Genomic DNA, 55,414 nt, shown 5'->3' on the forward strand with positions numbered 1-55,414 from the left:
GGTCGTTACTGGGATCGAACCAGTGACCCCCTCCTTGTAAGGGAGGTGCTCTCCCAGCTGAGCTAAACGACCTGGGAATTCTGTCTCCACCGAGTGGAGAAAATGGTGGGTCGTGCTGGATTCGAACCAGCGACCAATTGATTAAAAGTCAACTGCTCTACCGACTGAGCTAACGACCCTCACCACGACCAGTTCCGACTGCATTACTGCTTCGGCTCTGACGGCGGCCTATATTACGGATTTAAATTTCCGGTGCAACAGAAAATTCGTAATTTAAATCCGTTTGCTCACTGTGCGTACAAATGCAGGCTGTTTTTACAGTAGCGTTACGAAAACAGTGACATACAGCAATGTTACAGCTTGGCCAGACTCTGTTTGGCCAACTGGGCCGGCGAGGTGTTGGGATAGCCGTTGATCACCTGCTCATAGAAGGATTTGGCTTCCGCCTTCTTGCCATCCAGCTGTGCCAGCATACCCAGCTTCAGCAGCGCATCGGCTCGCTTGGGGGATTTGCTGTATTTGTTGGCCACGGTCGAAAACTGGGCCGAGGCACCGGCTCTGTCACCCTTGTTGAACAGCAACTGGCCGAGCCAGTAGTGTGCATTGGGAACATAGCCCGAATTGGGGTACTGCTTGATGAAGCCCTGGAAAGCCGGAATGGCTTTGTCGTAGTTCTTCTCTTTGAGCACCATGTTGACCGCTGCGTCGTAGGCCTGATTCTCATCCTGATTGGTTGAGTAATTGGCCGCAGCAGCCGGTGTAGCGGCAGCAGCAGGGGCCGCGGCGGCCGGTGCAGCCTGCTGGCTGCTGGCAACCTTGTCGAGCTCCTGATAGAGCTGACGCTGGCGCTCTTGCGACTGTTCCATCTGGTAGGTCTGCTGCTCCAGCTGCCCACGCAGCTCGGAAACCTCCCCTTGCAGGGAGTCGACCTGTTGCTGCAATTCAGCTTGCAGTCGCAGACGGGCATTGAGGGTGCGCTCCAGCAGGGCAACCCGATCTTCCAGGCTACCGGTGGGCACGATGGCGCCGTTGTTGCCACTAAGGACAACGCCACCACCCGAGTCACCGCCCAGATCGCTGACCGGTGCTGCAGCTTGCGCATTCAGAGCAACCATTACGGCCAGCGCAACGACAGCTTGCTTGTACACAGATTTCATTCGGATCAAACCTTAGCGTTTAGTACAGATAAAACGGCCAGCGCCATCGTCGCTCGCATATGCAGATTTCATTCGGATCAAACCTTGGCGTTTAGTGCAAATAAAACGGCCATCGAAATGGCCGCTTGCATATAAACGAACTTCGTTCGGTTTAAACCTTAGTAAACCAGAACCGCGCGGCGGTTTTTGGCAAAGGCATCCTCGGTGTGGGACAGATCCAGCGGCTTCTCTTCGCCATAGCTGACGATGGAGAGCTGCTCGGCCTGCACACCCAGAGTTTGCAGATACTTGGCAACAGCCTTGGCACGACGCTCGCCCAGGGCGATGTTGTACTCCGGAGTACCGCGCTCATCGGCGTGACCTTCGATCAGGACTTTCACGCTCGGGCGCTCGCGCAGGTAGCTGGCGTGGGCATCCAGCAGATCAGCGTACTGACCCTGGATATCGTAACCGTCGAACGGGAAGTAGATCACGTTGTCACGCTGCAGTGCTTCGAACTTCTGACGCATCTGCTCTTCCGGGGACAACATGCCGTTGGCGCCGCCGGTTTGTACACCGCCCATGCCGTCGGTCATACCTGATTCAGCGCCAGCGGCGTCGGAATCAGAAGAAGAACTACAAGCGGCCAGGGTGAACAGTGGCAGTGCGATGGCCAAACCCTTGAGCAGTTTATTGAGTTGCATGCTATTTCCTTAAACCTTTATAACAAAACAAAAAACAATTGGATTTTTATCAATTCAAGAAGGGCGACCAAGCTGGTGCACGAATTTCACCGCTACTGGTCGGAAGCACAGCCTTGAAGCGACCATCAGTCGACACCAACGCGAGACTCTTACGACCCTGATAGATGGTGGCATAAATGATCATGCTGCCATTGGGAGCCACACTTGGCGACTCATCCAGAGCACTCTGGGTAAGGACCAACAGGGCATTGTTTTCCATGTCCTGACGGGCAATACGATACTGTCCCTGAACACGGGTCACCATCACCATGATTTTGCCATCAGGAGTGATGGATGCCCCCTGGTTGGATTCACCTTCCCAAGTCATCCGGCGAGTCATACCAGTCGCCAAATTTACGCTATAAATCTGGGGTTTGCCACCACGTTCAGAGGTGAACAACAAATTTTGCCCGTCCGGCATCCAGGAGGGTTCAGTGTCGATCACACGGCTGGTTGTGACGCGGGTCAGCTGCTTGCTAGCGACATCAACCACATAGAGGTTCGGTGAACCATCTTTGGAGAGAACGATAGCCAGACGACGACCATCCGGAGACCACTCCGGCGCCCCGTTAATACCGCGGAAACTGGTGATCAGGCTGCGCTGCTGGGTGTAGATATCCTGCACGTAGATTTCGGACTTCTGGTTCTCGAAGCTCACGTAAGCCAGCTTGCTGCCATCCGGCGACCAGGCCGGAGACATCAACGGTTCGCGGGAGCGCAGCAGGGTCTTCTCGTTGTAACCGTCGTAGTCAGAAATGCGCAGCTGGTACGGGAACTGGGTACCCTGCTGTACGGAGACGTAAGCCAGACGGGTCAGGAAGGCACCGCGCTCGCCAGTCAAACGCTCATAGACGATGTCGGAGATACGGTGGGCAAACTGGCGCATCTGGGCACCCGGGATGGTCGCCATACGGCTATCCAGAATGTAACCGTTGCTCTCGCCACCTTGTGCCTTGGCCAGCTGGCCTTTCAGCACATCGACCAGCTCGAAGTTCACCTTGTAGGTGCCGTCACCGACTGCCGAAATGGAACCCACCACCACGGCTTCAACCCCTTGGGAGGCCCAGGGAGCGAAGTTGATCTCGCTGCTGCTGCTCGGGGTCTGCGGCATCTGGCCACGGGCCAGCGGCTTGAACTTGCCGCTGCGCATCAGGTCGTTGGAGACCACTTCCGCGATGTCCTGCGGCAACTGCCCGTTGCCTTCCCACTTGAAGGGGGCGACAGCGATGGGGCGTGCGCTATCAATACCGCCGGTGATGACGATGTCCAGGGCCGCCTGGGCACTCTGGCCCAGCAACAAACAGCCAACCAAAGCAAAAAATACTTTTCTGATCATGGCTTAAATACTCGGTTCCAATATAGATGAGAGGTTAAATTCCTTTCTCGGCGAGAGGTTGCCAACCAAAGGCAAGCAACCTCGTTTTATCACGCTTAGATACTCGGTTCTAACTTCAGATTAAATTCCTTCAACATCTCGAATGCCGCAGGATCCTTGGGCACTGGCAGTTGATTGGCTTTCAGAACAGCCGCCTTACCCGAACGACAGACCGCCGGGTCACCCTGGCCGTTATCTACCGATATAACAAAGCCACTGCTCGCAAGACGTACGCCGATAGTACATGTTTTGCCCCGCATGGTGGGATCCAAAATCATATACCGCTCAACAGTGGCCTTGATGAGCGCCGCATACTTGTCGACCTCACCTTGTGCCGCTGCAGAGGCAGCCTGGCTGCGGGCATTGGCTTCAGCCGCCAGCTGCTGCTGCATCATGGCTTCCATCTCTTTTTGCAGTCTGGCCTCCTCGGCCGCTTTGCGTTTGCGTTCTGCCGCGATCTTGGCCTGCTTCTCGGCTTCAGCCTTGGCTTTCTTCTCTGCGTCAGCTTTTGCCTTTTTGGCTGCCTCTTCCTTGGCCTTCTTCTCAGCCTCGGCTTTGGCTTTTTTCTCAGCCTCTGCCTTGGCTTTCTTCTCTGCCTCAGCTTTGGCCTTCTTGTCAGCTTCCGCTTTCTTGGCCTTGGCTTCTGCCGCCTTTGCCTTCTCTTCGGCCTCTTTCTTCTCTTGTTCCTTTTTCTTCTTCAGCGCCAACGCCTTGCTTTCGGCTTCCGCCGCTTTACGCTCGGCTTCGGCCTTCTTGGCCTTCTGTTCTTCCAGCTTGCGGGCTTCCTCGGCTTTTTGGGCCTTCTCTTCCGCCTGCTTCTGCTCGGCAACCTTCTTCTGCTTTTCGGCCTCGGCCTTGCGAGTCGCCTCTTCGGCCTGCTTGCGCTTGGTCTCGGCGATGCGAAGCTGCTCCTGTTTCTGAGCCAGCTCGCGCTTGGCGAGATCCGTGTCTTCCTTATCCTTCTCTTTCTCTACCTTCTGCGGCTTGGGCTGAGCTTTCTGCTGCTGGATCTGCTTGGCCTGCTCGTTGAGGAAGTTCTCATCAAGCATGACGGCATTGACGATCTGCCCCTTCGATTCGGGTCGTTTCGGTTTGCTGAAATCGAGCCCGACAAACAGGATGATGCCGATGATCAGGTGCAGCAGAAACGACGCGATGAGATAACCGGAAATACCACGCTTCACATCCATCTCCGTTAGTTCACCGGATCTGTCATCAGGCCAACCTGAGGCACGCCCGCATTCTTGAGGGCCACCATCAACAGGATCACCTCTTCGTAGCGCACGGCCTTGTCACCCGCGACCACCACGGGGGCATTCTGGTTGATCGCCAGATAGCCCATGGCTTTTTCGGTGATGTATTGCTGCATCGCCTCTGGCGTGCCACTTGGCACCGGCTCGTCATCGGCTTCGCCAGCCTTGATGACATACTCGCCTTCGGTATTGACGCTTACGATGAAGGGCGGCTTGGCATCTTCCGGCAACTGCTCGGACTCAGCCTGCGGCAGATCCACCTTGACCCCTTGCGTGATCACCGGCGTGACCGCCATAAAGATGATAAGCAGCACCAGCATGACGTCGATATAGGGAACCACGTTGATCTCGGCCACCTTCTTGCGCCGGATCCGCTGATAGGTTTGCATTACTGATCACCCTGCTGCTGAGCAATTTGACGGTTCAGAATGGTGGTGAACTCGTCCATGAAGTTGGCGTAGGCGTTCTCCAGCCGCTCGACCTTGTTGGAGAAGCGGTTGTAGAAGATTACCGCCGGGATAGCGGCAAACAGACCCATGGCGGTCGCAATCAGCGCTTCCGCGATACCCGGTGCCACCATCTGCAGGGTGGCCTGCTGCACCTGACCCAGGGCGATAAAGGCGTTCATGATCCCCCATACGGTACCGAACAGACCGATATAGGGGCTGATGGAGCCGATGGTCGCCAGCACCGGCAGGTTGGATTCCAGATCATCTACCGCGCGGGAGAGGGAGACGCGCATGGCGCGGTAGGTACCATCCATCACCGCATCCTGACCACGGGCACCGGCCTTGAGCAAGCGGGCATACTCCTTGAAGCCGGAGTAGAAGATATCTTCCATGCCTTCGATGTCATCGCGGCGGGAAGAGGACTCCTGATAGAGGCGATTGAGATCGACCCCTGACCAGAAGCGATCTTCAAACTGTTCCGATGCGAGATTGGCCGCCTTGATCGCCTTGGAACGCTGGATAATCAGCGCCCAGGAGACAATAGACATGCTCATCAGGGTGATCATGACCAGTTTTACCAACAGGCTGGCTTGCCAAAACAGGCCAATAAACGAAATTTCAGCGTGCACTTAACAGCACTCCCTTGATTTTTTCAGGTATAGCTACAGGTTTCATTTGCGGACGACTTACACAGGCTATCTGTACCAAAGCCTGGGTGACGAGTCGTCCATCAGCCGCCAGGATCTGCTGCGAAAAACGCAGGGATGCGCGTTTCACTTCAATCACTTGCGTTAATACATTCAATAGTTCATTAAAACGGGCCGCCGAGCGGAAATCGATCTCAGTTCGGCTCACCACGAAGGCATATCCCTCCTGCAGCCAGACGTCCTGTTCGACCCCTTTGGCACGAAGAAACTCGGTGCGAGCACGTTCCATAAACTTGAGATAATTGGCGTTGTAGACGATGCCCCCGGCGTCGGTGTCTTCGTAGTAGACACGCACCGGAAACTCAAAGACTTCCCCCATAACAATCTGTGATCCATTCGACAGTCAGATGGGGGGCTATCATAGCGCAGGGCTGAATAGGAAAGAAGCAGGGGGAGGCAGGGAAATCCTGCCTCCCCCCGTTTTTTATGAAAGGAAATATGAATGTGTCAGCCAGAGGCCATACAACAAACTGGGCCAGGCGAGCCAGGGATTGAACAGCACACGTCCGGGCAGGCTTTTCAGATGAAAGCCAAGCCCGTTAAGTACGCCACAACAGACGGCCCACATCAGCCAGGGAGCAAGCCAGAGACCATGCTCGCTGGTGTTGGCCGCGATCAGATTGGGGGCCTGTAAAATAGCGACGGCCAACAAGGCCGCCGCGAGTAACATCAACCCCTGCCACGGCTGCCGCTCCAGTGGAGCGGCGAGCCTGGCGAGTCGATCACTTGTTTTCATCGATCTGACGATCCATGTTCTCGGTGTGTTCCAGCCACAGCGCATTGATGATGCCAAATGCACAGGCCAGCAACAGCCCCAGGATCCAGGTGAAATACCACATTGTCAGCGCACCTCTTAATAGAGAGATTGTTGGTTATCTTCGATGTGCTTGTTGGTTACCCGGCCAAACATCTTGATGTAAGTCCAGATGGTGTAACCCAGCACAATCGGTACGAAGACTGCTGCAGCCACGGTCATCACCTGCAAGGTGTTGAAGGAGGCGGTAGCATCCCACATGGTCAGGCTCAGTGACGGCTCAAGGCTTGAGGGCATCACAAACGGGAACATGGAGAAACCGGCAGTGAGGATGACCCCGGCAATCGCCAGCGAGGAGCTGGTAAACGCCAGCCAGCCGATGTTCATACGGGCAAACAGCGCAGTCAGCAGGCTCATGGCAAGACCCAGTACAGGGGCAGCCACCATCCACGGATAGAGGGTGTAGTTGTTCATCCAGGCGCCAGCCTGCAGGACAACTTCCTTGTTCATCGGGTTGGATACTGCGTCAGTCGCGGCAGCCTTGACGATGACATACCCTTCCATACCGCTTACCCACCAACCCGCGGCAGCAAACAGCACCAGGGTCACCAGTGAGCAGATCATGGCGGCAGTGCGGGAACGCGCCAGCACTTCACCATCGGTCTTCATCATCAACCAGGTTGCACCCTGGGTGAGCAGCATGAACAGGCTCACAAGACCAGCCAGAATGCCGAACGGGTTCAGCAGGCCAAAGAAGTTGCCGTGATAGGTCAACATCATGAACTGGTTAAACTCGAATGGAACGCCTTGCAACAGGTTGCCAAAGGCCACACCAAAGACGATGGGCGGTACGGCGCTACCGGCGAACAAGGCCCAGTCCCAGTTGCTGCGCCATTTGGCATCAGCACGCAGCGAGCGGTACTTGAAACCGACCGGACGCAGGAACAGCGCCATCAGCGTCAGGATCATCGCGATGTAGAAGCCGGAGAAGGTCGCGGCATACACCATCGGCCAGGCGGCGAACAAGGCACCACCGGCAGTGACCAGCCAAACCTGGTTACCTTCCCAGTGCGGCCCCATGGTGTTGAGCATCACGCGGCGCTCGACATCTTTCTTGCCGACGAACGGGAGCAGTGCGCCTACCCCCATGTCGAAGCCGTCAGTGATGGCAAAACCGATCAGCAGTACGCCGACCAGAGCCCACCAGATGACACGCAGAGTTTCGTAATCAAACATGGTCGCTCTCCTTATGCCTTGATCTGTTCAAAGTGATACTTGCCAGTCTTCAGGCTGCTGGGGCCAAGACGGGCATACTTGAACATCAGGTACATCTCGATAACCAGAAGTACGGTATAGAACAGGCAGATACCGATCAGAGAGAACCAGATCTCGGCTGCAGGCAAATTGGATGCAGAGAGGGAAGTCGGCAACACCTCTGCAATGGTCCACGGTTGGCGACCATATTCAGCAACAAACCAGCCAGCTTCGATCGCGATCCACGGCAACGGGATACCCCACAGCAGAGCCTTGAGCAGCCACTTGCGCTTGCCGATCTGATGACGGGCACTGTCATAGAAGGCCATACCAATCAGTACCAGCATCAGCATGCCGACGGCAACCATGATGCGGAAGGCGAAGAACAGCGGCAGTACCTGCGGGATGGAGTCATCCACAGCGGCCTTGATCTGCTCGTCGGTCGCATCGGTCACGTTGCTGGTGTAGCGCTTGAGCAGCAGACCGTAGCCCAGATCCTGCTTCACTTCGTCGAAGCGAGCACGGGTCTCGTCAGACTTGTCACCGGATTGCAGCTTGGTCAGCAGATCGTAAGCGGTCATACCGTTACGAACGCGCAGTTCGTGCTCGCTCTTCAGATCCTTCAGACCGGTGACCTGACCGTCCAGAGAACGGGTCGCGATAATACCAAGCGCATAAGGGATCTTGATGGCGTAGTCGGTGCGCATCTCTTCCTGATTCGGAATACCGAACAGGGTAAAGGCGGCCGGAGCAGGTTCAGTTTCCCATTCGGCTTCGATAGCGGCCAGTTTAACCTTCTGCACTTCACCGGTCTCGTAACCGGATTCGTCACCGAGGATCAGCACGGACACGATGGAAGCCATACCGAACGCGGCGGCAATGGCGAAGGAGCGACGGGCAAACGCCACATCACGATTCTTCAGCAGGTAGTAGGAGGAGATACCCAGCACAAACATGGCGCCACAGGTATAGCCAGCCGCCACAGTGTGGACGAACTTGACCTGGGCAACCGGGTTGAGCACCACGTCAGCGAAGCTCATCATCTCCATCCGCATGGATTCAAAGTTGAACTCGGCACCGACCGGGTTTTGCATCCAGCCGTTGGCAACCAGGATCCAGAGGGCGGAGAGGTTGGTACCCAGTGCCATCAACCAGGTGGCAGCCAGATGCTGATGCTTGCTCAGACGATCCCAACCAAAGAAGAACATACCGACGAAGGTGGACTCCAGGAAGAAGGCCATCAGCCCTTCAATGGCCAACGGAGCCCCGAAGATATCGCCGACATAATGGGAGTAATACGCCCAGTTCGTCCCGAACTGGAACTCCATGGCCAAGCCTGTGGTAACCCCCAGGGCAAAGTTGATACCAAACAACTTACCCCAGAATTTGGTCATATCCCGGTAGATGGTGTTGTTGGTCATCACATAGACGGATTCCATGATCGCCAGGAGAAAAGCCATTCCCAGCGTCAGGGGTACAAACAAAAAGTGATAAAGGGCCGTCGCAGCGAACTGGAACCGCGATAGGTCTACCACATGCTCAGCAATCATGATGTTTCCTCACCGATTATTGGCACGGCTATTTTAAGTTTTAAGGACAAAGCTTCCGTTGGGGGTTATCGAATGGGCCCCATTGAGACGCATCACAACAAAACACTTTCAGTAACCACCAATATTAACAACAAGGCAATACAGGAAAACAAATAAAGCTAATGTTTAACAATTACAAAACAATCAGCTTCAATTTATTCTCGCCCATTATGACCGGGTTTTTATATCACCTTTATTTGATTGAAATCAATGTAAAAGGACCCGAAATACATGGCTTTCAAAGCCATGTTTAATCTATTTCACGATTATTGAAGAGAGCCAGATCACAAAAGATGATAAAGCGTAAAATATTGATTTAAATCAATTTAAGAATTTAACATCCGGCTACCTCGTTTAATTTGAAAAGTGTCGATAACGCGCCTTTTTCCATGTTATCCGGGTCAGTCAATCTGATTCAAAAATCCAATTTAAAACTGCAAATAATGCATACTCATGCGAACCAATTTCATCAAGCAAGGCATTAGATAAACTAATTTGAAGGTTGCAATTTTTCTTGTTTGTCCAGGTCGATTCGAACTCCTACAATGCGCCTCGCAGTGAGGGCATCCCCTTGGATACAGGCCGGTTAATCCGGGTTCACGGTACGTATTCGACCATCAATTTGAACCTGTCTATTGGAATCGAAGATGAAAAAGTTTGTTGCTAAAACCATCCGTTACTACAAGCTTTCCTTTGTGCAGCTCTATCAACTGAACCGACTCTGAGAGCTCGCGACGGCTCACCTGTTTATTTTCCGGTCTGTGTCCAGACGCACTCACTGTCTGTGAACATCCATCCTGAATTGTCTTTGCCCACCGCATCCGCCGTGGGCTTTTTTTGGCCCGCATAACAAAAAACCGCCTTTGACGGCGGTTTCATGTTCAAACGACTGTTTTTACTTCTCATCTGGTCGCTGAAGACCGAAATGAGCGTAGGCTCGTGTGGTCGCAATCCGTCCTCTGGGTGTACGTTGCAGATACCCTTGCTGGATCAGATAAGGCTCCAGCACATCTTCGATAGTATCTTTCTCTTCCCCGATCGCGGCGGCCAGATTATCGAGACCCACCGGCCCCCCCATAAACTTGTCTATCACAGCCAACAATAACTTGCGGTCCATAAAATCAAACCCCTCGTTATCGACATCCAGCATATCCATGGCGCGAGCCGCGATGGGACCATCGATGCGGCCATCGGATTTCACCTGGGCAAAATCGCGCACCCGTCTTAACAAGCGGTTAGCAATCCGCGGAGTACCACGGGAGCGACGAGCGACCTCGATGGCTCCATCCTCTGTCATATCGAGTCCCAGACAACGGGCGCTGCGGGAGACGATATCGGTCAAGTCCTTGACGTTGTAGAACTCAAGACGCTGGACGATACCAAAACGATCTCGCAGCGGGCTGGTGAGTGAACCAGCCCGGGTGGTTGCGCCGATCAGGGTGAAGGGGGGCAAATCCAGCTTGATGGAGCGAGCCGCTGGCCCCTCTCCGATCATGATGTCGAGCTGGTAATCCTCCATTGCCGGATAGAGCACCTCCTCCACCACCGGGCTGAGACGGTGGATCTCGTCGATGAACAATACATCGTTCGGTTCAAGGTTGGTGAGCAATGCAGCCAGATCACCCGCTTTCTCCAGCACCGGGCCGGAAGTGGTCTTGATATTGACCCCCATCTCGTTGGCGACGATGTTGGCGAGGGTGGTCTTGCCCAGACCGGGCGGGCCGAAGATCAGCAGGTGATCAAGCGCTTCACCCCGCTGACGCGCCGCTTCGATAAAGATCTCCATCTGTTCGCAGACGGTATCCTGACCGGTGTAGTCAGCCAGCTTCTTGGGGCGGATGGCCCGATCAATAATGTCATCCTCACGGGCGGCACTGGCCGAGATGAGGCGGTCTGCTTCAATCATCAACTACCTCACACAAGGCTACGAAGAGATTCACGGATGATATCTTCCACCGACATACCCTCTTTGGCGATCTTGCTGACAATCTGGCTCGCCTGTTGCGGCTTGTAACCAAGGGCAACCAGCGCACTGGCTGCCTCTTCGGTCACACCCGGCGCCCGCAATTCAGGCTCACTGGCTGGCAATGTGACCATGGCGGGGGAGAAGAGATCATGGCTGACCCAGCCCTTTAGACGATCCTTCATCTCGACTACCAGCCGCTCGGCGGTCTTTTTGCCGACCCCCGGCAGTTTGACCAGGGAGCTTATCTCTTCACGTTCGACACTCAGCACAAACTGGGTAGCGGTCATACCGGAGAGAATAGCCAGTGCCAGTTTGGGGCCAACCCCATTGGTCTTGATCAGCTCGCGAAACAGCGCCCGCTCCTGTTTGTGGTTGAAACCATAGAGCAGTTGGGCATCTTCCCGCACCACAAAGTGAGTATGGATGGTCGCTTCCCTGCCGATCTCCGGCAAATCATAGAAGCAGCTCATCGGCATCTGCACCTCATAGCCAACCCCACCCACTTCCAGCAGGACCTCGGGGGGCTGCTTCTCAATGACAATGCCTCTCAAGCGACCAATCACGGCTCTCTCCTCACCAATACAGCTATTCGTAAATTGGCTCATAGCATAAAGAATAACTGGATAAGTATCCAGCACATGGCGGCAACCTCAGAGTAGCCAGAAAGCTTTTTCGCCAATTGGCTACCATGCTTGATCTGGTTCAGCCGGAGTGTACGGGATGTTTCTGCACCGGGCCGGACTCCGAACGGGCATGAACACTACACTAAACTCGTTCGGAACCGAAATTAATGCAATGCAGATACCAAGGAAGGCCATCATATGAAAATTGTTACCACCGCCAATCTGGGTCTTGCCATCTTGCTCGGCTGCACGCTGGGGATGGGAGCCGTGGGCTGGTATGGCAGCCAGCGGCTTGCCGATCTGCTCGCCTATGTGTTGGGAAGCGCCTGGCAGACCGCTGACGGGGCCATGGAGGGCTCCATCGAACTGGGCAATCAACAGTTACAGATTCAGAAGATGCAAAACGGCACCCCGCTCAATCGTGCCGAGCTTGATGCCGCCAAAGCGGCAACCGATGAGGCACTGGCTCGGGTCAGTCAGGGGCAGCTCATTGATGGCGCAGCCCTTTCGTCCATGGAGCAACAGAAGCAGGCCTATCAACAGCAACAAGAGAAGCTGTTGACGCTCTATCACGCCTACACAGAGGCGGATCAGGCCCTGCATCATAACGCCGACCTGATGGCCCGTCTCTCGACGCAGCTGGAGGAGATCGGCGATGGGGCGGTAGAGACGCTGACCCAATCCCCCGACCAGACCATCAGCTGGAACAGTGGCCTCTCTACCCGCTGGGAAGCGGCCGACGGGGGGATGGAGTCCAACATCGGCTTTTTGCGCCAGCTCTATGCGCTGGAGAAGATGCGCAGACAGGGGGTCACGGCGGCGATCAAGGCCGAGCTGAAAGAGGCGACCGATTTCTACCACGGAGCGATCGACAGCATGCTCGGCACCGGACTGTTCGATATCGAGGGCTCCGGGGAATTTGCTGGCAAGACACTGTCCGCAGAGTATCGCGCCCTGCTGACCCGACATCAGCAATTGATGGGGCAGTGGATCGAGGCGCTCGGCAACTATCAGGCCCAGCAGGCTCTCTATGAGGCCAGTGCCGACCAGCTGAAACAACAACTGGTTGCCATCGAGGCGAGCGGTGATGCCACCGTCGAGGATCAGGTCGTCCAACTCAACGGCATCATCAGCCAGACTCGCTCCCTGCTGCTGGGCGGCCTGTTGCTGAGCCTGCTCATGGTCACCCTCTGCGGCTTCTGGCTGACCCGCAAGCTGGTCACCCCGCTGCTGCAGGTGGATAAACGGATGCAGGATATCGCCGCCGGCGAGGGAGATCTCAACGCCCGCATCAACCTGCAACGGGATGACGAGATAGGCTCGCTTGCCAACAGCGTGGATCGCTTCATCGAGAAATTGCAGAAGATGATCAGCTCCACCATGGACAATAATCGGCACTTCAGCGAGCACGTCCACACCTCGGTCAACCGGGTGGAGGCGATCAGCCAGAGCAGCCGCCAGACTGCCGAACATGCGCTGGCCCTGCACCACGACAGCGAACAGATGGTACAGGTAGCGACCACCATATCGGACAACTGCAGCATGGCGGCCCACAATGCCAATGAGGTGCGCCAGCTGACCACCGAGAGCAGCCAGTATGTCGCCTCCGCCAGCGCGGGCATGCAGCGGGTGGTGCAGGAGGTGGGCGAGTGCGCCGTCGCCATCAACGCCCTCAAGGAGCAGGCAGGCCAGATTGGCCAGATCATCTCCACCATCAGCGGCATCTCGGAGCAGACCAACCTGCTGGCCCTCAATGCGGCTATCGAAGCAGCCCGCGCGGGGGAGATGGGACGTGGCTTTGCGGTGGTCGCTGACGAGGTGCGCACCCTGGCCAACCGCACCGCGGCCTCAAGCGCCGAAATTAGCCAGGTGATCAGCAGCATCCAGCAGCAGACCGAGAGCGCCTATCTGATGATGCAGCGCAACCTCAAGACGGTGGAGTCTGGCATGCAAGACTCCGAGAACACCAAGCAGATCCTGTTCAAGGTGGAAGGGGCCATCGACCAGCTGGCCGATATGGTGCAGCAGGTGGCCGTGGCCACCGGGCAACTGTCACACACCCTCAGCCACTCCTCCGACAAGGTCTCGGGGATCAGCCTGCAGGCCAGAACCGGCGAACAGGAGGCGCAGGAGTGCCTGTTGCTGGCCTCCTCTCTCCATCAGGCCAGCCTGCAGCAACAGCGCCTGCTCTCCCAGTTCCGGGTATAGCCTCTGTATCGAGAAGCTGTAAAAACACCAGTCCGTAGAACGGACTGGTGTTTGACACTCAATCGCACGGAGCCTACCCTCGCTATCCGCCAATGAGCGTCACCGACATCACCATGGATACAGTCTGGCGGACTAGCCTCCAAACGCCAGCTTGCCCGCCAGACTCAGCATGATGATGCCGACCAGCAGATCGATCCCCCGCTGTACCCCCCCTCTCGCCAGCCAGGGCGCCAATGCTGCAGCTCCCAGCGCAAGTGAGTAGAACCACACCAGCGAGGCGAGCATGGCACCGGCCGCAAAGGCCGGACGCAGGTGCTCGCTCACCTGACTGCCCAGCGAGCCGAGCAGCATCAGGGTATCGAGATAGACATGGGGATTGAGCAAGGTGACCCCTAGCGTCATGGCAAGTACACTTCTGGCTTTCATCCGTTGCGAAGCGTCGGCCAGTCCTCCCTCCTGCCCATACCACGCGCTGCGCAGGGAGCGCACACCAAACCAGCCGAGAAACAGTACGCCCCCCCAGGTGAGCAATATCATGCCGATCGGGCTGGCGGCCAGCAGATTGGCTCCGCCAAATACCCCTATGGCGATCAGAATGAGGTCGCAAAAGCTGCAGAGTGTGGCGCTCAGCAAATGATGGTTGCGATGGATACCCCTGCTCAGCACAAAGGCATTCTGGGCGCCGATAGGGATGATCATGGCAAGACCTATGGTGAAACCTTGCAGGGTCGTGGTCAGCAGCATCGAAAATTCCGTTCGAAATGATGAATGAACGGCACTATAGCGAGTCCGGCTCCTTCTTAGAAATTCATTGATTTACTGGTTCATTCATTTTGCTAATGATGAAGCGCTTCTATTAAATCCCGTGTCAATTACCGGATCTGACAATTGTGACCCTCAGACAGCAGCAGGAGAATCTGTGGTATCTGAGACTCGGACTACTGAAGCACTCTGGGGAAATTGGTGACCACCACCTGCTCCAGATTGGGCAGCAGCAAGCCGGTTCCCACCCCTTTGGCAATGGCCTGGTAGCGGTTCATGGAGCCGGTTTTGCGGGTGACCTGATTGAGATGGTAATTCACTGTGCGCTCCGTGATGCCGAGAATGCAGGCAATCTCGCTGGAGGTCTTTCCTTCACTGGCCCAGAACAGGCACTCTGTTTCGCGCTCGGTCAGGGGCTCTTTGCCCACACTGTCCATCATGCTGAAACGCACCACCCGGATCGCGGCATCGAAGATGTAGTTGGACATCCATGAGAGGATGGGCGACGACTCCAACAGCAGATCGCTCGAGGCGCGTTCCGAGGTAATGAAGGAGAGAATACCGTTCTCCCCGGCGGCACCGTGCAAGGGGAAGGAGATGCCGTTGCGCAGCCCGAACTCGGCTGCCAGCCCCATCACATCCATGCTTCCCTCTTGCAGAAAGCTTGCTCGCTCATCGAGGCGATTCCAGTAGATGGGCAAGGTCTGCTTGCGCGCCAGCTGGATCACCGGATCACATGCCAGCATGTTGTTTTCGGTATAGGCCTGCACCCAGGAGTCAGGGCAGTGATTGAACAGCACCACCTTGGGTCTTTGCATCGACATCGGCAGGATCAGCGCGAAGCGGTAGTAGTCGTAGCCCATCCCGAGCGTGAAGTGACCGATCAGCTCGGCCAGACGGTTGCCATCCGTCACCGAAGTGAAATGTTCGAGATACTCAAGCAGTTGGTCTCTTTTCATATGAAAGCCCCCTTGGCCAGACATGTGATTATAACGGCGAATAGCAAGACAGAGGGCCCATAATGTTGGTTTTCAAAGGAAAATTGAGAGAGCATCCACGAAATGAGGTAGAGGATGAACTCTATCGCTTTCGAAATCGCGTCTTTTCCGACCGGCTCGGCTGGGATGTAGAGTCCCATCGGGGACTTGAGCGTGACAGTTTTGATACGCCAGACACCCATTGGGTGCTGATCGAGGATAAGCAAGGGCTATGCGGCTGTATTCGCCTGCTCAACTGTGCCGATGCCTATATGCTGCCCACCATCTTCCCCACCGCCCTTGCCGGTGAAAGTGCACCGCGTACCCCCGATGTCTGGGAACTGACCCGTCTTGCCATCGATGCCAGCCGTGCTCCGCGGATGGTCAATGGCGTCAGCGAGCTCACCTGCGTCATCTTTCGCGAAGTCTATGCCTTCGCCCATGCTCACGGGATCCGTGAGCTGGTCGCTGTCGTCAGCCTGCCGGTAGAGCGCATCTTCCGCCGCCTCGGCCTGCCCATCGAGCGCCTCGGCCATCGCCAGGCGGTGGATCTGGGGGCCGTGCGCGGGGTGGGGATCCGCTTCCATCTGGATGAACGCTTCGCCCACGCCGTTGGCAAACCTCTGCTGGGCCACTATCAAACCAGCCACTCTCTACTGCAGCAACCATCACCGGCGCTGGCAACGCAGCCATAAAAAATCCCGGGAAAACAGACCCGGGATAAACAGATCGCTATGAGCCCGCAGGCTAACCCATGGGTCAGCGGGCAGTATCCTCCCTCAACAACCTGATCACTACTGTCAGAAATCACAGCGTAACGGCCCTGTCACCACCCATTGTTGTCCCCTGCCGAGTGACGTAGAGTCAGCCCAGAAGCAACGCAAGGGAGGGAAGATGAAAGAGCTGGACTACAAACTGCTGCGGGCACTGGATGCGGTATTGCAGGAGCAGAACTTCGAGCGGGCCGCCAAATCACTGCACATGACCCAGTCCGCCATCTCCCAGCGGATCAAACTACTGGAGCAACAGTTTGCCGAGCCGCTGCTCATCCGCAGCCAGCCGTTGCAGGCGACCCAGCTCGGCCAGAAGCTGCTGGCACACTATCGTCAGGTCCACCAGCTCGAGCTGGAACTGGCTGGTGAGCTGGCTCCCGCCACACCACAAGCCCCCATCCGGATCAGTATCGCCGTCAATGCCGACAGCCTGGCAACCTGGTTTTTGCCCGCCATCGCCCCCTTGCTGGAGCAGCATCCCATCGAACTCAACCTGCTGGTGGATGACGAGTGCCGCACCCTCGACAAGGTACGCGAGGGTCAGGCCTTTGGTGCGGTCAGCTTGCATCCCCAGCCACTGGCCGGTTGCTGCGTCGATGATCTGGGCGAAATGAACTATCTGCTTACCGCCAGCCCCGCGTTCGTGGCGCGCCACTTTCCCCACGGTCTGACCCGGGAGGCGCTGGCCAAGGCTCCGGCAGTGGCCTTCGATCAACGCGACGACATGCATGTCAGCTTCATGGCGAAACACTTCGGGCTAGAGCCCGGCGGTTATCCCTGCCACACGGTTCACTCGTCCGAGGCCTTTGTCGCCATGGCCGAACAGGGCCTGGCCTATTGTCTCATCCCCGAGTTGCAGATCAGAGGCCAGCTCGCTGGCGGGTCACTTCTCAACCTCAGTCCCAACCATGTTCTGACAGAACGCCTCTACTGGCACCGCTGGGTACTGGAAAAGGGGGTACACAAGCAGCTATCCCAACGTCTCATTGACCATGCCAGATCGCAGTTGAAACCACGCTGAGCAGGCCATTCACCTTGGCTTTGCAGGGCTAAAAACGTATAGTGCTGGGCGATCCTTCATCAGGTCTTCACCCAGGTTTTCACTTCAGGTTCCTCACTTATGTTCCAAGACAATCCGCTGCTGGCCCAGCTCAAGCAACAAATCCGCGAAAACATCCCCAAGAAAGAGGGTGTTATCCGCGCCTCCGATCGGGGCTTCGGCTTTCTGGAGGTCGATGAGAAGACCAGCTATTTCGTGCCACCTCCCTATATGAAGAAGGTGATGCACGGTGACCGGGTGAGCGCCCTGATCCGCACCGAAAAAGAGAAGGAAGTGGCCGAGCCGGATGCCCTGCTGGAGCAGTCCGTCACCCGCTTCGTGGCACGGGTCAAGATGTTCCGCGACCGTCTCAACGTGGTCGCCGACCACCCGCTGATCAAGGATGCCATCAAGGCCCGCGTCAAGAAGGGTCTGGACGAAAAAGAGTTCAAGGAAGGGGACTGGGTGGTCGCCACCCTCAAACGCCACGCACTGGTTGACGGCAACTTCTCTGCCGAGATCACCCAGAAGATCGCCGCTCAGGAAGATCACAACGTGCCTTGGTGGGTGGTGCTGGCGCGCCACAACCTGGCCCAGGTCGAACCAGCTGATCTGCCGGAGTGGAAGGTGATCGAAGAAGAGGAGCTGCCCCGTCGTGACCTGACCAAGGTGCCTTTTTTCACCATCGACGGTGCCAAGACCAAGGACATGGACGATGCGCTGGCCATCACCAAGCTGGACAACGGCTGGGAGCTGCTGGTCGCCATCGCCGACCCGACCGCCTATGTGGCCGAAGGGAGCGAGCTGGACAAGGAAGCCGCCCAGCGCGCCTTCACCATCTATATGCCGGGCCGCAACGTGCCGATGATCCCGCGCACCCTCTCCGACGAGCTCTGCTCCCTGAAAGAGGGCGAAGAGCGCAACACTCTATGTGCCCGTCTGCTGATCGCCGAAGATGGTCTGCTGCTGGAGGAGACCGAGTTCTTCGCCGCCCGCATCTGCTCCCACGCCCGCCTCAACTATGACGACGTCTCCGACTGGGCCGAGCATGGCAAAGAGCTGGATATCGACGCCGGCGTGCTGGCCCAGCTGCCGCTGATGAAGGCGATGACCGAGGCGCGCATCAAGTGGCGCACCGAGCATGCACTGGTATTCCCGGATCGTCCCGACTACGACTTCGAGCTGGGCGAGAATGGCGAAGTGCTGGCCATCCACGTCGAGCCACGCCGCATCGCCAACCGCATGGTGGAAGAGTCGATGATCGCCGCCAACATCTGCGCCGGTCGCGTACTGGGCAAGAGCGTCGGCTACGGCATCTTCAACGTCCACACAGGCTTTGACGAAGAGTCCCTCGACGGCGCCATCGACCTGCTGAAAAGCGCCGAGGCCCCGTTCGAACGTGACGAGATCGCCAGCCTCTCCGGCTTCTGCGCCCTGCGCCGCTGGATCGACAACCTCGATACCCGCTGGCTGGATGGCAAGATCCGCCGCTTCCAGAGCTATGCACTGATGTCCTCCGAGCCGGGCGCACATTACGGCCTGGGTCTGGATGCCTACGCCACCTGGACCTCACCTATTCGAAAATACGGCGATATGGTCAACCATCGTCTGCTCAAAGCGGTCATCGCGGGCAAAACCCCGGGCGAGCGCCCGAGCACCGAGCTCACCGAGCACCTGACCGCCTGCCGCCGCCTGCACCGCATGGTGGAGCGCGACATCGGCGACTGGCTCTATGTCCGCTACCTCAAGGCCGATGCTGGCACCGACAAGGTGTTCAACGCCGAGATCATCGACGTGATGCGTGCTGGCCTCAAGCTGCGTCTGCAGGAGAACGGCGCCGTGGTCTTCATGCCTGCCCGTCATATCCTCGACAACAAGGATCGGCTGGAGTGCAACTGGGACAACGGTCGCGTCTATCTGGACAAGACCGAGGTGGTCTACGAGCTCGGTCAGATCATTGAGGTCAAGCTGACCGAAGCGGTGGAAGAGACCCGCTCCCTCATTGCCAAGCCGGCGGTGGAGCTGGTGCCGGGTCCGGCACCGGAAGCCCCGTTGGCAGAGAGCACGTCAGCCGATAGCAGTGAAACGCCAGCGCAGCCAGCCTCCCAGGCTGAGTAAGCCACGCAGAGTCATCGAATCTGCCCGAGAGCCCGCCATCGTGCGGGCTCTTTTTTGCTCCACATCTGCCATGCACGCTGCTACAGGTGGCGCAACTACGCACAGTTTTCGCCATAATTGGCAATAAAAGCAGTGAATGTTTCCACACATAACCTGGAATGCAACCAATATGTGCGACACATCTCCTTTCTGACATATTAATCAAAGAGAAATATGTTTATACTCGCTTGGGTACAATCCAAGGGATACTGGTATGCAGGAATGGGACCCGGAACACTTCACCAACTTCGCTCAGTTATGCGAAGTGAGCCTCGCCACCATCCGTGAAAAGACCGATGCAGAACGCCTTTACCTCTGGCTGAGAGCTCCTGAAGCACAGCTCTACAGTTTTCAGCTGGATCAGGGCGTGATCGAACTGGATCTAGCCCAGCTAGAACAGCTAACACTACCCCACCACCTGATCGACAAGGCAATGGACAAGGGACAACTGGTGATCGAGCAGCTCCAGCCACCGCCAGATCCTGGCGAAAATGTGGAGCCCGCCCAGCCACAGCTACGCGCCTGTTTCCCTCTCAAACGTCACATGAAACTGGAAGGGGTCATCTATCTGGAGACCCGCCGCCGCATAGACCGCCTCTCCTCCCACCAGCGCCAGGGCATCCAGCTACTTATTCACTATCTGACTGCCGAGCTCAGCAATCACCTGCTCTCCAGTCAGGTCAATCAGGAGCGGGACCAGCGGCTCCATACCCAGACCGATCTGGTACAGAGTCAGGCACTGCAGGGCTCCTTCCTCACCATGTTGCAGGCGCTGCACATGGTCAGCGTCACCCTCTCCCGCTGTCGCAGCGAGAACGATCTGCTGCGGGACGCCGTGCTGCTGGCCCGCAAGGAGCTGCAGTTCGATCGGGTCGCCATCTTCCTGATCGAACCCGATGGCAAAACCATGCGCGGCACCTGGGGCACCAGTGAAGAGGGAGAGCTGGTAGACGAACACGACTTTGTCAGTCCTATCCCGGATCACCCCACGGTGCAGGAGGCGCTCAAGCGCAAGGATTACGTGCTGGTGCTGGAAGATACCCCTCTCTACTACGAGAAACAGCAGGTGGGACAGGGCTGGAACGCCATGGTATCGCTCTGGGATGGCGCCATCCCCATCGGCTGGATCGCCGCCGACAACCTGCTGTGGCACCGCCCGCTCAAAGCCTATCAGAGCGAGATCTTCAAACAGTACGCCGCCATCCTGTCACAGTTGTTGATCCGCCAGCGCACTCAGGAGCAGCTGGAGCAGCTCAACCGCCAGCTGGAAGCCCGGGTCGCCGAACGCACGATACAACTGGCCGAAACCAATAGGGCGCTGGAAGAGGCCAATCACCGCCTCTCCCTGCTCTCGCTGGAAGATCCTCTGACTGGTATCGCCAACCGGCGCCAGTGGGACATCACCATGCAACGGGAGTGGGAGTGGGCACGGCGCACCCAGAATCCGCTGGCGGTATTGATGATCGATGTCGACGACTTCAAGGCCTATAACGATCACTTCGGTCATACCAAGGGGGATGAGTGCCTGCAGCAGGTAGCCCGCGTACTGCGGGAGGCCGAGCGACGCTCTACCAATCTGGTGGCTCGTTATGGCGGAGAAGAGTTCGTCATCCTGCTTTGCGCCCCACAACCCGGTGAAGCCGAGCAACTGGCCGAGAGGATCCATGCCGGACTGGCGCAATTAAAACTGCCCCATCCCGCCTCGCGGGTTGCTGATTTCATTACGGTTAGCATAGGCTTTAGCTATCTGGTCCCCTCCCTGGACGAGGCGTGGCAGAGTCTGACCGAACAGGCCGATCAGGCGCTCTACCACGCCAAGTCTCAAGGACGGGCACGCACTCTGGCCTATCGGTGATCCCATGCTGTTGCGTCGTTATCCCATTTTCAATCGCCGCCTGGCCCTGGTGGCCTACGGTATCGATTATCTGCTTGGCTCACCGGACGAGTGGCCCTCACTGGCACAGCATTGCCGCCTGCTGGCACAAGGGCGCCAATATCTGGTGCCTTTCACCCACGAGCAGCTCGATGAACAGCGCCCCCTGCTGTTTGATCAGGATGCGATCCCGCTGGTAGAGGCTTCCAGCGAACGGCTGCCCGCCTCCTTTCCGGTGTTGGAACAATGGCGAGACAGTCGACGCCGGCTTGCTGTACATGGGGTCAGTCGTGAGCCACGCTGGCTCGGTGCCAGCCGTCTGCTGGTATTCTGGATGGGGGAAGAGGGGATCTGCCAGCCCACCGAACACAAGCGGATGGCCCTCGATATCGAAACCTGGGAAGATTTTCTCCCGCTGCGAGAGGCCGGAGTCGACTTCTTTGCCGGTGGTTTTCTCGCCCGCCCCGAGCTGGTCAATCAACGTGCCACCCAGCCCGACATGGCACTTGTGCAGCAGATCCTTCAACTTATCTGCCACGAGGAGTTCTCCTTTGCCCAAGTGGCTCGCCTGCTGGAGCAGGATGCCTTGCTCCCGGGCCAGCTACTCACCTATGTCAACGCGCCCGGCTTCGATCATGCAGCCCCTATCACCTCGGTTTCCCGCGCCCTCTCCTATCTGGGAGAGCAGGAGATCCGCAAGTTTGTGCTGATCAACGGCCTGGCCCGGGTGAGCCAGCATATGCCGGAGGCCTCTACCCGAATGGCCATCGCTCGCGGCCGCTTCTGCGAACTTATCGCCCTCACCGCCCTCGACAAACGCGAAGCAAGCTGGGCTTTTCTGGTAGGGCTGGTACTCGATGGTTCCCTGCTATCAGAGTCGCTGAAGGCCCACCTGCCCAACAACGTAAAGCGAGCCATCGAGCGGCACGAAGGGCCGCTGTTCCACCTGTTCCAGCTGGTCAGGACCTATGAACAGGGCAACTGGGCTCTGCTGGAGCAGCTGGCACCGAAATACCAGCTCGACCCGACCAGGCTCACCCCCGTCTATTTTCAGGCGCAAATGTGGGGGCAAGCGTTTCTCACCAGCTAGGTGATGGCAGGCCGGGGAGGCTCTGGCTAGAATGGGCTCCCTTTTTTCAGAGACTGACCCGCACCATGACACTTTCCGGATTCCAAGGCCTGATCTTTGACCTGGATGGCACCCTGGTCGACTCCATGCCGCTGCATCTCGCCGCCTGGGAACACACCGCCCGTGAATTTGGTTTTCGCTTCGATGCCGACTGGTTCTATGAACTGGGCGGTATGCCGAGCCGCAAGATCGCCCTGCTGGTGACACAGGAGCAGCAGATCCCCCTCGACCCGCTCGAAGTGACCCGCTGCAAGACTGCCCACTATGTGGCCAACCTGCACAAGGCGACCGTGTTTCCCGCCATGCAGACACTGGTCGAACGCTATCAAGGTGTCATTCCGATGGGGATCGGTACAGGTTCTCCTCGCATCAACGCCGAAGCGGTGCTGCGCAATACCGGGCTGGATCGCTACTTTAAGGTGGTGGTCACGGCCGACGATGTTGAGCAGCACAAACCCAATCCCGATACCTTCCTGCTGGTTGCCAGCAAGCTGGGGGTCAAGCCGTCAGGCTGTCTGGTGTTTGAAGATACCGGTATCGGTGTACAGGCTGGAGAAGCGGCGGGTATGCAGACCTGCATGGTCAAAGCAGGTAAGCCGATCGGCATAGCGATGTAGTGCAGAAGAATATCGCCCAACAAGGGGCGATAACCGGAGCTGGATCTCATACGGGACAGGGTTGAGAATGAGAGCCAGCTCCGTCAGTCGCTGACGCTGGACGCGTCGGCGCAGAGGGTCGGAAAGAACGATTACTCGTTGTTGCCACCGCCCTGATTGTCATCATAGCGGCCCGGCGCACCATGGGGGCGCGGCGCCATGGATACTCGCGGCTTGCGGGCACGCTGGATGTTCACTTGCGAACGGCCGGTGTGCATGGCGATGGTAGAGATCTTGGCTTTGTAGACCAGTTGCTGGTTGCCGTGTGCATCGGTCAACAGCACACTGTACTGATCAAAACCGCTGATAGTGCCTTCCAGCTTGATGCCGCTCACCAGAAAAATGGCGACCTGACTGCGGTTCTTGCGCAACCAGTTGAGGGCAGAATCTTGCCCGTTCCCGAGGGAGAAGGCTTGCTCAATCGTGGAGTAGCTGGGGGATTCAGTTGTCATAAATTATTGTCCCGCGGAAAAAAAGTGGCGTTTGATTGTGCTAAATGGGCACTGGCTTGTCAAAGTCATTCTCACTCCCGCCAGCAATAGCGCCCTCTGGGGGCTGGTCGCTGACCAGCACAACTGCGATAATCGCCAGCTCTGGCTCTACCACGGGCCTTATCTGGGGTTTTATCTTGCATCCGGTTTCACACCAACACCACACCACCTATGTCCATGATGCCACTGCCTGCGAAGAGTGTGACCTGCTGATACCGGCCACACCGCTCGAGGTGGGACAGGCCAGCTGCTGCCCCCGTTGCGGACACACCCTGAGTCGCCACCTGCCACAGCAGGAGTTGCTGCCGCTCTCCTACGGGTTCGCAGCACTCATCATGTTCGTGCTCGCCAATGCCTTTACCTTTATGTCCTTCTCGGCCAAAGGGGTGGGCCAGGAGATGACCTTTTTGCAGAGCATCACCACCTTGGTGGATGAGGGCTATCTGTTTCTCGGCGCGGTACTGAGCCTGACCCTGATCGGCCTGCCGCTGGTCTATATGGGCTCCATCATGCTGGTGCTGTGGCGGATCGATAAAGATCTGCACAGCAATGCCCTGCGCTCCCTCGGCCGTCTGCTCTGCCGGATCAAACCCTGGCTGATGGTGGATGTCTTTCTGGTGGGGGTGCTCATCTCGCTGGTCAAGCTGATGGGGATGGCCGACATCAAGATGGGGCTGTCATTCTGGGCTTTCGTCGGTTACACGGTGTTGCTCATCAAGATGATCTCCTCGCTGGATCAAATGTGGCTGTGGCAGCGGCTGTTCGGCCCGACCGAGTCGCGGGAGATCGACCCGGAAGCGGGGGCGCTGGAGTCCGGTCTGGTGGGCTGTCATATCTGTGGCGCCCTGAGCGAGGTGGGTAGCCACAGCTGCTCCCGCTGCGGCGGCAAGCTGCATGCGCGCAAGCCGGGCGGCCTGAACCGCACCTGGGCGCTGCTGTTTACCTCCGCCATTCTCTACATTCCGGCCAACGTCTATCCCATCATGGATACGGTGTTTCTCGGTGATGACAGCCCCTCCACCATCCTCGGCGGTGTGGTGCTGCTCTGGGCCATGGGCTCCTACCCCATAGCTGCGGTGATCTTTTTTGCCAGCGTGGTGGTGCCGCTGGTGAAAATACTGGCGCTATTCTGGCTTTGCTATATGGTGCAGCGCGGCAATGTCACCTCCCCCCTCGGCAAGCTCAAACTCTATCGCATGACCGAATTTGTCGGACGCTGGTCGATGATCGACGTCTTCGTGGTGGCCATTCTGGCGGGCCTGATCCGGCTCGACAATCTGATGACCATCTATCCCGGCCCTGCGGCCGTCGCATTTGCAGGTGTGGTGCTGATCACCATGGTCGCCGCCATGAGTTTCGACTCCCGCCTGATCTGGGATTTACAACAAGGAGAACGCGAACGTGAGTGAGCGTAAAAAAAGGTGGAAACCGGGCTCTGACTTTCTGAGCTCTGCCGCCGCAATCTGGATGGTGCCCCTGCTGGCACTGTTCATCGGTCTCTGGATGCTGTTCCAGCACTGGTACTCCCAGGGCCCGAGTTTCACCCTGACAGTCGCCACTGCCGAGGGCATAGTCGCTGGCAAGACGGTGATCCGCTCCCGCGAAGTGGACGTCGGCCGTATCGAGGCCGTCGAGCTGAGCGATGACTACAGCCATGCCGTGCTGAAAGGACGGCTGACCAATGCTGCCTCCGGCATGCTGCGCGGTGACAGCCAGTTCTGGGTGGTCAAGCCCAGAGTGGGCCGTGAAGGGGTATCGGGTCTGAGCACCCTGCTCTCCGGCGCCTATATCGAGCTCGCCCCCGGCAAGAAAGGTCGGGCGCGGGACGAGTACGCCATGCTCGATAAACCGCCACTCGCCTCCCTCGATGCCAAGGGGCTGCGTCTCACCCTCAGCAGTCGCGACACCCGCGCGCTGGGAGAAGGCTCCCCCATCAACTATCAGGGCTTCACCATAGGTCAGGTGGAAGAGGCGAAGTTCCTGCCGGAAAAGAGCGAGATGCAGTATCAAATCTTCATCCACGCCCCCTATGACATTCTGGTGAGCAGCAACTCCCGCTTCTGGATGACCCCGGGCTTCGAGGTCTCCATGAGCAGCGAGGGGATGAAGGTGAAGATGGATTCGCTGGAGAGCCTGATCGATGGCGGTATCACCATGGGCCTGCCTGCCGGCTGGTCTCCGGGTGAGCCGGTCAAGCAGCACGACGAGTTTACCCTGTTCCAGGATGAGGCTAGCGTACTGGCCGGTAGCCTGGATCAGTTCATCGACTACGTCTTCCTGTTCGACGACAACGTGGCGGGCCTTCACTCGGGCGCGGCGGTGCAGTACCGCGGTATACGGGTCGGCACCGTCATCTCGGCCCCCTACATGGTCGAGGAGAAAGGGGTTCGCATCTTCCAGAACCGACAGATCCCGGTGCTGGCCCGCATCGAAGTGCAGCGTCTCTCCCACCGCTATGCCAAGGCGGAGAAGGATCAGTGGCGCGCCCTGTTCAGCAAGCAGTTCAAGGAGGGATTGCGTGCCAGCCTCAAGACCTCGAGTCTGCTGACCGGTGGCAAGATCATCGATCTCAACTTCTACCCAACAGCTCCCCGCTTTGATCAGGTCAAGCTGGCCGGTTATCAGGTCTTTCCCACCGTGCAGGGTGGGCTGGATCAGATCGAGCGCAAGGTGAACCTCATCCTCGACAAGTTTGTCGACATGGACATGGCGACCACCCTGACCAAGGTCAACGGGTCACTGACCACTCTGGATGGCACCCTGAAAAACATCAGCGCCCTCAGTGCCAATCTGGACAAGCTGACCGGCAAGGAGGCGACCCAGCAATTGCCAGCCTCGCTGAACGAGAGCCTCAAACAGTTGCAGGAGACCCTGCAGGCCTATGACGCCCAGTCGCAGACCAATCAGGATCTGCGTCAGTCGGTGCAGACCCTCAATCAGTTGATGCGCGAACTGCAGCCGCTGGTGCACTCCCTCAACGAGCAGCCCAGCTCGCTGATCTTCGATCGCGCGCATCCATCAGACCCTGAGCCCAAGCGAGGCAAACAATGAAAAAAGAGATCCTGACGCTGGCTCTGCTGGGCCTGCTGGCGGGTTGCAGCAGCCAGCCAAGCCTGCACTACTACTCGCTCGATGCCGACAGTCAGCAACCCGTGACAGCCCCGGCCCAACCGCAGCACCAGCTGGTGCTGCGCCCGGTGGCGCTGGCCAGCCAGCTCGACCGGATCAGTCTGGTCTATCAGCTGGAAGGGCAAGAGCTGCACTTCACCGAGTACCATCGCTGGGCCGGTGCGCTGGACGATCAGCTCAACCAGCTCACCCTCAATGGCCTCTCCAGCCGCCTGCCGGGCTGGGTGGTGCGGCAGGATGGCGCCCGCAAGGGGCCGGTGCTGACCATTCTGGTGGAGCGCTTTCAGGGCCGTCATGACGGCAGCGCCGTACTGAGCGGCCGCTGGCGCCTGCTGGCGGAAGATGGCACAGTGCTGCGCGATGCCCCCTTCCGTCAGGAGCGGGTGCTGCCAGCCGATGGCTACAACGCACTGGTGAACGAACTGGGTCAGGGCTGGCAACAGCTGCTCGACCAGATCGCCGCCGAGGTGCGCCAGAGCGCCAGCTAATCGCCCATCCGCCGATTGCAGAGATAAAAAAACGACGCCAGCTGGCGTCGTTTTTTATGGGCAAGAGTCGGGGGCGACTTATGCCTTGGCAGGCAGGCTCAGGCGGGCAACCGCTTCCACATGCATGGAGTGCGGGAACATATCGACCGGCTGCACCTCGTCCAGCACGAAGCCCTGCTTGACCAGCCAGGCAAGATCGCGGGCCAGGGTCTGCGGGTTGCAGGAGACATAGACCAGACGACGGGGCGCCATGGCGACCAGGGTCTGCAATACGGCCTTGTCACAGCCTTTGCGGGGCGGATCCATTACCACCACGTCAGCGGTCACGCCCTGAGCGTGCAGCTCGGGCATCAGCTGCTCGGCCTTGCCGACGTGGAATTCGGTGTGCTCGATGCCGTTGAGGGCAGCGTTGCGGCGGGCATCGCTGATGGCGCTCTCCACCGACTCGATCCCGACGACCTTGGCGGCCTTGCCAGCCAGGAAAAGGGAGATGGTGCCGATACCGCAATAGATGTCGAACACCGTCTCGTTACCGGTCAGCTCGGCATACTCGAGGGCGCTGGAGTAGAGCACATCGGTCTGGGTCGGGTTGTTCTGGAAGAAGGATAGCGGCGAGATCTCGAACTCGAGTTCGTGGATCTTGTCGCGGATCACCCCTTCGCCGAGCAGCACCCGGTTGGTGGCGCCCAGAATGCGGTTGGTGCGCTCATCGTTGATGTTCTGCACCAGGGTAGTGACCGGCAGATCGCTCAGGGCTGCCAGCAGCTCGGCTTCGAACGGCAGCTCCTCGCCCAGCGTCACCAGCACCACCATCAGCTCGCCGCTCTTGAAGCCCTTGCGGGTCATCAGGTTGCGCACACAGCCTCTGTGGTTCACTTCGTCATAGGCGGCGATGTCATGCGCGCGCATCCAGTTGCGCACCCGGGCGTTCAGCTCCACATGCAGCGGATCCTGCACCGCACAGTCATCGGCGGTGATGAGATCGTGGGAATGCTTGCGATAAAAACCGATCTCGGCACCGGCGTCACAGCCACGCACCGCATATTGCGCCTTGTTGCGATAGGCGAACGGGCTCTCCATGCCAAGGATATCCTTGACCGGGGTGTCACCCAGCCCGACCTGTTCCAGTGCGCTCTGCACCAGTGCCTGCTTGAGCTTGAGCTGGGCCGGATAGGCCAGCGGGCGCACCTGACAGCCACCGCACTCGGTGTTGGGGCAGAAATCGGCAACCCGATCGGCGGAGGGCTGGAGCAGCTCGGCAACCTTGCCGTGCAGATAGTTCGGCTTGACCTCGGTCAGCTCCACCAGCGCCTGCTCACCGGGCAGCAGACCTTCGACAAACAGGGGGCGATCGAACAGGCGTCCTTTGCCATCTCCTTTGTCGGTCAGTTCCAGGATCTCGATCTGGTGTTGATGTCCCACTAACGGCATGAGCGGCTCCAAAAGTACTAAAAATGGGGGGTGATGAACGCGGCAAAGCCATGCCCATCGAGAAAAGGTGGCAGAGTTTAGCGGAGATCCGGCCAAATTGCAGGCATAAAAAGCCTGCTTGTTGCAATGGTCATTGCCCTGACCATCTGCCGGGCGTGGCCACCTTTCGGGTTGCGGCAAATTTAGCCCTTGGGCCATAACGCCCAGCCTGTTAAAATTCCGCCCTTGAAATTATCCTGGGCCCCGCGCCCGTTCTAGCTAAGGTCTACCGCGATGCGTACCAGCCAATATCTGCTTTCCACTCTCAAGGAAACCCCCTCCGACGCTGAAGTTGTCAGCCACCAGCTGATGCTGCGCGCCGGGATGATCCGTAAACTGGCCTCCGGCATGTATGCCTGGTTGCCAACCGGTCTGCGGGTACTGAAGAAAATCGAGAACATTGTTCGCGAAGAGATGAACAATGCTGGTGCCGTCGAAGTCTCCATGCCGGTGGTACAACCCGCCGAGCTGTGGCAGGAGTCCGGCCGCTGGGATGACTACGGTCCCGAGCTGTGCCGTCTGACCGACCGCCACAACCGCCCCTTCGTACTGGGCCCGACCCACGAAGAGGTGATCACTGCGCTGGTGCGTTACGAAGTGAACAGCTACAAACAGCTGCCGCTCAACCTCTACCAGATCCAGACCAAATTCCGCGACGAAGTGCGCCCCCGTTTCGGCGTGATGCGTGGCCGCGAATTCCTGATGAAGGATGCCTACTCCTTCCACATCGACAAGGAATCTCTGGTAGATACCTACGAGAAGATGCACGCTGCCTACTGCAAGGCGTTCACCCGCATGGGTCTGAACTTCCGTCCGGTGCAGGCCGATACCGGCTCCATCGGTGGTACCGGTTCCCACGAATTCCAGGTGCTGGCAGAGAGCGGTGAAGACTTGATCGCCTTCTCCGATAGCTCCGATTACGCCGCCAACATCGAGATGGCCGAAGCCCTGGCACCGGCTGGTGAGCGCGCTGCTGCCACCGCAACCCTGACTAAGGTTGCCACCCCGAACGTCCACACCATCGACGAAGTGGCCGCTTTCCTGAACGTGGCTCCGACCGCCATCGCCAAGACCCTGCTGGTACTGGCAGAGGAAGATGAGCACGGCAAGCAGGCCGTCATCGCGCTGGTACTGCGTGGCGACCACGAGCTGAACGAAATCAAAGCAGAGAAACTGGCTGGCGTGGCCAACCCGCTGACCTTCGCCAACGACGAGCAGATCAAAGCTGCCGCCGGTTGCGATGCAGGTTCCATCGGCCCGGTCGGCTTTGCCGGTCGCATCATCGTCGATCGCAGCGCTGCCCATCTGGCGGACTTCGTCTGCGGCGCCAACGAGACCGGCTTCCACCTGACCGGCGCCAACTGGGATCGCGACATCACCGCTTACGAAGTTGCCGACCTGCGCAACGTAGTAGAAGGCGACCCGAGCCCGTGCGGCCAGGGCAAGCTGCTGCTCAAGCGCGGTATCGAAGTGGGCCACATCTTCCAGCTGGGCACCAAGTACTCCGAAGCGATGAAGGCGAGCGTGCTGAACGAAGCTGGCAAGTCCGTCACCATGGAGATGGGCTGCTACGGTATCGGGGTTTCCCGTCTGGTGGCTGCGGCCATCGAGCAGAACAACGACCAGTACGGCATCATCTGGCCGGACGCCATCGCTCCGTTCGAAGTGGCCATCGTGCCGATGAACATGCACAAATCCGAGCGCGTGGCCGAGCAGGCACAGCAGTTCTACGCCGAGCTGAAAGCGGCCGGTGTGGACGTGCTGTTCGACGACCGTAAAGAGCGCCCGGGCGTGATGTTCGCCGACATGGAACTGCTGGGCATCCCGCACGCCATCGTCATCGGCGATCGCGGTCTGGACAACGGCGTGGTGGAGTACAAGTGCCGCCGCACTGGCGAGAAGCAAGAAGTGGCCATCAGCGACATCATCGCCATGCTCAAGGCCAAGCTGGGCCGTTAATTCCGCCCTCTTCCCGATATAAGAAAGCGCGCCATTTGGCGCGCTTTTTGTTTTTGTGTGCTGACGACGGCAACCGGATGGTGGGCTTCGCCTCAGGGATTGCGACCGATAAAGAGGTCGGTCACGTGGCAGCTGCTTCTGGCTTCCAGTGCGTCGAGCATATAGGCCGCCGCATCTTCCGGAGTCATGAAGCCACTCGGGTCCACATGATCCGAGTTGTCCCAGAATTCGCTGCGGATCCCGCTCGGGTAGAGGTTGACCAGCCGCAGCTGCGAGCCTTTCAGCTCGGCGCGCAACGACTCCAGAAAGCCACGCATCCCCCATTTGGAGGCGCAGTAGAGGCTCTCGTTGGCTTTGCCCACCTGAGCGGCGGAGGAGAGCACATTGGCCAGTACCCCGCCCTTGTCACCGATAAGCCGTACCGTCTGCTGGGCCACCAGAATGGTGGAGATGAGATTGCTCTCCACCACCCGGCGGATCTGCTCGGCGGTGTAAACACCGACCGGGCCAAACTCGCCCACCCCGGCGCAGTGGATCACCATGTCGGGCAGGCCGCCCCACTCCACCGCCGCGGCGAAGGCGACATCGACCTCTTCATGGTGCGCCAGATCGGCTGCGATGCCGATCACCGCGCTGCCGAGCAGTTGTTCCTGCTCCTGCAGTCGCTGATAACGGCGCCCCATCATGGAGACCTGATGACCCCGCTCAACCAGTCCGATGGTCAGGGCCCGGCCGAGACCAGAACCGGCACCTGTCACTATGATGTGACCCATTATTGCTCCTCGTCATCAGCTGACGCTCAGATTAGAAAGTGAACTCACCACCCATGAACCAGCCATCGATACGCTGGTCAACGCTGTCGAAGTCGATCTTGGCTTCACGCCAACCGGCACGCAGCTTGATCGGCATGGAGGAGAACTTGTAGGAACCACCCAGACGGTAGTCATAGTTGTCTGCATCGTGGGTGCGCAGATCACCGAAAAAGGCGATGCCGGTGCCCGGGATCTTCACTTCGCTGCCGGCATAGGCCATCAGAGTATCTTCGTCATAACCCTTGCGACCGGAGTAAACCTGCTCGCCATCGTAGTGACGACCGGTCATACCCAGATCGATCTTGAACAGATCGTTGTTGAACAGACGGTAGTAGAGGCTCAGATCGTAGGCGGTCAGGTCGTTCTTGAAGTTGCCACCGGAGGTACTGAAATCAGAGACTTCAAACTTGGCGTTCGGCAGGAGGATGATGCCGTGCTCCAGTTGCAGATAGCCGTTCCAGTTGTAGCTGTCGTCATAGCTGCCATCGGCGCTATGGCCATAAGCCTGACCACTGCCCTTGGCGGCCCATACGTCAGCACCGGCGGCAAAACGCCAGTCGTCAGCGGCCATGGCACTCTGGCTGCACAGAGCCAGCACAAAACCGGCAATCAGCGTCTTTTTCATTACGTCACTTCCTCTTGCATACATGGAAAAGAGCACTATTTTACTCGGTGCAGCCAAAATACCCAGCGTCAATCCTGAACAAACGACGACAAATGTCAGTGCTTCATATGCTTCATCTCTGCCATCGGCTCAATCGGCTTCACTGGCAGTGACAGATCAAGCTTCTGACCATCGTCCATGGTGAGAGTGAGCGGGAAAGGGGTCTGTTCGGAGAGCGTGCCCACCTCGAACAGCATGATGTGCAGGCTGCCCGGTTTCAGCACCGCTTCGCCCTTGGCAGGGATCTCGATACTCTCGACCTGACGCATCTTCATCACACCATTTTCGTGCAGGTGCGTGTGCAACTCGGCACGCCCGGCGGCAGCAGAAGCCGCCGCCACCAGCTTGACCGACTGGTCGGCGTCATTTTTGAGCACCATGAAGGCGGCGGTGTTGGGAGTGCCCGGCGGCAACAGGCGCACATAGCCATCGACGGCCTCGACCTTGGCCAGCGCCGGCGCCGCCATGCCAACCAGCAGCAGAGAATAAAACGCACGTTTAAACATGGTTGAAATCCTTTTATGATGTTGTTAAACGGCCCCAAGGTTACCCCAGCAGAAACCTTTTATGCACCTTTCAATAACAAGGATTTAGACATGGCCCCCATTCTCATTGCCGAGCAGCAGGATGGCTTGCTCACCCTGACCCTCAACCGCCCCGACAAGCGCAACGCCCTCAATACCGAGCTCTATAAGCAACTGGTGGCCGCGCTGCGAGAGGCGGCAGCTGATGAGGAGGTGCATGTCCTGCTGTTGCAGGGGCAGCAAGATTGCTTTACCGCGGGCAATGATCTGGCCGACTTTGTGGGCAAGAGCTCGCTGGAGCCCGACGACCCCATCCTGCAGTTCCTCCACACTCTGGCCGATTTCCCCAAACCCGTGATCGCCGCTGTTGCAGGCCCGGCGGTGGGGATTGGCACCACCATTCTGCTGCATTGCGATCTGGTCTATCTGGCGGATAACGCCCGCTTGCAGCTTCCTTTCGTCGAGCTGGGGCTGGTGCCGGAGTTCGCCTCCAGCCTGCTGCTGCCGCGCTTAGTGGGTCACCTCAAGGCGGCCGAGCTGTTGCTGCTGGCCGAGGCGATTGATGTCGAAGAGGCGCTGCGATTAGGGCTGGCCAACAAGGTGGTAGCGGCCGAAGGAGTGTTCTCCTTTGCCCGCGAGCAAGGGCTGAAGCTGGCAGCCAAACCGCCCAGAGCGCTGCAAAAGAGCAAGGCGCTGCTGAAACAGGAGCTTAAACAGGCGGTGCACTTCGTCATCGATCTAGAGGCGCGCGCCTTCGCCCAGGCACTGCAAGGGGAAGAGGCGCAACAGCGCATCGCCCAGAAACTCAAACGGCGGGGCTGAGCTGCCGCTCAACGCCAGTTAGTTGAGGCGAAAACGGCCGATCAGCTCGCAGCCCTGCACCTTGTCCTGCAGCTGGATCAGCCGGGCAATTTCCGGATTGGGGTGGCGCTTGAGAAAGGCGAGCAGAGCGCCGCGACAGCAACCCAGCTCGCTGATCAGTGCCTCACACTCCCGGTTGGGGCATTGTGGCACCAACGCCGTCACCAGCTCGGAGGCAAGCTTCAGGTAGCGCAGCTCGTAAGTCGGCTCATCCATCGCCCGCCAGAAGTCGGCCAGCCGGTGACAGGTGGCGACCCGCATGGTGGCCAGTTCGGTCAACTCGACCTGGGTCATCTCGTAAACATCCCCCAGCGCCTGCTGATAAAAGCAGATCGCCACCCCCAGCGAACCGGCCTGCCAGGCACGCTCCGCCTCCAGCATGTATCGTTGCCAACTTTGCGGTGTCATCTCGCTCTCCCGAATCCGTCATGGTGGGAGTATTATCATGGCTAATTGAGAATAAATATCAACCAGAGGGTTAGTGCAAGATCTCTCATACCTCTGGCGACCTTGCCAACACCATCATGCGCAATACTCACCTCCAGACAGAAAGAGGGCGACACAAGGGGCGCCCTCTTTTATCCTCGGCAGCTCTGGATGCCGTATCGCGCATCCGCTCACTGCGCGCTTTTGGACTGGTTGAGACTGCACTGCTTGCCAGGATAACCGGGCAAGTCACTGGCATCGCTGCCGCAGGCGAGCCGTTTGGCCTGTTGCAGCCGTGCCGCCAGATTGGTGCTATCTACCGGCATCCACTGCATCTGCTTGCCGAGCCAGCTGGCCCAGGCAAACTCGACGAAATAGACCTGTTTATCCTTGCGAAAGTAGCCCGAATCCTGCAACAGTCCGGCGAGGGTGCGATAGGGGTAATCAGGCAGCTTGTCGATGCTGGTCGGCAACTGCTCCGGGGTCAGCGGCTGCCCCTTCTCATCCTTGAGCCAGGCCCAGTGGTTGTTCTGCATCTGGCTCCAGAAGTTGGCTTTGTCCTGCAGACGGCCAATCACCTTGACCCGGGCATCCTTGACGCCCTGCTGCCACAACGCCTTGGTGAGATGGTGGCGGTCCACCAGCCAGTAGCTGCCATCCGGCGCAATGACCACGGGGATCTCTTTCTTTTTCATCAACTTGTCGAGCTGCTTTGCGCTCATGCCCGCCAATGTGGCCTGGGTCTCATCGACCTGGATCTGGCCGACGCCCCCCTGAGTCGGGTGCAAGGCATCGATGCCGATCTCGCACCAGTTGCCCACCGCCGTGTCGCTCTGGCACGGGGCCAACGCCCAGGCCCCCTGGCTCAGCACACCGGCCAGCAATAACCATGCTTTCATCGTTTGACACTCCTCACCACATTGAACTGCACAGACGCCGGGAACGCTCTTCTACCCCGATGGGGAGTGAGAGTCGAATGCTGGCGGTCAGACCAGCAAACGGGATATCATGATTTCCCATCTGTCGGCGATATTTTCTCGCCGAGTTTTCTCTCCGCTTCACACTATTTGAAGGATCCGACCCATGAAAGGATGGAGCCCCTTGCTGGCCCTGCTGGGCTGTGCTGCTGTCCAGGCTGCCGATATTCCCGCCGGAACACAACTCGCCGCCGAGCAGATTGTCGTTCGCCACCTCAAGGATGAACCTGCCAGCCTGAGCCCGCTCAAGCTGGTCGGCCTGCCGGAGTTGCAGGTACTGCGGGATCTGTTCGAGGGGCTGCTGACTCAGGGGCCGGATGGCAAACCGGTTGCCGGGGTGGCGGCCAGCTGGGAGAACAAGGGCAACCAGTTCTTTACCTTCCATCTGCGCCCGGATGCGCGCTGGTCCAACGGCGATCCGGTCAAGGCCGGCGACTTCGTCTACAGCTGGCGCAAGCTGGTCGACCCGAAAGAGGCGGCCACCTTCGCCTGGTTTGCCCAGCTGGCCCGTTTCGACAAGGTGGACGAGATAGTCGCTGGCAAATTGCCTGCCAGCGAGCTGGGGGTCAAGGCCCTCGATGACCACACCCTGCAGGTGACCCTCTCCCAGCCGGTGCCCTACTTCCTGAACCTGCTAAGCCACCCCAGCCTGTCGCCGCTCCATCAGGCCAGCATCAAGCAGTACGGCAACCAGTGGACCCAACCCGGCAAACTGGTGGGCAACGGTGCCTTTGTGCTGAATAACCGGGTAGTCAACGAGAAGCTGGAGCTGACCCCCAACCCTCAGTACTGGGATCGGGCCCATACCGTATTGACCAAGGTGATCTTCATGCCAATCAATCAGGAGAGCGCGGCCACCAACCGCTACCTGGCTGGCGATCTGCATATCACCGAATCCTTCCCCAAGGAGCAGTACGACAAGCTGAAGCAGCAGATCCCGAATGAGGTCTATACCCCGGATCAGCTCGGCACCTACTACTACGCCTTCAATACCAAGCAGGCACCACTGAACGATGTGCGGGTGCGCAAGGCGCTCTCATACACCATCGACCGCGCCCTGATCGCCAACAAGGTGCTCGGTACCGGCGAGAAACCGGCTTATCACTTCACTCCGGATGTGACCGCCAGCTTCACCCCAACCGCCAACCTGCTCTCCACCAGCAGCCAACCGGAGCTGGACAGCAAGGCCAAGGCCCTGCTCAAGGAGGCCGGTTACGGCCCGGACAAGCCGCTCAAGCTGACCCTGCTCTACAACACCGCGGAAATTCACAAGAAGATGGCACTGGCGATTGCCAGCATGTGGAAGCAGAAGCTGGGCGCCGAGGTCGAGCTGACCAATCAGGAGTGGAAAACCTATCTCGACAGCCGCCAGAGCGGTCAGTTCGAGGTGATCCGCTCCTCCTGGGTCGCCGATTACAACGACCCGTCAGCGTTCCTTGGCCTGTGGGGCTCTCGTCACAGCGGCAATATGGCTGGCTTTGCCAATGCCCGTTATGACCAGCTGCTGGCAGAGGCGGCCAGCACTCAGGATGCAGCCAGTCGCAGCAAGCTGTTTGGCGAGGCTGAGACGATCCTGCTGGATCAGGCTCCCATCGCCCCCATCTACCAGTACACAAATGCCCGCCTCATCAAGCCATGGCTCAAGGGCTACCCCATCAACAACCCGGAAGATGTGGCCTACAGCCGCCAGCTGTACCTCGTCAAACACTGAGACCGGCCACAACGATGCGAGGCCCCGCAGGGCCTCGCTATTGATACTGTTCACAGCTCGATTTCCAGCCTAAAATGCCGCCCCTTCTGTTCAATTAATCTTCAATACCCAGTCAGACATGCGTTATTTGATACTGCTCTCGTTGTTGTGGACCCTGCCTGCGCAGGCCAACAGCGAATCCCAATGCCAGCAAGAGTTTGTCGGCTGGATGCTGCATCAGCAGCAACAGTTCAGCGATCGCAAGTCTGACAAGATGGAGCGGCGCCGGGCCGAGCGGGCCATCGAGTTGGCTCGTCAGGAGTACGACAAGCAGGCCAGCTTCTGCAAAACCATGCAGCTTGTACATGAGTACAAAGATGATGATCCTCGCCTCGCCCCAAGAAAGGGTGAAGTTCACGATTTCACACCGGCCAGCTGACCCTCACTTCATCAATTCATTGTGTTGATTAATTGACCCAAGCCAAGTTCGGGTCACTGAAGAGCCTTAGAATGATTAACTGAGAACGACAATAAAAAATATATTTATCAGTTATTTGGCTTTTTCAGGAACGACACATGACCAGACTCCATCAGGAGGGGGAGATACACTTCCCCGACAACATCGCACTCATCTCGACCACTGATCCCGCCAGTCATATTACCTATGCCAACCAGCACTTCTGTGATGTGGCCGGGTACGGTGCAGCCGAAATGGAAGGGGTACCCCACAATCTGGTGCGACACCCCGACATGCCCAAGGTGGCCTTCGCCGACATGTGGCAGCGGCTGCGACAGGGCAAAAGCTGGATGGGGCTGGTCAAGAACCGCGCCAAAAGCGGTCAGTTCTATTGGGTAAACGCTTACGTCACCCCGATCCTCAACGCCCAGAAGGAGATCGTCGAGTTCCAGTCGGTGCGCACCAAACCCGCCGCCAGCGATGTGGCCTGGGCCGAGCAGCTCTATGGCCTGCTGCGCAGCGGCAAGGCGCTTCCCTGGCTGAGCCGTTTTCACTTTGAACCGGGTCAGCTGACCCTCTGGCTCTCCGTTTCTGCGTTGCTCACTACCCTTGCTACTTTTGTCACCGGCAACCTGTTATGGCTGCTGCCCACCGCCTTGTTGCTGTTGGCACAGGCAATCCACGGCTGGCGATTGCAGCAACGGCTGGCTCATCTGCTCACCCTTGCCGATCAAGACAAGGGAACCCGCCTCTGTCAGGTGCTCTACACCCGACGGCGCGACACCCTGGCGGCCGTCGAACTGGCCCTGCGGATGAAGCAGGCCGAGCTCAAGGCCGTGGTCGGGCGCAGCGCCGACACTAACCAGCAGATCCTGCAGGCAGCCGAAGATGACCGGGGCAATATCCAGACCATTGATACTCATCTGCAGCAGCAGCGCGCCCACAGCGAGCAGCTGGCGACCGCCATCACCGAGTTGAGCCACTCCATTCGCGATGTGGCCCACAGTGCCCATGAGGCGAGCAATCTGGTTATAGAGGTACAGCAGGTCTCCGATGAGGGGCTGCAAGCATTGGCGACCACCCGATCCGCCGTCAACCAACTTCATCAGGAGCTGGATGCCAACCATGCCGTGCTGGCCCAGCTCACCAGCGACAGCCAGAAGATCAGCGGTATTCTGGAGGTGATCAGCCAAATCGCCGACCAGACCAACCTGCTCGCCCTCAATGCGGCCATCGAGGCCGCTCGGGCGGGCGAACAGGGGCGTGGTTTTGCCGTGGTGGCGGACGAAGTGAGGGCGCTGGCCCAGAAGACCCGAGCCTCGACCAGCGAGATCCACGAGATGATCCAGGCGCTGCAACAGACTACACGACAGCTGTCAGACGGGATGACACAAGGGGCGCAGACCTCGGTACGCTGCCAGCAGCACGCGGGCACCACCGCCGACGTGCTCACCCAGATCAACCGGATGCTGGGGCAGGTAACCCGCACCAGCGACGAGATCGCCCAGGCGGTGAGTCAGCAGGCCGACGTCACGGCGACCCTCGATGAAGGGGTACACCAGATCCACCAGCTGGCCAGCCACACCGCCGACAACAGCAGGCAGGCGCTAGATGGCATCACCCTGCTGGTAGAGCGGCTGCAGGATCTCTCGCGGCTGATCAACCAGTTCAGATATTGAAGCGACAGCGATCAAAAAAGCGCGTCAACTGACGCGCTTTTTGTTGCTCTTGCCTTGGCACAACTGGCTTATTCTGCCGTCTCGCTGGCGGCAAACTCCGGCACCTTGGCCATGGCATCCAGCACCACCTGAATACCGGCGCCCGGCTTGCAGGCGTTCTCACTCAGGTGACGACGCCAGGCGCGGGCTCCCTGCATGTTCTGGAACAGCCCCAGCATATGGCGGGTCATGTGGGAGAGGTAGTTGCCCTTGGCCAGCTCCTGCTCGATATAGGGCAGCATCATCCGAACCACTTCATGGCGGCTCGGCACAGCACTGTTCTGGCCGAACACCAGGTTGTCTACCTGCGCCAGAATGTAGGGGTTCTGATAGGCTTCACGCCCCATCATAACACCATCAACGTGTTGCAGGTGCTCAAGGGTCTGCTCCATGGAGGTGACGCCGCCGTTGAGGGCAATGGTCAGCTCCGGGTAATCCTGCTTGACCCGATAGACGCGGGGATAATCGAGGGGCGGGATCTCGCGGTTCTCCTTGGGGCTCAGGCCGCTCAGCCACGCCTTGCGGGCATGGACGATAAAGGTATCGCAACCGGCATCGCGTACCTGTTCGATAAAGGTCTGCAGAAATTCGTAGGAGTCCTGATCGTCGATGCCGATACGGGTCTTCACCGTCACCGGAATATCGACCACATCGCGCATTGCCTTGACGCAGTCCGCCACCAGCGCTGGTTCGCCCATCAGGCAGGCGCCAAAGCGACCGTTTTGCACCCGATCGGAGGGGCAGCCGACGTTGATGTTCACCTCGTCATAGCCGCGCTCCTCGGCCAGCTTGGCACAGCGCGCCAGATCGGCCGGATTGCTGCCCCCCAGCTGCAGGGAGATGGGATGCTCCTGCTCGCTGTAACCCAGATAATCCCCCTTGCCGTGGATGATGGCACCGGTGGTCACCATTTCGGTATAGAGCAAGGTCTGGCGACTCATCAGTCGATGAAAGTAACGGCAATGCCGATCAGTCCAGTCCAGCATGGGGGCGATGGAAAAACGCTGCGCCTGCATAAAAATCATCCGGGTTGGCTAAAGAAAGGGGCGGATTTTATCACAACGTGAAGCAGCCCCAGAAAATGAATTTTGTCGCCGCGCCATGCGAGGCCCTGTGATAGTATCCGGCTAATAGAAAGGGTATCTGCGCGATCATGAATCAAGACCAACTTTTACAACGAGCCGAGCGACTCTGTATACAGCGAGGGATCCGCTTCACCCCGACCCGACGTCAGGTATTTCGCCTGCTGGCGGCACACGGCAACGCCATCAGCGCCTATGATTTGTTGGCCCAGCTGCAACAAACCGAAGCCAATGCCAAGCCGCCAACCGTCTATCGGGCACTCGATTTTTTGCTCGAACAGGGCTTTGCTCACAAAGTGGAATCGCTCAACGCGTTTATCTTCTGCTGCCACTTCGATCACGCTCACCCGATGCAGCTGCTGATCTGCGACGAGTGCGGGGATGTGGTCGAACTTCACGATAGTGCAATAGATAGCGCGTTTTCCGAGCAGGCCCACTTGCATGGCTTTACGATTACCAATAAGACAATAGAGGCACATGGCCAATGTGCTCGCTGTACGCCCACTGTAGGAAGTCATCATGAAGGCTGATTTTGTAAATCCGTTCCTGCTATCTCTGCTCAATGTGCTCTCGACCATGGCACAGCTGGAACTAAAACCGGGCAAACCGAAACGCAAGATGGATGAGCTGGCGCGCGGCGACGTCTCCGGTCTGATCGGCATGGTCGGCCCGCAGACCCGCGGCTCCCTCTCCATCAGCTTCGAGAAGGGGCTGGCGCTGGAGATCATGCGTCGCATGCTGGGGGAAGCGCCCGCCTCCATCAATGAAGAGGTGACCGACATGGTCGGTGAAATCACCAACATGGTGACCGGCGGTGCCAAGCGGATGCTGGGCGAGAAGGGCTACGAGTTTGACATGGCGACCCCCATCATCGTCTCCGGCCCCAACCACACCATCACCCACAGGGCCGATGGCACCAAGATAATGATGCCGTTCGAATCCGATTTCGGTCGCGCCACTATCGAAATTTGCTTCGAGTAATCCTATGTGGAAAGCATTGAAATGGATTTTCATCTGCTGGGCACTACTGTTGATCCTGTCGGACATTCAGATCAGCACCTCCCTCTACAAATACGAGGATAACCGGGTTCTCATCAACTTCCCGCGCTGGGAAACCAAACAGCCCTGGGGCACCTTCGAGTGGCATGCCGGACGGGTAGAAACCCACTGGTATGGTCTGGATGGCAAACCCAAGCCAGCAGGCCCGCAAATCTGATCCGGTAACGGATCCGGCAGAAACAGAAGAGGCCAGCAGATGCTGGCCTCTTTGCTATCTCGTTGATCCTGAATCAAGCCGCCTCGGCAGCCAGCTTCTCGGGCGGGCGAACCACCATCCCTACCACGCAAGCCAGCAGGGTCGGCATCAGCCAGGCAAGGCCATTGTCGAACAGCGGCAGGAAAGCAAACGCATCCATCTTCATACCGGCAGCTCGCAGCCCATCCAGACAGCCAAACAGAAAGGCGACCGCCAGCACGCCGCGAAACACCCGCCGTGGATGGGCAAACCACCCCTTGAGGAAGGTGAGCAGCACCAGCGCGATGGCGACCGAATAAATGGCCACCAGCACCGGGATGGAGAGGCCGATCAATTCGCTCAATCCCACATTGGCCACCAGTGCACAGAGCGCCCCCAGCAGCATCACCCAGTTGCGATAGGCCCAACCTGTCAGGCCATGGAAGTAGTCAGCACCGGCACAGAGCAGGCCGACCGCACTGGTAAAACAGGCCAGGGTGATGATGGCAGCCAGAATAAACTGACCCGGTTGGCCAAACAGGCTCAGGACGTAGGCATTGACGATAGCGCCGCCATTGCTGATATCGCTCGCAACCCCACCGGCGCTGTTGCCCAGCTGAAAGAGTGAGACATACACCGCCGACAACCCGACCGCCGAGATCAAGCCCGCAATGGTCAGATATTTGAACTGGCTGCGATAATCCTCAATCCCCTTCTGGCGCAGCAACCCGATGATCAGGGCGCCAAACATCAGGGAGGCCAAGGTATCCATGGTGTTGTACCCCTCCAGCATCCCCTTGGTCAGGGCTGCATCTATGTACTCACCGCTGGCATCAGGCATGGTGCCCTGCGGCGTCATAAAGACCCCGACCGCCAGAATAAGCAGCATCGCCATCAGGGCTGGGGTCAGATACTTGCCGACCGCATCGAGCAGTTTGCCCCGATCGAGCGCCACCAGGATCACCAGCGCAAAGAAACTCAGGGTGTAGATCAGCAGCCCCTCATGACCGGCATCGCCGAGCCAGGGCTTGAGCCCCATCTCGTAGGCGACCAGACCGGTGCGGGGAATGGCAAAGGCGGGCCCCATGATGATATAGATGACGATGGCCAGCGCCGTCGCCACCCCGGCGGGCAGATAGCGGGTCATTCCGGTCCAGCCACTCGCGCCGCCCCCCGAACTCCCCTTGGCCACCGCAATCAGGGTGATCAGCGGCAAGCCCACTGCCGTCAGCAAAAAGCCGCACATGGCGGCCAGCAGATGCTCACCAGCCATAAAACCGGCCAGCGGCGGAAAAATGATATTGCCAGCCCCCAGATAGAAGGCAAACGTCATAAACCCCAATCCGAATACGTCGGACAACTTCAATGATTTCGTCAAACTCAACCTCATCTGCCTTATCAGCTTGTTATTGATTGCACCCACTGCCTGGCAGATAACCGGTAACAATACCTCTCGCCCCCACACGGCCCTCGGACCGGATGAGGCGCACCACCTTTAGCATAAAGAAGAAGAGTTCGATCTCAATCACCAATTAATATCTTGAAACAATTTACTGCTGCGGAATTAATCGCCGAACAACTCGGCGTTCCATAAACAGGTGTCACACGTGGCGTATGGGAGGTAAGAAGGGGGGAACAGGTTATAGCGGCCAAATACGGCTGCTCAGATGCTATCTGCGAACGGTGACAACTACGGCAGTGTAAAGCGAGGCGAGAAACGAAGCTCACAGAAAACAAAAGAGCCTGCACGGGGCAGGCTCTTGCTCTTGGCAATATCACATCGGGCGTGATCAGGCAGCTTCGGCAGCCATCTCGGTCGGACGCACCATCATGCCAACTACGCAGGCCAGCAGGGTCGGCATCAGCCAGGCGAGGCCCTTGTCGAACAGCGGCAGGAAGGCGAACGCATCCATCTTCATGCCGGCAGCACCCAGACCATCCAGGCAACCGAACAGGAAGGCAACCATCAACACGCCACGGAACACCAGACGGGGACGGCCGAAGTAACCCTTCAGGAAGGTGACCAGTACCAGCGCCACGGCAACCGGATAGATGGCAACCAGCACCGGAATGGAGAGGCTGATCAGCTGGCTCAGGCCCACGTTGGCCACCACGGCACAGATAACGCCCAGCAACACCACCAGCTTCTTGTAAGCCATGCCGGTCAGATTGTGGAAGAAATCGGAACAGGCGGAGATCAGACCGACTGCAGTGGTAAAGCACGCCAGAGTGATGATGGCCGCCAGAATGAACTGACCCGGCTGACCAAACAGGCTCAGTACGTAAGCGTTGACGATGGCGCCACCGTTGCTCACATCGGTCGCCACACCGGCTGCAGTGTTGCCCAGCTGGAACAGGGAGACGTACACCACGCTCAGACCAACGGCAGAGATGAGGCCGGCAATGGCCAGATACTTGAACTGGCTCTTGTAATCGTTGATGCCTTTCTGGCGCAGCAGGTCGACGATCAGAGCACCAAACATCAGGGACGCCAGGGTGTCCATGGTGTTGTAGCCTTCCAGGATCCCTTTGACGAAGGGGCTGTTCTGATAGTCACCGGACGCATCAGGCATGGAGCCTTGCGGTGCTACGAATACCCCGACCGCCAGAGTCAGCAGCAGCAGCATCAGTACCGGAGTCAGGTATTTGCCGATGGCGTCCATCAGCTTGCCCTGGTTCATGGAGACCAGAATGGCCACACCAAAGAAGATCACGGTATAGGCAGCAAGACCAACCTGACCCATGTCACCGATGAACGGCTTGAGGCCCATCTCGTAGGCAACCAGACCGGTACGGGGCGCGGCAAAGGCCGGGCCGATGATGATGTAGATGGCAACGGCCAGCGCAGTCGCGACACCGGCAGGCAGCAGCTTGGTCATGCCAGCCCAGCCGTTACCGGCTTTCGCAACGGCCAGAATGGTCACCAGAGGCAGGCCCACGGCAGTGACCAGGAAGCCAAACATCGCCAGGGAGAGGTGCTCACCAGCCATGTAACCGGCCAACGGCGGGAAAATGATGTTACCGGCGCCCAGGTAGAAGGCGAAGGTCATAAACCCTAATCCGAGTACATCGGACAATGTGAGTGATTTCGTCAAGTTCAACCTCGTCTGTCTTGTAAATTATTGCTTGTTATAGTTTTTATCGGTCGCTGACCGGGTGTGTTCAGGGGGTATAAAAAAAGAGCCCCGCATGTTTTTTCATCGCAACCAGTGGTTTTAGCTGGTCTGGAGCGGGCGCTCGATCTGGAACCAGCATAATGGCGTGAAAAAATAGTTCAAGACGAAATTTACATCTTCAAATAGAAGGGGTTGGTCAGTTGGATATATCTGTCGGAATAGGCCCCATCAGCAGAATGGATCACAATTTCACCCCTCTCACACCTGTTTAATCCTCTGCCAAGTAGCAATAAAACACGATTTGCCTCTTTACCCTCTCTGGTGATAACAGCTGTATAACAAATGCCATGCAGATCATAATTCGCCGAAATGCATAAAATTTCATCGGCCATCGCCGTCGGCAGCACCAGCGCCACCTGCCCGTTCGGGCTCAGCAAACGATCGCAGGCCGCCAGTAATGCGTGGCTGTCGAGGGCTCCGGTATGGCGGGCCAACGCCCGCGCCGGATCGCTAAATGACTGGCCTGCCACGAAATAGGGAGGGTTGGAGACGACAAGATCGTAAGGGGCTGCCTGATAATCCTGAATGGCACTCTCTATGACGGTCACCCGATCGGCCCAGGGAGAGGCAGCCGCATTCTCCCGCGCCTGGCTGGCCGCATTAATATCCAGTTCGACCGCATCGAGACGGCAGTCAGATCTGCTGCGCTGGGCCAGCATCAGGGCGATCAGGCCGCTGCCGCTGCCGATATCGAGCACCCGGTGCGCCTGTTCGACCGGCGCCCAGGCACCGAGCAGGATGCCATCGGTGCCCACCTTCATGGCGCAGCGATCGTGATTGATATGGAACTGTTTGAAGGTAAATCCGCGACTACGTCCCATCTGGCCCCCGTCATCTGCAAAAATGGTGGGCGATTATAGCGGCTAAGACACACTCACCAATAGGAGCCGACGAGATAATCGCCTATAATCTGCCGTTTCCTTAATGACCGAGTATTGCCATGAGCCAGTCCTTTGATGATTTCGACCTGCACCCAGCCCTCAACCGGGCCTTGGCCGAGATGGGATTCACCCGCCCCACCACCATCCAGCAGATGGTGCTGGAGCCAGCCCTGGACGGCCGCGATATTCTGGCATCCGCTCCGACCGGTACCGGCAAGACCGCCTCTTTCCTGCTGCCGGCACTCCAGCACCTGCTGGACTTCCCACGCCGCAAGCCGGGCCCCTGCCGCATGCTGATCCTGACCCCGACCCGCGAGTTGGCGCTGCAGGTTACCGCCCACGCCAAGGCGCTGGCGGCCCATACCAACCTCAGCATCGAAACCATCATCGGCGGCGTCAGCCATGAAGAGCAGCTGCCTGCCCTGACCAAGACCACCGACATAGTGGTGGCCACCCCGGGCCGTCTGCTCGAGTACATCGAGAAAGAGGAGTTCGAGAGCCACGACATCGAGGTGCTGGTGCTGGACGAAGCGGACCGCATGCTGGACATGGGCTTTATCAAGGATGTGGACCGCATCGTGGAAGAGGCGCGCTACCGCAAGCACACCATGCTCTTCTCCGCCACCCTGGAAGGGGCCGGCCTTGAGAAGTTCGCCAACGAGATCCTCAAGGAGCCGGTGGAGCTGCACGCCGAACCGCCCCGCAGCGAACGTCGCCCCATCACCCAGTGGATCCATCTGGCTGATGACGCCGCCCACAAGCTGGCGCTGCTGACCCATATCCTGAAAGATCCGGAAACCCAGAAAGCCATTATCTTCGTCAAGACTCGCGAGCGTCTGGCGGAGCTCTCCGGCCAGCTGCAGGCGGCAGGTATCTCCTGCGCCTGGATCCGTGGCGAGATGGAGCAGAGCAAGCGTATCGAGTCGATCCGCAAGTTCCACGAAGGGGAAGTACCCTTCCTCATCGCCACCGACGTCGCCGCCCGCGGCATCGACCTGCCGAACGTCAGCCATGTCATCAACTACGACATGCCCTACGGCGCCGATGTTTACGTCCACCGGATCGGTCGTACCGGCCGCGCCGGCAACCGTGGCTGCGCCATCAGCCTGGTAGAAGCCCACGACATGGCGATGGTCGCCAAGATCGAACGCTACACCGAAGAGCGCCTCAAGCGCCGGGTGATCGACGAACTGCGCCCGAAACACAAGGAAGCGCGGGTACCGGTGAAGAAGAAAAAGCCGGTCGACAAGAAGAAGTCCGCCAAGAAGAAAAAGAAGAAGTGATCGCCTGCCGATAAAGAGAAGGGCCATCCCGCGGGATGGCCCTTCTGCATTCTGAATCACTCTGACGAGTGGCTATGCCACCACTCTGCGCATCCCGATATGGGGGATATCGTCCTCGACATATCCCTCCCCCTCGGCCACAAAACCGTGCTGGCCATAGAAGCCCTGCAGATGAGCCTGAGCCCCCAACCAGATGCTGTGAGTCGGCCAGCGCGCCTCACACGCCTTGACCGCCTCGCTGATCAGCTTATGACCATGACCACCGCCGCGCGCCTTGGGTGAGGTCACCACCCGGCCGATGGCGGCGCCGCTCTCATCGCCGATGCCGGGCGCCATAATCCGCGCGTAAGCAGCAAGCTGGTCGCCCTGATACCCTAGCAGGTGCCAGACCCCTTCGCGGCGATCCAGCCCGTCCAGATCCTGAAAGGGGCAGGTCTGCTCCACCACGAACACCTCAGCCCGCAGCGCCAGCAACTCATACAACTCGTCTGTGGTCAGTTCAGACCAGGGTTTCAGGATCCAGTTCATCGGCAACTCCTTATCAGTTCGGTCTGCCAGCATAATCGTGGCGCCAGCGCCCTGCATTAACCTTTGTTAAGTTCTTTCAGCCGTTTGCGAATGCGGCTCAGGCTGATGGGTGTGATACCGAGATAGGCGGCGATCTGGTGGTCTGGCACTCTGGCATCGAGCGCGGGAAAGCTGTCGAGAAAGTGCTGATAGCGTGCCTGCGGGCTGCCGGTCAGCAGCAACTGCTCCTTCTCCTCCTTGATGCGCAGCTGCACCTCCAGCAGGTGCTGGTACCAGCGCGGCCAGCCGGGTAGCTGGCGCAAGTCGGCCAGACTGAACAGCTGCAGACGGCAGGGCTCCAGCGCCTCCACGCTGTAGCGGGCCGGCTCACCACTGAGCAGGTGGTGGAAGTCGAGAAACTCGTCTCCCTCCCAGTAGAACTCCTTGATGTACTCGCGGCCATCCTCCAGCACCAGCTTGGCCCGCAGCAGCCCCTGCTCCACCCTGACCAGCAGATCCGGGCTGTCGCCGGCATGCCAGAGGCAGCTTTTCGGGCTGAGGGTCAGCGGGCGGGCAAAAGAGAGGAGGCGCGCGGCCTCCTCTTTATCTGCGACCTGCGCCCAATCGAAGGGGGGTCTGTCAGTCAGCATGATTAACCGCGACGCTGACGCACGGCTTCAAACAGGCAAACGCCGGTTGCCACCGAGACGTTGAGGCTGGATACCGCCCCTGCCATCGGGATGCTCACCAGCTCGTCGCAGTGCTCGCGGGTGAGGCGACGCATACCCTTGCCCTCTGCCCCCATCACCAGCGCCATCGGGCCGGTGAGTTTGGCCTGGAACACGTCGTGATCCGCCTCGCCGGCGGTACCAACGATCCAGACGCCACGCTCCTGCAGCTCGCGCAGGCTGCGGGCCAGGTTGGTGACCTGAATGAGCGGCACCACTTCGGCGGCGCCACAGGCAACCTTGCGCACGATCGGGGTCAGACCGGTGGCCTTGTCGCGCGGCACGATCACCGCATGCACGCCGGCCGCATCGGCGCTGCGCAGGCAGGCGCCGAGGTTGTGCGGATCGGTCACGCCATCCAGCACCAGCAGGAAGGGTTGAGTCTGTTGCTCGGCCAACTTGTCCAGCAGGCTGGCCAGATCGTGCTCGGCGAGCTTGGGCGCCTCTTTCACCCGGGCCATGATGCCCTGGTGATTGTTGCCCTCCGCCTTGTCGTCGAGCGTCTTGCGGTTCACGCTCTGCACCTTGAGGCCGAGCGCATCCAGTTCGGCCAGCAGGGGTTGCAGCCGGTCGTCATCGCGCCCCTTGAGGGCCCACACTTCGATGAAACGCTCCGGGGTGCGCTCCAGCAGCGCGGATACAGCGTGAATGCCGTAGATCAGTTCAGTACTCATTTAGTGCTCTTGGCCTTGTCGCGAGCTTTTTTGCCCGGTCGTCTGTTGCTGGGTTTGGCACGGCCACCCTTGTCGGATTTGCCGTGATCCTTGCCCTCTTTACGTTTTTCGTGACGCTGTGCGCTCTTGGCCTTCTCTTTCTTGATCTCGGCCTGCTTGCGCGCCATCTCTTTGGCGTTCTTGCCGGTTGCCTTGAGCGGCTCTTCCACCATCACGAAGTCGATCTTGCGATCATCCAGATTGACGCCCATCACCTTGACCCGCACCTTGTCGCCCAGACGGTAACGGCGGCGGAAGTTCTCGCCGATCAGCTGCTGGTGCAGCGGGTCGAACTGGTAGTAGTCGTTGGTGAGGGTGCTGACGTGCACCAGACCGTCGATGTGGATCTCCGCCAGGCGGACAAAGAAGCCAAAGCCGGTGACGCTGGCGATAACGCCGTCAAACTCGTCACCCACATGATCCAGCATGTACTCGCACTTGAGCCAGTCGGCCACATCGCGAGTGGCATCGTCGGCACGGCGCTCGGTCATGGAGCAGTGCTCGCCCATTGGATCCACTTCTTCCAGCTGGTAGTGGTAACCACCGCTCGGGGTCCACTTGTGGCGCAGGTTGGCCTGCTGCTCCTTGGCGGTCTGATACTTGATCGCACGGTGCAGGATCAGGTCTGGGTAACGACGGATCGGCGAGGTGAAGTGGGCGTAGGACTTCAGGGCCAGGCCGAAGTGACCGATGTTGTCGGCCTGATAGATGGCCTGACGCATGGAGCGCAGCAGCATGGTGGAGAGCAGCTCCGCATCCGGTCGCCCTTCAAACTTGGCAGCCAGCTCGGCGAAATCTTTCGGCTCGGGCTCGAGACCGCCCTTGAGCTCCAGACCCAGTTCGGCCAGGAAGTCACGGAAACCGGTCAGACGCTCTTCACCCGGACGGTCGTGCACGCGGAACAGGGCAGCAGCTTCGTTCTTCTCGATGTAGCGGGCGGCAGCCACGTTCGCCTGGATCATGCACTCTTCGATGATCTTGTGGGCGTCGTTGCGCACCAGCGGCACAATGCGGTCAATCTTGCGCTGGGCGTTGAAGATGAAGCGGGTCTCCTCGCTCTCGAACTCCACCGCGCCGCGCTGATGACGGGCATGCTTGAGCGCCTTGTAGAGGTTGTTGAGCTCCTCGATATGACCCACCAGCGGATCATACTGCTGACGCAGCTTGGGATCCCCGTCGAGGATCGCCGCCACCTTGGTGTAGGTCAGGCGGGCGTGGGAGTTCATCACCGCTTCGTAGAACTTGTAGCCGGACATGCGGCCAGCGGCGGAGATGGTCATCTCGCACACCATGCAGAGACGGTCAACCTGCGGGTTCAGGGAACACAGACCGTTGGAGAGTACCTCCGGCAGCATGGGCACCACAAACTCGGGGAAGTATACGGAGTTGCCACGCTGGTAGGCCTCGGTGTCGAGGGCTGTGCCAGGTTTCACGTACGCGGAGACGTCGGCGATAGCGACCCACAGGCGCCAGCCACCACCACGCTTGGCTTCACAGAAGACAGCGTCATCAAAGTCGCGAGCATCTTCTCCGTCGATGGTGACCAGTGGCAGAGCGCGCAGGTCGATGCGACCTTCTTTAGCCTTCTCCGGCACCTCTTCGCCCAGACCGGCAACCTCTTTAGTCACTTCCTCGGGCCAAGTGTGCGGGATACCGTGGGTACGCAGGGCGATTTCGATCTCCATGCCGGGCGCCATGTTTTCACCCAGCACCTCCAGCACGGTACCCACCGCGTTGAAGCGGGCGGTGGCACGCTGGTTGATGCGCACGACCACCACCTGGCTCTGGCGAGCCCCTTTGTTTTCCCCTTCAGGGATAATGATGTCCTGGCCGATACGGCTGTCGTCGGGTACCACAAACCCGACACCGTTCTCGACGAAGTAACGACCGACGATATCCGCTTCGCGTGACTTGAGCAGACGCACCAGACGTGCCTCCTGACGTCCTTTGCGGTCGATCTCGGTCGGTTGCACCAGCGCATAGTCGCCATGCATCAGACGCTGCATTTCACGGTTATTCAAAAACAGATCCGGACCACCACCTTCCGGACGCAGAAAACCGAAGCCATCCTTGTGACCCAGCACATAGCCTTTCACCAGATTCAGGCGATCCGGCAGGGCATAGCACTGGTTGCGGGTAAAGACCAGCTGACCATCGCGCTCCATGGCGCGCAGGCGGCGGCGCAGGGCCTCCAACGGCTCTTCTTCTGTCAGCTTGAGGACCTTTGCCAGCTCTTCCCGTGACATCGGCTTTTCATGGCCCTTGATGAGGTCGAGGATAAGTTCACGACTTGCAATGGGGTTTTCGTATTTTTCGGCCTCGCGTTCGAGGAAAGGATCTTTTTGAGACATAAGCAGGCCTTAGGGTTGGTGGTAACGGTGCCATTATATCGGAGGGGGGGGCGAATGGCATCCATCGGCTGCCTTTTGGCCAATCTCTCTGTCATACTATGTGCAGTTCGCTGGCATGATGAGACATAGAACTCATGAGTAAGGATACATTTGCCCAATCTGCCGCTTATCTCAAGCAGGCAGTTCCCCTGATGATCAAGTACCAAATCCCAACTACGCCGGACAATTACCATCTCTGGTACAACTATGTCTCGGCCAGCATGCCCGAACTCAACCAGGCGATTGATCAGGCTGTCAAAATGCAGGGAACCTGCTCACTCACTACCTGCGAGCGGCTCTATCACCAGTATCTGGCCGCTCAGGACGAGAAGCAGATGGAGGCGATGAAACTGAGCCTCGCCGCCATGGCCAACGAGCTCGGCCACTCCATGCAGGACGCCATATCCGATACCGGCATGTTTCAGGAGATGCTCGACAAGAGTTTTGACAAGCTCAGCCGCATTGATGACGAGGGCTTCAGCCTGGAAGACACCATGGGGATCCTGCGAGAGCTGGTGCGCGAATCGCGGGATGTGCGCATGTCCACCATGCACTTTCGCAACCAGCTCAGCAATGCGGAAAAAGAGATCAAGGAACTGCGGGCGGCGCTCAACGAGACACGCAAACTGGCCAACGAGGATGCCCTCACCAACCTGCTCAACCGCCGCGCCTTCGATCTGGAGCTGGAGGGGTTGATCCGCAGCCAGCACCCCTTCTCGCTGATCCTCGCCGATATCGATCGATTCAAGAACTTCAACGACGAGTACGGTCACCTGCTCGGCGATCAGGTACTGCGCGCCTTCAGCAAACGGCTGCGCGATGCCTGCAAGGAGGGGGTCACTGCCTATCGGCTGGGTGGGGAGGAGTTCGCCATGCTGGTCCCCCATCGCTCGCTGGCGCTGGCCAGACAGATGGCGGAAAGCATGCGCCGCGCCATCGAGCGGATGTCGATTCTGGATCGCAAATCGGGCCGCCGCATCGACCACATCACAGCTTCGTTTGGCGTGGGTGAGTTCAACGGTCAGGAGAGCGCAGACTGTCTGGTCGAACGTACCGACAAGCTGCTCTACAAGGCCAAGGAGCTGGGGCGCAACCGGGTGATGCCGCTCCCTTCCTGATTTGTCCCCTGCCCGACCGCAATGCCAATGTAAAAAGCCAGTCAGCTCAACTGACTGGCTTTTTGGTCTCTCTTGCACCGACAGGGGCTGTTCATTCCAGCCCCAGTGAAGAGCAGCTCAGTGTGAAGGATTACTCCTGCACCTCGCTGACACCTTCGACTTTCACATCAACACGGCGATCCGGAGCCAGGCAGACGATCAGCTCACGCTTGGACTTGCTGACGCAGCTGTCGCCGGTAACCGGTGAAGATTTACCACGCCCTTCCACATTGATCTTGGCGGCCGGAATCCCTTTACCAACCAGATAGTTGGCAACGGTCTGGGCACGCTGCTCGGAGAGTTTCTGGTTGTAGGCATCGGAACCGATACGGTCGGTGTGACCAATTACGGTTGCCACGCCATCTTTGGGTCGTGCTTGTTCAATCTGACTATAGAGGCTATCAAGTGCCTGACTGGCCTCTGGCTTGAGAGTCGCCTTGTTGAAGTCAAACAGCACATCGGAGCTCAGGGTGAACTGCTTCTCAACCATCACAGGTGCAGGAGCAGGTTCCGGAGCTGGGGCGGGCGCCACAGGGGCAACCTGACCAAAGCGATAAACCGCAGCCAGCGAGAGCAGGCCGTTATCCATTCTCAGACCGGTATCATCGCGGCTGCCATACGGGGTGGTGTACTGGTACTCCAGGCGAGCAGCCCAGTCGAGGTTGAATGCATACTCGGCACCCAGTGCTCCGACCATGACAAAGCGGCTGTCATCTTTGTAGACATCGCTCTTGGTATCAGCCCAGCCATAACCGCCACCGACACGACCATACAGATCCAGATTATCGGTAACCGGGAAGCCCAGTTTCAGGGTCAGTTGAGCCAGCTGTGCAGTCACCTCATCGCTAAAAGCTGCACCGCTCTTCACTGCGTCGTATTTATATTTGCCCAGGTAGTCGTAACCCAGCTCCAGTCCAAGATTCTTGTTGATCTGATAACCGCCAAACACGCCTGCACCCAAGGCATCGTTGGTCTCATTGCCAAGGGTCAGGGCATTGCTTTCATCAATGCCGTAGAAGTTGGACCAACCCAGTTTGGCACCGCCATACCAGGTGTTGTCCTGACCGGCAGCCTGGGCATTGGCCGCCAGCAAGCCGGTAACCAGCAAGGTAATCAATGATTTTTTCATGTTTGAGCCTCTGCAACTTTATGTAGGAGGAGGTTGATTGATATCACCTCGTCTTATAGGTGCAACCACCCAAAAGCGATCGCAGCATATCAACGTTAGCCTATTTTCAAGTCACTGATATCAATTAACAAAAAACACTGTAACGCAAACTTGTTACAAAAACAGCAACAAACGTCTGTTATTTGAGCTATTAGGTCGCAAAGCAAGTGTTGGCTCAGACTGGCGAGTGAAAAAAGGGCCGGCATCCGCCAGCCTGGGCAAGTATCAGCGACGGACAAACTCGTAGTGCTGATCGATAAAGTCAGCAACACGCTGGCTCAATACCTTGTGCACCGTCCTGGTTGGATGCACCTGATCCCAGAACATATGTTCATCGCAGTCGAGGCTCGCTGCACGCTCTTTTGCCTGCCCACTCACCACCGCCTGCGCCAGGATCGGGTTACCGGCAATAGCCACTCTTTCGGAGACACTCAAAGCCGGGGTCGCAGCCACCTCGGCGGCGCTGCCGGAGAACGGCTTCCATGTATAGCCACCACCGTAGCAGGCGTGTTCTGTGTCACTCAGCCCGAACTGCTGAGGATCGCGCATCATCTCGTCAAACTGCTTGTCCACTTCGAACAGCTTCACTATGCCGAGGGGAGCCAGCTCGCGAGTGAGGTTCTGCAACTTCTGGTTGTGGTAGCTGGCCACATGGCGCACCTTCTCCACCACCTTCATGCTGCGGGCTGACGGGGTCTGCCCCAGATCAGGAATGTTGAACAGCAGGATCTGCTGCGCGCCGTTGAGCACCAACCGGTTGGATGCCAGCCGGATGGTATCGATCACCCGATCCGCATCCCGCTCGGTGTTCCAGCCATAGGCCAGATAATCGTTGGCACCGACCCAGATCACCACCAGATCATCGGGGCGGAACTTGTCCTTTTTCAGGAACTGGTCGATCTCGTAATCGAGGTTGTTGATCACCTGATATTTGGGATCCCAGGACCAGAAACCGAGCCAGCCATTCAGGGCACCCAGATGGTTATAGGCCACCGCCGTTGCACCGCCTTCCGCCTCGTTGGCCACGACCAGACCGGGGAAACGCTCGTCACCCAACTGCTCCAGCCACACCGGGCCGTTGCTGAAGCGCCCGTTGAAGTAAGGTGGGCTGGAGGGGAGATACCCCCGCATCTTCTTGTACATCTTGCCGGTATCGGAGAGGCTGTCACCAAACATCACGACCCGGGAAAAAGGTTGGCGTCCCTCTGCCGCTTGCGCGGTCAATGCCATTAACCCCAATAAACAAACAAGCCATTTTTTCATATTGTTATGCTCTTCGATTAAGCAGGTGAGACCTGCGGACTTCTCCTCGAATGGCGACAGGCATGGGAAGAGTCTGCTGCCACTGACTTCTGGTGAAGGCGACAGATTACAGTTCCATATGAAATCACACATGTTCCGCCATCGATGAAATCGCTTGCGCTCACAAAACAGCCAATCACAATGGGTTTATCTTTCACGCTTGTTTCACGCCCTGCACAGCACAATGCCCTCATACCAACGACAGGAGTATGAAATGAACAAGGCAAGCGCAAGCGTAATCGGACTGTTAACCCTGATGTCTGTCTCCTCTTTTGCCATGGCGGCCTACACAGGCCCGCAGGAGCAGAACAAGGTCTCCGTTGCTCAACTGAAAGATCTGGCCGATGACAGCTGTGCCACCCTGGAAGGGAAACTGGTCAAGCATCTGGGCGGCGAGAACTATCTATTCCGCGATGCCAGTGGCGAGGTTGAGGTCGAAGTGGATCAGGATGTGTGGCGCGGCACCGAAGTGGGTCCGGACGACCTGATCCGCATTCGTGGTGAAGTGGACCACAGCTGGAACAAGACTGAAGTGGAAGTAGAAACCCTGGAAAAGGTGGGCGCCGCGCCCAAGGCCAAAGGCGGCTTTATTGCCAAATAAGGCCACTTCTACGATGAACTGGCCAGTGTCTAGTCCTGAAATAGGTTTACACATTTTCAACTAGCATTTCTCTACTCAGAACCCCCTATGTACCGCATCGGGG

Annotated in this window: 53 protein-coding genes and 2 tRNA genes; 21 read left to right on the plus strand and 34 right to left on the minus strand. The window is 58.3% G+C overall.

Annotated features, from left to right (window positions below):
• The 15 genes from G5149_RS19875 to ruvA all read right to left on the minus strand — a co-directional run bounded on the left by G5149_RS19875 (position 1) and on the right by ruvA (position 11,789).
• Positions 1-72 (minus strand) — tRNA-Val (locus tag G5149_RS19875).
• Positions 73-103: 31 nt separating this feature from the next.
• Positions 104-179 (minus strand) — tRNA-Lys (locus G5149_RS19880).
• A gap of 174 nt (positions 180-353) precedes the next feature.
• A complete protein-coding gene (gene ybgF, locus G5149_RS19885) occupies positions 354-1,157 on the minus strand; it encodes a tol-pal system protein YbgF (RefSeq protein WP_337073799.1) in 804 nt (267 codons plus the stop codon).
• 158 nt (positions 1,158-1,315) lie between these two features.
• Complete coding sequence (gene pal, locus G5149_RS19890; RefSeq protein WP_005313284.1) at positions 1,316-1,840, minus strand: peptidoglycan-associated lipoprotein Pal; 525 nt, start codon at positions 1,838-1,840, stop codon at positions 1,316-1,318.
• A 49-nt stretch (positions 1,841-1,889) separates the two neighbouring features.
• The gene (tolB, locus tag G5149_RS19895; protein ID WP_005335728.1) at positions 1,890-3,215 is read right to left on the minus strand and encodes a Tol-Pal system beta propeller repeat protein TolB; all 1,326 of its coding nucleotides are present in this window, start codon (positions 3,213-3,215) and stop codon (positions 1,890-1,892) included.
• A gap of 95 nt (positions 3,216-3,310) precedes the next feature.
• On the minus strand, positions 3,311-4,444 hold the full coding sequence (gene tolA, locus G5149_RS19900; protein WP_421213464.1) for a cell envelope integrity protein TolA: 1,134 nt from the start codon (positions 4,442-4,444) through the stop codon (positions 3,311-3,313).
• Positions 4,445-4,449: 5 nt separating this feature from the next.
• Positions 4,450-4,896, minus strand: a complete 447-nt coding sequence (gene tolR / locus G5149_RS19905) for a protein TolR (RefSeq protein ID WP_005335733.1) — start codon at positions 4,894-4,896, stop codon at positions 4,450-4,452.
• A complete protein-coding gene (tolQ, locus tag G5149_RS19910; protein WP_216954450.1) occupies positions 4,896-5,573 on the minus strand; it encodes a protein TolQ in 678 nt (225 codons plus the stop codon). Before tolQ ends, tolR begins: the two co-directional genes overlap by 1 nt.
• Position 5,574: 1 nt before the next feature.
• Positions 5,575-5,982 carry a tol-pal system-associated acyl-CoA thioesterase gene (gene ybgC / locus G5149_RS19915; protein WP_337073798.1) on the minus strand — a complete coding sequence of 136 codons (408 nt, stop codon included), beginning with the start codon at positions 5,980-5,982 and terminating at the stop codon, positions 5,575-5,577.
• 105 nt (positions 5,983-6,087) lie between these two features.
• The gene (locus tag G5149_RS19920) at positions 6,088-6,399 is read right to left on the minus strand and encodes a cyd operon YbgE family protein (protein ID WP_041202810.1); all 312 of its coding nucleotides are present in this window, start codon (positions 6,397-6,399) and stop codon (positions 6,088-6,090) included.
• Positions 6,386-6,502 carry a cytochrome bd-I oxidase subunit CydX gene (gene cydX / locus G5149_RS19925; RefSeq protein WP_005304933.1) on the minus strand — a complete coding sequence of 39 codons (117 nt, stop codon included), beginning with the start codon at positions 6,500-6,502 and terminating at the stop codon, positions 6,386-6,388. The genes G5149_RS19920 and cydX overlap by 14 nt, the downstream gene beginning before the upstream one ends.
• Before the next feature lie 14 nt (positions 6,503-6,516).
• Entirely contained in the window at positions 6,517-7,653 is a 1,137-nt protein-coding gene (gene cydB, locus G5149_RS19930; protein ID WP_033113517.1) for a cytochrome d ubiquinol oxidase subunit II, read from the minus strand.
• 11 nt (positions 7,654-7,664) lie between these two features.
• On the minus strand, positions 7,665-9,221 hold the full coding sequence (locus G5149_RS19935; protein ID WP_005343211.1) for a cytochrome ubiquinol oxidase subunit I: 1,557 nt from the start codon (positions 9,219-9,221) through the stop codon (positions 7,665-7,667).
• A 934-nt stretch (positions 9,222-10,155) separates the two neighbouring features.
• Positions 10,156-11,166, minus strand: coding sequence for a Holliday junction branch migration DNA helicase RuvB (gene ruvB / locus G5149_RS19940; protein ID WP_005335744.1), 1,011 nt, complete (start codon positions 11,164-11,166; stop codon positions 10,156-10,158).
• Positions 11,167-11,174: 8 nt separating this feature from the next.
• Positions 11,175-11,789 (minus strand): Holliday junction branch migration protein RuvA, encoded by a 615-nt coding sequence (ruvA, locus tag G5149_RS19945; protein ID WP_216979491.1) that lies wholly within the window; start codon positions 11,787-11,789, stop codon positions 11,175-11,177.
• 258 nt (positions 11,790-12,047) lie between these two features.
• Between ruvA and G5149_RS19950 the strand changes: the two genes are divergently transcribed.
• A complete protein-coding gene (locus G5149_RS19950; protein WP_216979492.1) occupies positions 12,048-14,057 on the plus strand; it encodes a methyl-accepting chemotaxis protein in 2,010 nt (669 codons plus the stop codon).
• A 132-nt stretch (positions 14,058-14,189) separates the two neighbouring features.
• Here the strand turns inward: G5149_RS19950 and lysE are convergent, their stop codons facing one another.
• Positions 14,190-14,801, minus strand: a complete 612-nt coding sequence (gene lysE, locus G5149_RS19955; RefSeq protein ID WP_005343206.1) for an L-lysine exporter — start codon at positions 14,799-14,801, stop codon at positions 14,190-14,192.
• A gap of 194 nt (positions 14,802-14,995) precedes the next feature.
• A complete protein-coding gene (locus G5149_RS19960; protein ID WP_005343205.1) occupies positions 14,996-15,778 on the minus strand; it encodes a LuxR family transcriptional regulator in 783 nt (260 codons plus the stop codon).
• 62 nt (positions 15,779-15,840) lie between these two features.
• Between G5149_RS19960 and G5149_RS19965 the strand changes: the two genes are divergently transcribed.
• The 6 genes from G5149_RS19965 (at position 15,841) to G5149_RS19990 (ending at position 23,384) form a co-directional block, all read left to right on the plus strand.
• Positions 15,841-16,491 carry an acyl-homoserine-lactone synthase gene (locus G5149_RS19965; protein ID WP_236347198.1) on the plus strand — a complete coding sequence of 217 codons (651 nt, stop codon included), beginning with the start codon at positions 15,841-15,843 and terminating at the stop codon, positions 16,489-16,491.
• 199 nt (positions 16,492-16,690) lie between these two features.
• Positions 16,691-17,590, plus strand: coding sequence for a LysR family transcriptional regulator ArgP (locus tag G5149_RS19970; protein WP_337073795.1), 900 nt, complete (start codon positions 16,691-16,693; stop codon positions 17,588-17,590).
• A 99-nt stretch (positions 17,591-17,689) separates the two neighbouring features.
• On the plus strand, positions 17,690-19,726 hold the full coding sequence (locus G5149_RS19975) for an exoribonuclease II (RefSeq protein ID WP_337073794.1): 2,037 nt from the start codon (positions 17,690-17,692) through the stop codon (positions 19,724-19,726).
• A gap of 253 nt (positions 19,727-19,979) precedes the next feature.
• Positions 19,980-21,620: a sensor domain-containing diguanylate cyclase gene (locus tag G5149_RS19980; RefSeq protein WP_216979496.1), complete on the plus strand. Its 1,641-nt coding sequence runs from the start codon at positions 19,980-19,982 to the stop codon at positions 21,618-21,620.
• A 4-nt stretch (positions 21,621-21,624) separates the two neighbouring features.
• Positions 21,625-22,728 carry an EAL and HDOD domain-containing protein gene (locus G5149_RS19985; RefSeq protein ID WP_216979497.1) on the plus strand — a complete coding sequence of 368 codons (1,104 nt, stop codon included), beginning with the start codon at positions 21,625-21,627 and terminating at the stop codon, positions 22,726-22,728.
• A 65-nt stretch (positions 22,729-22,793) separates the two neighbouring features.
• The gene (locus tag G5149_RS19990; RefSeq protein WP_337073793.1) at positions 22,794-23,384 is read left to right on the plus strand and encodes a beta-phosphoglucomutase family hydrolase; all 591 of its coding nucleotides are present in this window, start codon (positions 22,794-22,796) and stop codon (positions 23,382-23,384) included.
• A 131-nt stretch (positions 23,385-23,515) separates the two neighbouring features.
• Here the strand turns inward: G5149_RS19990 and hfq are convergent, their stop codons facing one another.
• Complete coding sequence (gene hfq, locus G5149_RS19995; RefSeq protein ID WP_421213472.1) at positions 23,516-23,875, minus strand: RNA chaperone Hfq; 360 nt, start codon at positions 23,873-23,875, stop codon at positions 23,516-23,518.
• 176 nt (positions 23,876-24,051) lie between these two features.
• Here hfq and G5149_RS20000 point away from each other — a divergent pair, with 176 nt between their 5' ends.
• The 3 genes from G5149_RS20000 to G5149_RS20010 are packed head-to-tail and all read left to right on the plus strand — an operon-like array spanning position 24,052 to position 27,531.
• Entirely contained in the window at positions 24,052-25,323 is a 1,272-nt protein-coding gene (locus G5149_RS20000) for a paraquat-inducible protein A (protein ID WP_337073792.1), read from the plus strand.
• Positions 25,316-26,965: an intermembrane transport protein PqiB gene (pqiB, locus tag G5149_RS20005; RefSeq protein WP_421213474.1), complete on the plus strand. Its 1,650-nt coding sequence runs from the start codon at positions 25,316-25,318 to the stop codon at positions 26,963-26,965. Before G5149_RS20000 ends, pqiB begins: the two co-directional genes overlap by 8 nt.
• Entirely contained in the window at positions 26,962-27,531 is a 570-nt protein-coding gene (locus tag G5149_RS20010; protein WP_005343195.1) for a PqiC family protein, read from the plus strand. The genes pqiB and G5149_RS20010 overlap by 4 nt, the downstream gene beginning before the upstream one ends.
• A gap of 78 nt (positions 27,532-27,609) precedes the next feature.
• Here G5149_RS20010 and rlmD read toward each other — a convergent pair whose 3' ends face one another.
• Entirely contained in the window at positions 27,610-28,962 is a 1,353-nt protein-coding gene (rlmD, locus tag G5149_RS20015) for a 23S rRNA (uracil(1939)-C(5))-methyltransferase RlmD (protein WP_421213477.1), read from the minus strand.
• Between the two features lie 273 nt (positions 28,963-29,235).
• On the opposite strand from rlmD, the gene G5149_RS20020 reads away from it, so the two are divergent.
• Positions 29,236-30,960 (plus strand): proline--tRNA ligase, encoded by a 1,725-nt coding sequence (locus G5149_RS20020; RefSeq protein ID WP_421213478.1) that lies wholly within the window; start codon positions 29,236-29,238, stop codon positions 30,958-30,960.
• A gap of 92 nt (positions 30,961-31,052) precedes the next feature.
• Here the strand turns inward: G5149_RS20020 and G5149_RS20025 are convergent, their stop codons facing one another.
• The 3 genes from G5149_RS20025 to G5149_RS20035 all read right to left on the minus strand — a co-directional run bounded on the left by G5149_RS20025 (position 31,053) and on the right by G5149_RS20035 (position 32,942).
• Complete coding sequence (locus G5149_RS20025; protein ID WP_005343191.1) at positions 31,053-31,733, minus strand: SDR family oxidoreductase; 681 nt, start codon at positions 31,731-31,733, stop codon at positions 31,053-31,055.
• A 31-nt stretch (positions 31,734-31,764) separates the two neighbouring features.
• On the minus strand, positions 31,765-32,397 hold the full coding sequence (locus tag G5149_RS20030; RefSeq protein WP_216979502.1) for a TIGR04219 family outer membrane beta-barrel protein: 633 nt from the start codon (positions 32,395-32,397) through the stop codon (positions 31,765-31,767).
• Positions 32,398-32,492: 95 nt separating this feature from the next.
• The gene (locus tag G5149_RS20035; protein WP_005343188.1) at positions 32,493-32,942 is read right to left on the minus strand and encodes a copper chaperone PCu(A)C; all 450 of its coding nucleotides are present in this window, start codon (positions 32,940-32,942) and stop codon (positions 32,493-32,495) included.
• Between the two features lie 90 nt (positions 32,943-33,032).
• Here G5149_RS20035 and G5149_RS20040 point away from each other — a divergent pair, with 90 nt between their 5' ends.
• Positions 33,033-33,782 (plus strand): enoyl-CoA hydratase-related protein, encoded by a 750-nt coding sequence (locus G5149_RS20040; protein WP_216979503.1) that lies wholly within the window; start codon positions 33,033-33,035, stop codon positions 33,780-33,782.
• A gap of 18 nt (positions 33,783-33,800) precedes the next feature.
• Here the strand turns inward: G5149_RS20040 and G5149_RS20045 are convergent, their stop codons facing one another.
• Both G5149_RS20045 and G5149_RS20050 read right to left on the minus strand, forming a co-directional pair.
• Positions 33,801-34,229, minus strand: coding sequence for a DUF2753 family protein (locus tag G5149_RS20045; RefSeq protein ID WP_421213481.1), 429 nt, complete (start codon positions 34,227-34,229; stop codon positions 33,801-33,803).
• 209 nt (positions 34,230-34,438) lie between these two features.
• On the minus strand, positions 34,439-35,146 hold the full coding sequence (locus G5149_RS20050) for a ParB-like protein (protein WP_421213483.1): 708 nt from the start codon (positions 35,144-35,146) through the stop codon (positions 34,439-34,441).
• Positions 35,147-35,330: 184 nt separating this feature from the next.
• Between G5149_RS20050 and G5149_RS20055 the strand changes: the two genes are divergently transcribed.
• From G5149_RS20055 to G5149_RS20065, 3 genes are all read left to right on the plus strand, one after another.
• Complete coding sequence (locus G5149_RS20055; protein ID WP_337073786.1) at positions 35,331-36,935, plus strand: peptide ABC transporter substrate-binding protein; 1,605 nt, start codon at positions 35,331-35,333, stop codon at positions 36,933-36,935.
• 118 nt (positions 36,936-37,053) lie between these two features.
• Positions 37,054-37,353 (plus strand): hypothetical protein, encoded by a 300-nt coding sequence (locus G5149_RS20060; RefSeq protein WP_013723462.1) that lies wholly within the window; start codon positions 37,054-37,056, stop codon positions 37,351-37,353.
• 137 nt (positions 37,354-37,490) lie between these two features.
• Complete coding sequence (locus G5149_RS20065) at positions 37,491-39,050, plus strand: methyl-accepting chemotaxis protein (RefSeq protein WP_216979506.1); 1,560 nt, start codon at positions 37,491-37,493, stop codon at positions 39,048-39,050.
• Positions 39,051-39,118: 68 nt separating this feature from the next.
• Here the strand turns inward: G5149_RS20065 and dusA are convergent, their stop codons facing one another.
• The gene (gene dusA, locus G5149_RS20070) at positions 39,119-40,105 is read right to left on the minus strand and encodes a tRNA dihydrouridine(20/20a) synthase DusA (protein ID WP_421213487.1); all 987 of its coding nucleotides are present in this window, start codon (positions 40,103-40,105) and stop codon (positions 39,119-39,121) included.
• Positions 40,106-40,242: 137 nt separating this feature from the next.
• Between dusA and zur the strand changes: the two genes are divergently transcribed.
• From zur to G5149_RS20085, 3 genes are read left to right on the plus strand one after another with little or no spacing between them, the layout of a single operon-like run.
• Positions 40,243-40,701, plus strand: coding sequence for a zinc uptake transcriptional repressor Zur (gene zur, locus G5149_RS20075; protein ID WP_160882369.1), 459 nt, complete (start codon positions 40,243-40,245; stop codon positions 40,699-40,701).
• Positions 40,691-41,152 (plus strand): chemotaxis protein CheX, encoded by a 462-nt coding sequence (locus tag G5149_RS20080; RefSeq protein ID WP_005343179.1) that lies wholly within the window; start codon positions 40,691-40,693, stop codon positions 41,150-41,152. The genes zur and G5149_RS20080 overlap by 11 nt, the downstream gene beginning before the upstream one ends.
• A gap of 4 nt (positions 41,153-41,156) precedes the next feature.
• On the plus strand, positions 41,157-41,387 hold the full coding sequence (locus G5149_RS20085) for a hypothetical protein (protein ID WP_160882368.1): 231 nt from the start codon (positions 41,157-41,159) through the stop codon (positions 41,385-41,387).
• Between the two features lie 73 nt (positions 41,388-41,460).
• Here G5149_RS20085 and brnQ (G5149_RS20090) read toward each other — a convergent pair whose 3' ends face one another.
• The 3 genes from brnQ (G5149_RS20090) to G5149_RS20100 all read right to left on the minus strand — a co-directional run bounded on the left by brnQ (G5149_RS20090) (position 41,461) and on the right by G5149_RS20100 (position 45,402).
• Positions 41,461-42,738 (minus strand): branched-chain amino acid transport system II carrier protein, encoded by a 1,278-nt coding sequence (gene brnQ, locus G5149_RS20090; RefSeq protein WP_421213500.1) that lies wholly within the window; start codon positions 42,736-42,738, stop codon positions 41,461-41,463.
• A gap of 457 nt (positions 42,739-43,195) precedes the next feature.
• Positions 43,196-44,500, minus strand: coding sequence for a branched-chain amino acid transport system II carrier protein (gene brnQ / locus G5149_RS20095; RefSeq protein ID WP_270905671.1), 1,305 nt, complete (start codon positions 44,498-44,500; stop codon positions 43,196-43,198).
• Between the two features lie 191 nt (positions 44,501-44,691).
• On the minus strand, positions 44,692-45,402 hold the full coding sequence (locus G5149_RS20100) for a tRNA1(Val) (adenine(37)-N6)-methyltransferase (RefSeq protein ID WP_335818896.1): 711 nt from the start codon (positions 45,400-45,402) through the stop codon (positions 44,692-44,694).
• A gap of 119 nt (positions 45,403-45,521) precedes the next feature.
• Here G5149_RS20100 and srmB point away from each other — a divergent pair, with 119 nt between their 5' ends.
• On the plus strand, positions 45,522-46,745 hold the full coding sequence (gene srmB, locus G5149_RS20105; RefSeq protein ID WP_421213490.1) for an ATP-dependent RNA helicase SrmB: 1,224 nt from the start codon (positions 45,522-45,524) through the stop codon (positions 46,743-46,745).
• A 72-nt stretch (positions 46,746-46,817) separates the two neighbouring features.
• On the opposite strand, the gene G5149_RS20110 is transcribed toward srmB, so the two are convergent.
• The 4 genes from G5149_RS20110 to rnr are packed head-to-tail and all read right to left on the minus strand — an operon-like array spanning position 46,818 to position 51,044.
• Entirely contained in the window at positions 46,818-47,273 is a 456-nt protein-coding gene (locus G5149_RS20110) for a GNAT family N-acetyltransferase (protein WP_421213492.1), read from the minus strand.
• Between the two features lie 56 nt (positions 47,274-47,329).
• Entirely contained in the window at positions 47,330-47,902 is a 573-nt protein-coding gene (locus G5149_RS20115) for a Crp/Fnr family transcriptional regulator (protein ID WP_108612042.1), read from the minus strand.
• Positions 47,903-47,904: 2 nt separating this feature from the next.
• On the minus strand, positions 47,905-48,654 hold the full coding sequence (rlmB, locus tag G5149_RS20120) for a 23S rRNA (guanosine(2251)-2'-O)-methyltransferase RlmB (RefSeq protein WP_216979512.1): 750 nt from the start codon (positions 48,652-48,654) through the stop codon (positions 47,905-47,907).
• Positions 48,651-51,044 (minus strand): ribonuclease R, encoded by a 2,394-nt coding sequence (gene rnr / locus G5149_RS20125; RefSeq protein WP_337073783.1) that lies wholly within the window; start codon positions 51,042-51,044, stop codon positions 48,651-48,653. Before rnr ends, rlmB begins: the two co-directional genes overlap by 4 nt.
• 134 nt (positions 51,045-51,178) lie before the next feature.
• Here rnr and G5149_RS20130 point away from each other — a divergent pair, with 134 nt between their 5' ends.
• Positions 51,179-52,201: a GGDEF domain-containing protein gene (locus G5149_RS20130; RefSeq protein ID WP_019445736.1), complete on the plus strand. Its 1,023-nt coding sequence runs from the start codon at positions 51,179-51,181 to the stop codon at positions 52,199-52,201.
• Between the two features lie 130 nt (positions 52,202-52,331).
• On the opposite strand, the gene ompA is transcribed toward G5149_RS20130, so the two are convergent.
• Positions 52,332-53,369, minus strand: coding sequence for a porin OmpA (ompA, locus tag G5149_RS20135; RefSeq protein WP_216979514.1), 1,038 nt, complete (start codon positions 53,367-53,369; stop codon positions 52,332-52,334).
• 264 nt (positions 53,370-53,633) lie between these two features.
• On the minus strand, positions 53,634-54,671 hold the full coding sequence (locus G5149_RS20140; RefSeq protein ID WP_421213496.1) for an SGNH/GDSL hydrolase family protein: 1,038 nt from the start codon (positions 54,669-54,671) through the stop codon (positions 53,634-53,636).
• A 253-nt stretch (positions 54,672-54,924) separates the two neighbouring features.
• On the opposite strand from G5149_RS20140, the gene G5149_RS20145 reads away from it, so the two are divergent.
• A complete protein-coding gene (locus G5149_RS20145; RefSeq protein ID WP_421213498.1) occupies positions 54,925-55,311 on the plus strand; it encodes a YgiW/YdeI family stress tolerance OB fold protein in 387 nt (128 codons plus the stop codon).
• Positions 55,312-55,414: the final 103 nt, after the last annotated feature.

The organism is Aeromonas sp. 600479, assembly GCF_049175515.1.
Classification (GTDB): domain Bacteria; phylum Pseudomonadota; class Gammaproteobacteria; order Enterobacterales; family Aeromonadaceae; genus Aeromonas; species Aeromonas veronii_A.

Bases quoted from the DNA above. Each gene is read 5' to 3' on its own strand.
- G5149_RS20025 (WP_005343191.1), bottom strand. From the start codon at position 31,733: ATGGGTCACATCATAGTGACAGGTGCCGGTTCTGGTCTCGGCCGGGCC.
- G5149_RS20040 (WP_216979503.1), top strand. From the start codon at position 33,033: ATGGCCCCCATTCTCATTGCCGAGCAGCAGGATGGCTTGCTCACCCTG.
- G5149_RS19990 (WP_337073793.1), top strand. From the start codon at position 22,794: ATGACACTTTCCGGATTCCAAGGCCTGATCTTTGACCTGGATGGCACC.
- cydB (WP_033113517.1), bottom strand. From the start codon at position 7,653: ATGTTTGATTACGAAACTCTGCGTGTCATCTGGTGGGCTCTGGTCGGC.
- lysE (WP_005343206.1), bottom strand. From the start codon at position 14,801: ATGCTGCTGACCACGACCCTGCAAGGTTTCACCATAGGTCTTGCCATG.
- G5149_RS20100 (WP_335818896.1), bottom strand. From the start codon at position 45,402: ATGGGACGTAGTCGCGGATTTACCTTCAAACAGTTCCATATCAATCAC.
- tolR (WP_005335733.1), bottom strand. From the start codon at position 4,896: ATGCAAACCTATCAGCGGATCCGGCGCAAGAAGGTGGCCGAGATCAAC.
- G5149_RS19970 (WP_337073795.1), top strand. From the start codon at position 16,691: ATGAAAGAGCTGGACTACAAACTGCTGCGGGCACTGGATGCGGTATTG.
- G5149_RS19920 (WP_041202810.1), bottom strand. From the start codon at position 6,399: ATGAAAACAAGTGATCGACTCGCCAGGCTCGCCGCTCCACTGGAGCGG.
- G5149_RS20085 (WP_160882368.1), top strand. From the start codon at position 41,157: ATGTGGAAAGCATTGAAATGGATTTTCATCTGCTGGGCACTACTGTTG.
- ompA (WP_216979514.1), bottom strand. From the start codon at position 53,369: ATGAAAAAATCATTGATTACCTTGCTGGTTACCGGCTTGCTGGCGGCC.
- G5149_RS19935 (WP_005343211.1), bottom strand. From the start codon at position 9,221: ATGATTGCTGAGCATGTGGTAGACCTATCGCGGTTCCAGTTCGCTGCG.
- zur (WP_160882369.1), top strand. From the start codon at position 40,243: ATGAATCAAGACCAACTTTTACAACGAGCCGAGCGACTCTGTATACAG.
- G5149_RS20020 (WP_421213478.1), top strand. From the start codon at position 29,236: ATGCGTACCAGCCAATATCTGCTTTCCACTCTCAAGGAAACCCCCTCC.
- tolA (WP_421213464.1), bottom strand. From the start codon at position 4,444: ATGGATGTGAAGCGTGGTATTTCCGGTTATCTCATCGCGTCGTTTCTG.
- ybgF (WP_337073799.1), bottom strand. From the start codon at position 1,157: ATGAAATCTGTGTACAAGCAAGCTGTCGTTGCGCTGGCCGTAATGGTT.
- G5149_RS20045 (WP_421213481.1), bottom strand. From the start codon at position 34,229: ATGACACCGCAAAGTTGGCAACGATACATGCTGGAGGCGGAGCGTGCC.
- G5149_RS19960 (WP_005343205.1), bottom strand. From the start codon at position 15,778: ATGAAAAGAGACCAACTGCTTGAGTATCTCGAACATTTCACTTCGGTG.
- rnr (WP_337073783.1), bottom strand. From the start codon at position 51,044: ATGTCTCAAAAAGATCCTTTCCTCGAACGCGAGGCCGAAAAATACGAA.
- pal (WP_005313284.1), bottom strand. From the start codon at position 1,840: ATGCAACTCAATAAACTGCTCAAGGGTTTGGCCATCGCACTGCCACTG.
- G5149_RS19980 (WP_216979496.1), top strand. From the start codon at position 19,980: ATGCAGGAATGGGACCCGGAACACTTCACCAACTTCGCTCAGTTATGC.
- brnQ (WP_421213500.1), bottom strand. From the start codon at position 42,738: ATGACGTTTGCCTTCTATCTGGGGGCTGGCAATATCATTTTTCCGCCG.
- G5149_RS19985 (WP_216979497.1), top strand. From the start codon at position 21,625: ATGCTGTTGCGTCGTTATCCCATTTTCAATCGCCGCCTGGCCCTGGTG.
- G5149_RS19975 (WP_337073794.1), top strand. From the start codon at position 17,690: ATGTTCCAAGACAATCCGCTGCTGGCCCAGCTCAAGCAACAAATCCGC.
- G5149_RS19965 (WP_236347198.1), top strand. From the start codon at position 15,841: ATGTTGGTTTTCAAAGGAAAATTGAGAGAGCATCCACGAAATGAGGTA.
- G5149_RS20010 (WP_005343195.1), top strand. From the start codon at position 26,962: ATGAAAAAAGAGATCCTGACGCTGGCTCTGCTGGGCCTGCTGGCGGGT.
- G5149_RS20080 (WP_005343179.1), top strand. From the start codon at position 40,691: ATGAAGGCTGATTTTGTAAATCCGTTCCTGCTATCTCTGCTCAATGTG.
- rlmD (WP_421213477.1), bottom strand. From the start codon at position 28,962: ATGCCGTTAGTGGGACATCAACACCAGATCGAGATCCTGGAACTGACC.
- G5149_RS20145 (WP_421213498.1), top strand. From the start codon at position 54,925: ATGAACAAGGCAAGCGCAAGCGTAATCGGACTGTTAACCCTGATGTCT.
- G5149_RS20110 (WP_421213492.1), bottom strand. From the start codon at position 47,273: ATGAACTGGATCCTGAAACCCTGGTCTGAACTGACCACAGACGAGTTG.
- G5149_RS19950 (WP_216979492.1), top strand. From the start codon at position 12,048: ATGAAAATTGTTACCACCGCCAATCTGGGTCTTGCCATCTTGCTCGGC.
- ybgC (WP_337073798.1), bottom strand. From the start codon at position 5,982: ATGGGGGAAGTCTTTGAGTTTCCGGTGCGTGTCTACTACGAAGACACC.
- G5149_RS20065 (WP_216979506.1), top strand. From the start codon at position 37,491: ATGACCAGACTCCATCAGGAGGGGGAGATACACTTCCCCGACAACATC.
- G5149_RS20115 (WP_108612042.1), bottom strand. From the start codon at position 47,902: ATGCTGACTGACAGACCCCCCTTCGATTGGGCGCAGGTCGCAGATAAA.
- ruvB (WP_005335744.1), bottom strand. From the start codon at position 11,166: ATGATTGAAGCAGACCGCCTCATCTCGGCCAGTGCCGCCCGTGAGGAT.
- dusA (WP_421213487.1), bottom strand. From the start codon at position 40,105: ATGCAGGCGCAGCGTTTTTCCATCGCCCCCATGCTGGACTGGACTGAT.
- G5149_RS20060 (WP_013723462.1), top strand. From the start codon at position 37,054: ATGCGTTATTTGATACTGCTCTCGTTGTTGTGGACCCTGCCTGCGCAG.
- srmB (WP_421213490.1), top strand. From the start codon at position 45,522: ATGAGCCAGTCCTTTGATGATTTCGACCTGCACCCAGCCCTCAACCGG.
- G5149_RS20030 (WP_216979502.1), bottom strand. From the start codon at position 32,397: ATGAAAAAGACGCTGATTGCCGGTTTTGTGCTGGCTCTGTGCAGCCAG.
- G5149_RS20050 (WP_421213483.1), bottom strand. From the start codon at position 35,146: ATGAAAGCATGGTTATTGCTGGCCGGTGTGCTGAGCCAGGGGGCCTGG.
- G5149_RS20055 (WP_337073786.1), top strand. From the start codon at position 35,331: ATGAAAGGATGGAGCCCCTTGCTGGCCCTGCTGGGCTGTGCTGCTGTC.
- cydX (WP_005304933.1), bottom strand. From the start codon at position 6,502: ATGTGGTATTTCACCTGGATCCTGGGGCTGTTGCTGGCCTGTGCATTT.
- G5149_RS20035 (WP_005343188.1), bottom strand. From the start codon at position 32,942: ATGTTTAAACGTGCGTTTTATTCTCTGCTGCTGGTTGGCATGGCGGCG.
- G5149_RS20140 (WP_421213496.1), bottom strand. From the start codon at position 54,671: ATGAAAAAATGGCTTGTTTGTTTATTGGGGTTAATGGCATTGACCGCG.
- G5149_RS20130 (WP_019445736.1), top strand. From the start codon at position 51,179: ATGAGTAAGGATACATTTGCCCAATCTGCCGCTTATCTCAAGCAGGCA.
- hfq (WP_421213472.1), bottom strand. From the start codon at position 23,875: ATGACAACTGAATCCCCCAGCTACTCCACGATTGAGCAAGCCTTCTCC.
- rlmB (WP_216979512.1), bottom strand. From the start codon at position 48,654: ATGAGTACTGAACTGATCTACGGCATTCACGCTGTATCCGCGCTGCTG.
- tolB (WP_005335728.1), bottom strand. From the start codon at position 3,215: ATGATCAGAAAAGTATTTTTTGCTTTGGTTGGCTGTTTGTTGCTGGGC.